Origin of the sequence: Streptomyces sp. 5-10, assembly GCF_014712245.1 — a bacterium.
GTDB lineage: Bacteria > Actinomycetota > Actinomycetes > Streptomycetales > Streptomycetaceae > Streptomyces > Streptomyces violaceusniger.
This window is the reverse complement of record NZ_JACVYG010000004.1, coordinates 171833-229503: the sequence shown is the minus strand read 5'-3', so window position 1 is coordinate 229503 and position 57671 is coordinate 171833. Positions and strand designations below refer to the sequence as shown.

General features: G+C 69.7%; 47 protein-coding genes and 4 pseudogenes (1 of these 51 cut by a window edge). 18 read left to right on the top strand and 33 right to left on the bottom strand.

Annotated features, from left to right (window positions below):
- The 3 genes in view from IEJ02_RS51040 to IEJ02_RS07195 are tightly spaced (at most 33 nt apart) and all read right to left on the bottom strand, a layout consistent with a single transcriptional unit that may run on beyond the window.
- Positions 1–339, bottom strand: the 5' portion of a protein-coding gene (locus tag IEJ02_RS51040; protein ID WP_370466994.1) for a recombinase family protein. 117 nt of this gene lie to the left of the window's left edge; only the first 339 of its 456 coding nucleotides appear in the window; the start codon lies at positions 337–339; its stop codon lies off the left edge, out of view.
- Positions 266–1162 carry an SCO6745 family protein gene (locus IEJ02_RS07200; protein WP_191063942.1) on the bottom strand — a complete coding sequence of 299 codons (897 nt, stop codon included), beginning with the start codon at positions 1160–1162 and terminating at the stop codon, positions 266–268. The genes IEJ02_RS51040 and IEJ02_RS07200 overlap by 74 nt, the downstream gene beginning before the upstream one ends.
- Positions 1163–1195: 33 nt before the next feature.
- Positions 1196–1729, bottom strand: a complete 534-nt coding sequence (locus IEJ02_RS07195) for a YbhB/YbcL family Raf kinase inhibitor-like protein (RefSeq protein WP_191063941.1) — start codon at positions 1727–1729, stop codon at positions 1196–1198.
- A 98-nt stretch (positions 1730–1827) separates the two neighbouring features.
- Here IEJ02_RS07195 and IEJ02_RS07190 point away from each other — a divergent pair, with 98 nt between their 5' ends.
- Complete coding sequence (locus IEJ02_RS07190; protein ID WP_191063940.1) at positions 1828–2520, top strand: GntR family transcriptional regulator; 693 nt, start codon at positions 1828–1830, stop codon at positions 2518–2520.
- Positions 2521–2704: 184 nt separating this feature from the next.
- Here the strand turns inward: IEJ02_RS07190 and IEJ02_RS07185 are convergent, their stop codons facing one another.
- Complete coding sequence (locus IEJ02_RS07185) at positions 2705–3127, bottom strand: ester cyclase (RefSeq protein ID WP_191063939.1); 423 nt, start codon at positions 3125–3127, stop codon at positions 2705–2707.
- Between the two features lie 36 nt (positions 3128–3163).
- Between IEJ02_RS07185 and IEJ02_RS07180 the strand changes: the two genes are divergently transcribed.
- On the top strand, positions 3164–3664 hold the full coding sequence (locus IEJ02_RS07180) for a TetR/AcrR family transcriptional regulator (RefSeq protein ID WP_317985747.1): 501 nt from the start codon (positions 3164–3166) through the stop codon (positions 3662–3664).
- 59 nt (positions 3665–3723) lie between these two features.
- On the opposite strand, the pseudogene IEJ02_RS07175 reads toward IEJ02_RS07180, so the two are convergent.
- The 5 genes and pseudogenes from IEJ02_RS07175 to IEJ02_RS49785 form a co-directional block, all read right to left on the bottom strand.
- A pseudogene (locus IEJ02_RS07175) lies at positions 3724–4535 on the bottom strand (IS110 family transposase); the annotation flags it as partial.
- 273 nt (positions 4536–4808) lie between these two features.
- On the bottom strand, positions 4809–6011 hold the full coding sequence (locus IEJ02_RS07170) for an alpha/beta hydrolase (RefSeq protein ID WP_191063937.1): 1203 nt from the start codon (positions 6009–6011) through the stop codon (positions 4809–4811).
- 142 nt (positions 6012–6153) lie between these two features.
- A protein-coding gene (locus IEJ02_RS07165) for an IS5 family transposase (protein ID WP_370466993.1) occupies positions 6154–6956 on the bottom strand; the annotation gives its coding sequence in 2 pieces (ribosomal slippage) (positions 6154–6612 and positions 6615–6956; 801 coding nt in all).
- A gap of 171 nt (positions 6957–7127) precedes the next feature.
- Positions 7128–8120, bottom strand: coding sequence for an aldo/keto reductase (locus IEJ02_RS07160; protein ID WP_089512095.1), 993 nt, complete (start codon positions 8118–8120; stop codon positions 7128–7130).
- A gap of 120 nt (positions 8121–8240) precedes the next feature.
- Positions 8241–8369, bottom strand: a complete 129-nt coding sequence (locus IEJ02_RS49785; protein WP_263407918.1) for a hypothetical protein — start codon at positions 8367–8369, stop codon at positions 8241–8243.
- A gap of 231 nt (positions 8370–8600) precedes the next feature.
- Here IEJ02_RS49785 and IEJ02_RS51035 point away from each other — a divergent pair.
- A pseudogene (locus IEJ02_RS51035) lies at positions 8601–8964 on the top strand (Tn3 family transposase); the annotation flags it as partial.
- A 26-nt stretch (positions 8965–8990) separates the two neighbouring features.
- Here IEJ02_RS51035 and IEJ02_RS07150 read toward each other — a convergent pair.
- On the bottom strand, positions 8991–9899 hold the full coding sequence (locus IEJ02_RS07150; RefSeq protein WP_191064046.1) for a LysR family transcriptional regulator: 909 nt from the start codon (positions 9897–9899) through the stop codon (positions 8991–8993).
- Between the two features lie 277 nt (positions 9900–10176).
- Between IEJ02_RS07150 and IEJ02_RS07145 the strand changes: the two genes are divergently transcribed.
- Positions 10177–10992 carry an SDR family NAD(P)-dependent oxidoreductase gene (locus tag IEJ02_RS07145; RefSeq protein ID WP_223863500.1) on the top strand — a complete coding sequence of 272 codons (816 nt, stop codon included), beginning with the start codon at positions 10177–10179 and terminating at the stop codon, positions 10990–10992.
- An 89-nt stretch (positions 10993–11081) separates the two neighbouring features.
- On the opposite strand, the pseudogene IEJ02_RS51030 reads toward IEJ02_RS07145, so the two are convergent.
- A pseudogene (locus IEJ02_RS51030) lies at positions 11082–11315 on the bottom strand (IS5/IS1182 family transposase); the annotation flags it as partial.
- A gap of 496 nt (positions 11316–11811) precedes the next feature.
- Between IEJ02_RS51030 and IEJ02_RS07135 the strand changes: the two are divergent.
- Positions 11812–12171 carry a hypothetical protein gene (locus IEJ02_RS07135; protein WP_191063935.1) on the top strand — a complete coding sequence of 120 codons (360 nt, stop codon included), beginning with the start codon at positions 11812–11814 and terminating at the stop codon, positions 12169–12171.
- A 308-nt stretch (positions 12172–12479) separates the two neighbouring features.
- Positions 12480–12827, top strand: coding sequence for a hypothetical protein (locus tag IEJ02_RS07130; protein ID WP_191063934.1), 348 nt, complete (start codon positions 12480–12482; stop codon positions 12825–12827).
- An 82-nt stretch (positions 12828–12909) separates the two neighbouring features.
- Here IEJ02_RS07130 and IEJ02_RS07125 read toward each other — a convergent pair whose 3' ends face one another.
- Complete coding sequence (locus IEJ02_RS07125) at positions 12910–14445, bottom strand: MFS transporter (protein WP_223863499.1); 1536 nt, start codon at positions 14443–14445, stop codon at positions 12910–12912.
- A gap of 116 nt (positions 14446–14561) precedes the next feature.
- Here IEJ02_RS07125 and IEJ02_RS07120 point away from each other — a divergent pair, with 116 nt between their 5' ends.
- Positions 14562–14927, top strand: a complete 366-nt coding sequence (locus IEJ02_RS07120; protein WP_191063932.1) for a winged helix-turn-helix transcriptional regulator — start codon at positions 14562–14564, stop codon at positions 14925–14927.
- A 28-nt stretch (positions 14928–14955) separates the two neighbouring features.
- On the opposite strand, the gene IEJ02_RS07115 is transcribed toward IEJ02_RS07120, so the two are convergent.
- The 6 genes from IEJ02_RS07115 to IEJ02_RS07090 form a co-directional block, all read right to left on the bottom strand.
- Entirely contained in the window at positions 14956–15567 is a 612-nt protein-coding gene (locus IEJ02_RS07115; RefSeq protein ID WP_191063931.1) for a malonic semialdehyde reductase, read from the bottom strand.
- A gap of 14 nt (positions 15568–15581) precedes the next feature.
- Positions 15582–16895: an NtaA/DmoA family FMN-dependent monooxygenase gene (locus IEJ02_RS07110; RefSeq protein WP_275560145.1), complete on the bottom strand. Its 1314-nt coding sequence runs from the start codon at positions 16893–16895 to the stop codon at positions 15582–15584.
- Positions 16892–17710, bottom strand: coding sequence for a creatininase family protein (locus tag IEJ02_RS07105; protein ID WP_317985746.1), 819 nt, complete (start codon positions 17708–17710; stop codon positions 16892–16894). Before IEJ02_RS07105 ends, IEJ02_RS07110 begins: the two co-directional genes overlap by 4 nt.
- A 29-nt stretch (positions 17711–17739) precedes the next feature.
- Complete coding sequence (locus IEJ02_RS07100; protein ID WP_191063928.1) at positions 17740–18639, bottom strand: beta/alpha barrel domain-containing protein; 900 nt, start codon at positions 18637–18639, stop codon at positions 17740–17742.
- 46 nt (positions 18640–18685) lie between these two features.
- Complete coding sequence (locus IEJ02_RS07095) at positions 18686–19255, bottom strand: TIR domain-containing protein (protein WP_191063927.1); 570 nt, start codon at positions 19253–19255, stop codon at positions 18686–18688.
- A 218-nt stretch (positions 19256–19473) separates the two neighbouring features.
- On the bottom strand, positions 19474–19989 hold the full coding sequence (locus IEJ02_RS07090; protein ID WP_223863498.1) for a flavin reductase family protein: 516 nt from the start codon (positions 19987–19989) through the stop codon (positions 19474–19476).
- 151 nt (positions 19990–20140) lie between these two features.
- Here IEJ02_RS07090 and IEJ02_RS07085 point away from each other — a divergent pair, with 151 nt between their 5' ends.
- Together IEJ02_RS07085 and pyrG are read left to right on the top strand one after the other, a co-directional pair.
- Complete coding sequence (locus IEJ02_RS07085) at positions 20141–21133, top strand: Lrp/AsnC family transcriptional regulator (RefSeq protein WP_191063926.1); 993 nt, start codon at positions 20141–20143, stop codon at positions 21131–21133.
- 56 nt (positions 21134–21189) lie between these two features.
- Positions 21190–22848 carry a CTP synthase gene (pyrG, locus tag IEJ02_RS07080; RefSeq protein WP_191063925.1) on the top strand — a complete coding sequence of 553 codons (1659 nt, stop codon included), beginning with the start codon at positions 21190–21192 and terminating at the stop codon, positions 22846–22848.
- 799 nt (positions 22849–23647) lie between these two features.
- Here pyrG and IEJ02_RS07075 read toward each other — a convergent pair.
- Complete coding sequence (locus IEJ02_RS07075) at positions 23648–23983, bottom strand: ArsR/SmtB family transcription factor (RefSeq protein WP_037964221.1); 336 nt, start codon at positions 23981–23983, stop codon at positions 23648–23650.
- A 170-nt stretch (positions 23984–24153) separates the two neighbouring features.
- Between IEJ02_RS07075 and IEJ02_RS07070 the strand changes: the two genes are divergently transcribed.
- Both IEJ02_RS07070 and IEJ02_RS07065 read left to right on the top strand, forming a co-directional pair.
- Positions 24154–25296: an FAD-dependent monooxygenase gene (locus IEJ02_RS07070; RefSeq protein WP_191063924.1), complete on the top strand. Its 1143-nt coding sequence runs from the start codon at positions 24154–24156 to the stop codon at positions 25294–25296.
- 72 nt (positions 25297–25368) lie between these two features.
- Positions 25369–25749: a transposase family protein gene (locus tag IEJ02_RS07065; RefSeq protein WP_191063923.1), complete on the top strand. Its 381-nt coding sequence runs from the start codon at positions 25369–25371 to the stop codon at positions 25747–25749.
- Positions 25750–25929: 180 nt separating this feature from the next.
- On the opposite strand, the pseudogene IEJ02_RS51025 reads toward IEJ02_RS07065, so the two are convergent.
- Both IEJ02_RS51025 and IEJ02_RS51020 read right to left on the bottom strand, forming a co-directional pair.
- Positions 25930–26332, bottom strand: a pseudogene (locus tag IEJ02_RS51025) (hypothetical protein); the annotation flags it as partial.
- 65 nt (positions 26333–26397) lie between these two features.
- Positions 26398–26562: a hypothetical protein gene (locus tag IEJ02_RS51020; RefSeq protein WP_370466992.1), complete on the bottom strand. Its 165-nt coding sequence runs from the start codon at positions 26560–26562 to the stop codon at positions 26398–26400.
- Between the two features lie 574 nt (positions 26563–27136).
- On the opposite strand from IEJ02_RS51020, the gene IEJ02_RS07050 reads away from it, so the two are divergent.
- Positions 27137–28318: a serine hydrolase domain-containing protein gene (locus tag IEJ02_RS07050; RefSeq protein ID WP_191063921.1), complete on the top strand. Its 1182-nt coding sequence runs from the start codon at positions 27137–27139 to the stop codon at positions 28316–28318.
- A 103-nt stretch (positions 28319–28421) separates the two neighbouring features.
- Here the strand turns inward: IEJ02_RS07050 and IEJ02_RS07045 are convergent, their stop codons facing one another.
- Positions 28422–28718 carry a hypothetical protein gene (locus IEJ02_RS07045; protein WP_191063920.1) on the bottom strand — a complete coding sequence of 99 codons (297 nt, stop codon included), beginning with the start codon at positions 28716–28718 and terminating at the stop codon, positions 28422–28424.
- 233 nt (positions 28719–28951) lie between these two features.
- Between IEJ02_RS07045 and IEJ02_RS07040 the strand changes: the two genes are divergently transcribed.
- The 3 genes from IEJ02_RS07040 (at position 28952) to IEJ02_RS07030 (ending at position 30831) form a co-directional block, all read left to right on the top strand.
- Positions 28952–29437: an isocitrate lyase/phosphoenolpyruvate mutase family protein gene (locus tag IEJ02_RS07040; RefSeq protein WP_223863497.1), complete on the top strand. Its 486-nt coding sequence runs from the start codon at positions 28952–28954 to the stop codon at positions 29435–29437.
- 128 nt (positions 29438–29565) lie between these two features.
- Positions 29566–29859, top strand: coding sequence for a nitroreductase family protein (locus tag IEJ02_RS07035; RefSeq protein WP_191064054.1), 294 nt, complete (start codon positions 29566–29568; stop codon positions 29857–29859).
- 54 nt (positions 29860–29913) lie between these two features.
- Positions 29914–30831 carry an NADP-dependent oxidoreductase gene (locus IEJ02_RS07030; protein WP_191063919.1) on the top strand — a complete coding sequence of 306 codons (918 nt, stop codon included), beginning with the start codon at positions 29914–29916 and terminating at the stop codon, positions 30829–30831.
- Between the two features lie 641 nt (positions 30832–31472).
- Here IEJ02_RS07030 and IEJ02_RS07025 read toward each other — a convergent pair.
- From IEJ02_RS07025 to IEJ02_RS07010, 4 genes are read right to left on the bottom strand one after another with little or no spacing between them, the layout of a single operon-like run.
- Complete coding sequence (locus IEJ02_RS07025) at positions 31473–32126, bottom strand: GntR family transcriptional regulator (RefSeq protein ID WP_191063918.1); 654 nt, start codon at positions 32124–32126, stop codon at positions 31473–31475.
- A 46-nt stretch (positions 32127–32172) separates the two neighbouring features.
- Positions 32173–32832 (bottom strand): 4-carboxy-4-hydroxy-2-oxoadipate aldolase/oxaloacetate decarboxylase, encoded by a 660-nt coding sequence (locus tag IEJ02_RS07020; RefSeq protein WP_317985745.1) that lies wholly within the window; start codon positions 32830–32832, stop codon positions 32173–32175.
- A 20-nt stretch (positions 32833–32852) separates the two neighbouring features.
- Positions 32853–34235 (bottom strand): MFS transporter, encoded by a 1383-nt coding sequence (locus IEJ02_RS07015; protein WP_191063917.1) that lies wholly within the window; start codon positions 34233–34235, stop codon positions 32853–32855.
- A 59-nt stretch (positions 34236–34294) separates the two neighbouring features.
- Entirely contained in the window at positions 34295–35164 is an 870-nt protein-coding gene (locus tag IEJ02_RS07010) for an NAD(P)-dependent oxidoreductase (protein WP_191063916.1), read from the bottom strand.
- A gap of 403 nt (positions 35165–35567) precedes the next feature.
- Here IEJ02_RS07010 and IEJ02_RS07005 point away from each other — a divergent pair, with 403 nt between their 5' ends.
- Both IEJ02_RS07005 and IEJ02_RS07000 read left to right on the top strand, forming a co-directional pair.
- A complete protein-coding gene (locus tag IEJ02_RS07005) occupies positions 35568–35705 on the top strand; it encodes a hypothetical protein (RefSeq protein ID WP_191063915.1) in 138 nt (45 codons plus the stop codon).
- 64 nt (positions 35706–35769) lie between these two features.
- Entirely contained in the window at positions 35770–36465 is a 696-nt protein-coding gene (locus IEJ02_RS07000) for an HAD family hydrolase (RefSeq protein WP_223863496.1), read from the top strand.
- 473 nt (positions 36466–36938) lie between these two features.
- On the opposite strand, the gene IEJ02_RS06995 is transcribed toward IEJ02_RS07000, so the two are convergent.
- The gene (locus IEJ02_RS06995) at positions 36939–50657 is read right to left on the bottom strand and encodes a type I polyketide synthase (RefSeq protein WP_191063914.1); all 13719 of its coding nucleotides are present in this window, start codon (positions 50655–50657) and stop codon (positions 36939–36941) included.
- 315 nt (positions 50658–50972) lie between these two features.
- Here IEJ02_RS06995 and IEJ02_RS06990 point away from each other — a divergent pair, with 315 nt between their 5' ends.
- Positions 50973–52262, top strand: a complete 1290-nt coding sequence (locus IEJ02_RS06990; protein ID WP_191063913.1) for a carboxymuconolactone decarboxylase family protein — start codon at positions 50973–50975, stop codon at positions 52260–52262.
- On the opposite strand, the gene IEJ02_RS06985 is transcribed toward IEJ02_RS06990, so the two are convergent.
- The 6 genes from IEJ02_RS06985 to IEJ02_RS06960 form a co-directional block, all read right to left on the bottom strand.
- The gene (locus IEJ02_RS06985; RefSeq protein WP_191063912.1) at positions 52255–53007 is read right to left on the bottom strand and encodes an O-methyltransferase; all 753 of its coding nucleotides are present in this window, start codon (positions 53005–53007) and stop codon (positions 52255–52257) included. The genes IEJ02_RS06990 and IEJ02_RS06985 overlap by 8 nt on opposite strands.
- A 116-nt stretch (positions 53008–53123) precedes the next feature.
- Positions 53124–54218 (bottom strand): HAD-IIIC family phosphatase, encoded by a 1095-nt coding sequence (locus IEJ02_RS06980; RefSeq protein WP_191063911.1) that lies wholly within the window; start codon positions 54216–54218, stop codon positions 53124–53126.
- Complete coding sequence (locus IEJ02_RS06975; protein ID WP_191063910.1) at positions 54215–55330, bottom strand: acyl-CoA dehydrogenase family protein; 1116 nt, start codon at positions 55328–55330, stop codon at positions 54215–54217. The genes IEJ02_RS06980 and IEJ02_RS06975 overlap by 4 nt, the downstream gene beginning before the upstream one ends.
- Positions 55323–55595 carry a phosphopantetheine-binding protein gene (locus IEJ02_RS06970; RefSeq protein WP_191063909.1) on the bottom strand — a complete coding sequence of 91 codons (273 nt, stop codon included), beginning with the start codon at positions 55593–55595 and terminating at the stop codon, positions 55323–55325. Before IEJ02_RS06970 ends, IEJ02_RS06975 begins: the two co-directional genes overlap by 8 nt.
- A 2-nt stretch (positions 55596–55597) precedes the next feature.
- A complete protein-coding gene (locus IEJ02_RS06965) occupies positions 55598–56413 on the bottom strand; it encodes a 3-hydroxyacyl-CoA dehydrogenase family protein (RefSeq protein ID WP_370466990.1) in 816 nt (271 codons plus the stop codon).
- 565 nt (positions 56414–56978) lie between these two features.
- Positions 56979–57125, bottom strand: a complete 147-nt coding sequence (locus tag IEJ02_RS06960; protein ID WP_191063907.1) for a hypothetical protein — start codon at positions 57123–57125, stop codon at positions 56979–56981.
- Between the last annotated feature and the right edge of the window lie 546 nt (positions 57126–57671).

Sequence of the window (57671 nt, the reverse complement as noted above, 5' to 3'; positions counted from 1 at the left end):
GGACTCACCGCCCGCGCGGCGCCGCAGGACGGTGTGGAGCATGTCGTCGGTGATGACCGGCGGCCGGCCGCCGTGCTTGCCCTTGCGGGCCGCGGTGTCGAGCCCCTCCAGCGTCGACTCCCGGATGTTCTCTCGCTCGGTCTCCGCCATCGCGGCGAAGAACGCGAACAGCAGCTTGCCGGGCCCGGTGGGGTCGTCGATGCCGTCCGATGCGGATGTCCGCGCTCGGCAGGTCCGGGTCGACGCTGCTCCAGCAAAGGACCGTTTATGCGAGATCAGACTGTCCGCGAACGGCCTGAAACGTCCCTGCTGCGGTGAACGCGTTGGTGATCGGCGCAATGAGCGAGGCGAAGCGGCGGGCGCCCGCGTTGCCGATCGGCGCCCACAGCGCGGCGCAGTGCTCGTCTGTCTCCACTTCAATGCGCTCGCGTGCCGCACTGCCGGCGTCGGTGACCATAGCGTTGGAGTCGAGCCAGCCGCGCGCGACGAGGCGTGCCGTCGCCGCGCTCCACTCCTCGTCGTCCCACTGGCGGGTCGCTCTCGCGAGAGCTGTGGGGAGGCGGCCGGTTGCGGTGTGCAGAACGAGGCAGTCGCAGGGCCCGAGGCCGTTGTCGGCGAGTACGACGAGATGGGCGTCGCCGCGCCACTCGCGCGCCACCGTGATCTGCTGCCAGAGTGCGACGAGAGGATCGGGGGGAAGCGCGACCGAGGCGTTCGCGGCGGCCAGCACCTTGCCGGCGTAGTCGGCACCGGCGACGACCGGGTCGATCAGCGAGCGCGCCTCGGCAAGGTGGTCATCCGTGAGATGTACGTTGACGCGCCGCATCGCACGGCCGGCGGCCAGGAAGCGGGCGACCTGCCACCGCTCCGGCGGCGCGGCGTCCCATACGCCCGCCATGGCCCGCACTGCCCGCGGGCTGAAGTTGTAAAAGGCCGCCAGCGTGACCTGCCACGGAACCGCGCCCATCGCGGCCGACCGGAAGGCCAGATACGCCGGCCCGCGGTCGGTCACGCCGAGCTCGGCCGCCTCCTCGGCGGTCTCGGGGGCAAGATAGATGAACAGGTGGGCGGCGCTGACGGCGCGGCTGACGGCGCGGACGGCGTTCAGGTCCATCGGGCCGCCGCCGGTACGGGCGGAGTCGGGAAGGGCGTCGAGGTGCATGGCGGTGGTGTCTCCGGGAGTCGGGCGGCGCTGTCAGGCGGGTGTTTCGGCAGTGGCGATCAACACCGCGCGTCCGAGGGTGTGACCGGCCATGGTGAAGCCGAGGACGGCCGGTGTGGCGTCGGCCGGGACGCCTGTCGAGGGGATGTCGAGGGCGTGCACCACGACGAAGTAACGGTGCGTGCCGTGTCCGGCCGGCGGGGCGGCGCCGATGTAGCGGGCCACGCGGGCGTCGTTGGGCAACTGGTAGGCGCCCTCGGGCAGATGTGAGCCGGTGTCGTCGCCGGCGCCCTCGGGCAGCTCGGTGACCGTGGCGGGGATGTCAGCGACCGCCCAGTGCCAGAACCCGGACCCGGTGGGGGCGTCGGGGTCGTAGACGGTGACGGCATAGCTCTTGGTGCCGTCCGGGGCGCCGCTCCAGGACAGCTGCGGGGATGTGTCCTTCCCGCCGGGCAGGCCGGAGGAGTACTGCTCGGGCGGCCACGCGGCGCCGTCGGTGACGGTGGTGCTGGTGACGGTGAACGAGGCCGCCCGGGGGAGGCGGGCGAAGGGGTCGTTGGCAGGCACAGCGGTCGTTCCTTTCCGGACGAGGGTGCCCTCATCGGCTACTGAATCGACAGTAACACGGATAATCGATTATCCCGTGGATCGTCTAGGATGGGCTCATGACTCAGACGGCGCACTCCTCGACCCCGCCGGGGAAGCAGATGCTTTCCGAGCAGGTCTACGCACACCTGCGGGACGCGATCATGCGCGGGGACTACTCCCCCGGCGCCCCCCTCAAGCCGCAGGATCTTGCCAGGGAGCAGGGCGTGAGCCTGGCTGTGGTGCGCGAGGCGCTCGTGCGGGTGGTCGGCGAGGGGCTCGCCGACCGGCTGCCCAACCGCGGTTTCGCGGTCCCGTCCTTCTCCGACCGCCGCTGGCAGGAGATCGCGGAAGCCCGTCGGACCGTCGAACCGGTCGTCCTGCGCATGTCCATCGAGCGCGGCGACGTCGACTGGGAGGCCCGCGTGCGGGCCGCCCACCATCGTCTGGTGCGCACTCCGGCGTACGTGCCGGAGGAGGGCGAGTACTACACCGGCGCCTGGGCCGAGGCTCACCGGGCCTTCCACCGTACGTTGCTGGAGGGGTGTGGCAACCGCGCGCTGCTGGAGACCTTCGACCGGTTGTGGACCGCGAGCGAGCTGGCCCGCCGTTGGTCGGCGCACCGCAACCCCGACCGGGACGGCGCCAAGGAACACCACATGCTGGAGGAGGCGGTGCTGGCCCGCGACGCCGACACCGCAGCCGCGGTCCTGGTCCAGCACCTCACCTTGACCGCGGCTGCTCTGACCGACGATTCAGGTCAGGCCACCTAGGCTTACGCCACAACAGTGAGGTCGAGGTGGGAATTCATGTCCAGCTCGAACCGGCCGTAGGGGTTCACGTGGGTCCAGAACCGCAATCCGGCCCATGAGGTTGTCGAAGGCCTCCTGCCATCGGGCGAGGTTCCCATGGGGTGCGACGGCCATCATCTGCCCCTCCCAGACGTATGAGGGTCCTTCACAGGCCCAACTGGTCGCGCATGGCGTCGGCGTCGCGCAGGGCCCAGTGCTCGACGATTCGACCGTTGCGGATGCGGACCATGTCCATGCTGAGGACCTCGTAGCGTCGGCCGGTGTCCGTGTGGGTGCCCCGGCTGGTGTACCGGTTGACGGAGGTGTCGCCGCAGACGACGTTCTGCTCGATCGTCACCGAGACGTCGTGGAACGCGCTGCCCGCGCTCATCCGCTCCCACTTCTGCCGCCGGGCATCACGTCCTCGGTGATCGCCTTGGGTGCCTCCCCGGTGGTCGACGACCTCGGGGTCGATCAGTTCCAGGGCCTCATCGGGCCGGCCTTCCAGGATCTGCCCGTAGCTCTCGACGACGCGCCGGTGAATCTCTCCAGGTCCCGGGTCTGCGGTGTCCTCTGCTCCCTGCGGCATACGGAATCTCCTCCGGTGGGGACACATAGGCAGCAAGTGGGGAGCTCCGACGCCCCGCTCGACGACATCGCCCGCCGGGCCGGCGTCGGCAACGCCACGATGCATCGGCACTTCCCGACGCGCCGCGAACTGATCATCGCCGTCTACTCCGAGGAAGTGGCCGAGCTCTGCGCCCGGAGCCAGTCCCTGCTGGCCGAGGATCCTGCCGGCGATGCCCTCTTCGGCTGGCTTCAGGATTTCATCGCACACGTGGCAGCCAAGCGGGAACTGGCGCTGTCGATCACCGATGACCGCACAGGTCAGCGCTCCGCGCTGTTCGACCACTGGCACCACTCGATGCACACGGCCGCGTCCGCACTGCTCACCCGGGCACAAAGCGTCGGTGCTGTCCGCGCCGGCCTCAACCCATCGGAACTACTCGCCCTGGCCAACGGGATCGCCCTGACCGCCACCGACGCCACTCAAGCAGAGCGGCTCGTCCTCCTGGTCAGGCAGGGCACGGACACTCCCTCGGCGCCGGCCGACAGCGTCCGCTGAAAGCGGCAAGCGCGACGCTGACTTCCGCCGCGTCCTCGAATACACACGCTCTGGACCGCTGCCCCGAGCCGGGGTCCCATACCGGGCAAGCTGTTGATTACCTCCGCGTGCTGGTGCTGATGAAACCGGGCCCCGATGAGTGCGTCGACTTCGGCGATCTCCTCGTTGAGGGCAATCACCCCCTTCGCCAGGCGGGCCGCGAGAGTCGCGGCCACCTTCTCACCGGGCAGGGCGTGTGCTGGGCCTGGGCAGCTTCGACCGCTGCACGGGCCAGTTCGGCGGTGCCTCTGACCTTCCGGTTCTTCAACCAGGTCTCGATGCGTTTGGCGCCGGTGCGGCGGATCGCCGCCGGCGTCTGGTAGCCGGTCAGTAGCATGACCGGGCCCTGGTTGGTCAGAGTCAGGGCGCGTTCGAGGGCGGGGAAGATCTCCAGCAACTGGGCCCGGAGCCGGTTGATCTGCCGGGTGCGGTCGCAGACCAGGTCGGTGCGGCGGGTGATGAGGAGTCGCAGGTCGACGGCCACTTCGTCACCGGGCCGCAGGACGCCTAGGTCGCGGCGCATCCGGGCCTGGTCGGCGATGACGTGCGCGTCCTACGCGCCGGTCTTGCCCTGGCCCCGGTAGGCAGCTGAGGCGTGGTGCACGGCCAGGCCCGGCAGGTAGACCATCGGCTGGTCGTGGTCGAGCAGCAGGCCGATGACCAGAGCGGCGCCGCCGCGGTTGATGTCAACGGCCCAGAGCACGTCCTCGGAGAGAGCCAGGATGTCGGCGATCAACTCCAGGAGCTGCGCTTCGTCCTTGAGGACCCGCCGGGAGAGGAGTCGCTCGCCCTTCTCGTCGATAACCACGCAGTGGTGGTGTTCCTTGCCGATGTCTCATCCGGCCCAGATCTCGGGCACGGTTTCACCTCCGCCGGCTCGTCGTCACGTTCACCCTGCAGACGACCTCGCCGACACTGTCCTACGAAGCGATGGAGTCGCGTATCCCAATGAGACATCGTCTCAGTTGGTGCACCGGCTGTAGCAGATGAGGGGGCTGGTGATGCGACGAAGGCGGTCAAGATGCTCGGCTCTGCATTCGTAGGGTGTAGGCGGTTGCATCCGTCAAGCCAGGACATTGTGCGCTCGACCAGTCATCCTCGATCTCTAGGCGTGCCCGGCCGGATCGCCTTCCTGGCCGTAGGGCACTGCGCCCCGAGGCGTCGGTGCGTTAGCGCCGTCGCTGCGAACCCAGGCGGTGAAGTCCTCGACTGCGTCGGCGACGGCGTGGAACCGCAGCGAAGGGAAGAAGTCGAAGTTGTGCTGTGTGCCGGGAAGCTCGGCATAGACCACCGGCTTGGCGGAAACCTGCTTGAGCTCGGACGCGAAGTGGCGGGCGTCCTCGACCAGGACGAGCGTGTCCAGCGTGCCGTGGACGATAAGGAACGGCGGGGCGCCGGGGTGAAGATGCGCCAGCGGAGTGGAGTCAGCGCCAGCATCGGCCTGCCCGTAGTAGCCGTAGAAGCCGATCACCCCCGCCACCGGAGGGTTGGTCTCTTCGCCGTCCGGCCGGCCCGGCGCACTTGATGCAGTGAGGGCCGTCGTGGCCGCCAGGTGTGCCCCGGCAGAGCCGCCGGCGAGGAACAACGCGGACGGGTCGGCTCCGTAGGCCGCGCCGTTCTCATGCACCCACCGGATGACCTGCCGCACGTCAGCAAGCCGGTCGGCGTAGTCCAGACCGCCGCCCAGCCGGTAGTTGGCGCTCACGCACACCCAGCCCCGGCTAGCGAGCTGGTAGAGCAGGGGGCGCGCGCCGAACATCTTGCTGCCGATGCGGAAGCCCCCGCCGTGCAGGTAAACCAGGACCGGCGCGTTTGCCGCCCCCGAGCGAGAAACGTATACATCCAGCAGGTGGCCGCGGCCCGCGTCGCCATAGCGCAGGTTGGCCGCCCGACGAACGTCCAACCGGTAGGAGATCAGAGGCAGCACCAGCAGGCGCATGAGGGGCCACAGGCCGCGCCGCCGGCGCTGCGGCACCACCTGCGGGCCGAGCGCCCGTTGCAGCGCAGCAGTCAGCCGGGGTCGGGCGGTTCGGGCCCGCACCGCAAGCACCAGCACGCCGGCCGCCGTGCCCGCGGCTACGCCCGCGCCCAGCCACCAAGTCGGCGTTCCTGCCTCTCCGGCCACCAGAGGCGGTACCGCACCGGCCGCCAGGACGTACAGAGCGAGGAACGGCTGCTCGTTGATCAGGAACGTGAGGAAGAAGCTCAGGGTAAAGGGAGTCGTGCGCCGCGGTCGCGGTGGGCGCAGCGCGAGCAGGGTCATGAACGCGAGCATCCCGCTGCCGCTGATCACCTGGGTGACCGGCACTGTCACTCCCCCCGCCGCACCGCCGCGGACCGCAGAACACGGACGCGTCAGCCTATGGCACAGCTGATTGATGTGTACAGGGCGTGGAGACAACGTAGCACCAGCCTCTTTCCCGGTTTGGTCCGCCCGTTCAGACGCCGTGTCAGTTGGTGTACCGTCGGTAGCAGATAAGGGTGCTGGCGATGCCGACGAAGGCGAGGAAATGCTCGGCTTTGCGTTCATAGCGACGGTGTAGGCGGCGGCATCCGTTAAGCCAGGACATCGTGCGCTCGACCACCCAGCGGTGCCGGCCCAGGCGACTGAAGCTCTCCTCGCCGTAGCGGGCGATGCGCGGCACGATCTGTCCGCGTCGCAGCCAACTGCGCAGGTGGGCGAAGTCGTAGGCCTTGTCCGCATGCAACTTGGCCGGACGGCGCCGCCTCGGGCCATAGCGGGAGCGGATCGACGGGATGCCGCGCATCAGCGGTATCAAGGCCTGGCTGTCGTGCAGGTTGGTGCCGGAGATGCCGACCGAGATCGACAACCCGTTGCGGTCACAGATGACATGGACCTTCGACCCGAGCTTGCCCCGGTCGGTCGGATTCGGTCCGGTCAAAGCCCCCCTTTGACTGCCCGGACACTAACCGAGTCGATCACGCAGCGCGACCAGTCCAACTTGCCGTTGGCGCCCAGCCGGTCCAACACCACACGGTGCAGCTTTGCCCACACCCGGGCGGTGGACCAGTCGGTGAAGCGCCGGTGCGCCGTCTGCCAGGAGGCACCGAAGACCGGCGGCAGCTGCCGCCAGGTGCAGCCTGACATGGCGACGAAGATGATCGCCGCCAGCACGGCGCGGTCATCACACCGCCGTCGGCCGCCACCCTGCGCACGCACCGGCGGCTCCGGCACCACGTCCTGGAAGATCTCCCACAGCCGGTCCGGCACCAGCCGTTCAACTATGCCCATGCCACGACAACGAACCACAGCCAATCAAGACATCGTCTTAGCGGTCGAGTCGTCGCGGGCTCCGGGCGGCCACGTTTCTGGAGCCATCCGACGGCGACAGGCACTGAGCCAAACCCGGAGCCCCGGGCCCACCGATCCTACGAATGACCTCGTGCGCGTCGAGCCCACCGGCTAACCCCGAGCGACCTCAGCGGTGTGCGCGGGGGTGTAGCGCTCGCCCATCACCTGGTCGCTCAGCGGGTCCAGCGCGGCCAGTGCCTCGGCGTCCAGGGTCAGTTCCAGCGCGGCCGCGTTCTGCTCCAGCCGGGCCGGGCTGCGGGTGCCCGGAATGGTCGCCACCGCCACCCCGAGCCGCTCGGCCTGGGCGTACACCCAGGCCAGCGCCACCTGGGCCGGGGTGGCACCCAGCCGGTCGGCCACCTCGCGCACGGTCTGCGCGATTTTCTCGTTGGCCTCGCCCGCCTCGCCGGCGAAGCGGGGGTTGGTGCGCCGGAAGTCCTTCTCGCCCAGTGTGGAGCGGTCCAGGGTGCCGGTCAGGAACCCCCGCCCCAGCGGCGAGTACGGCACCAGCCCGACCCCCAGCTCGGCCATCACCGGGGTGACCGCCTCGACGTCGCGGGTCCACAGCGAGTACTCGCTCTGCACCGCGGTGATCGGGTGCACCGCGTGCGCCCGGCGCAGCAGCTCGCCGTCGACCTCGGACAGGCCCAGATGGCGGACCTTGCCCGCCTCGACCAGCTCGGCCATCGCCCCGACGGTCTCCTCGATCTCCACGTCCTGGGGCGGGCGGTGGGCGTAGTACAGGTCGATCACCTCGACGCCCAGTCGCAGCAGCGAGGCGTCGCAGGAGCGCAGCACGTAGTCCCGGGCACCGCGGATGCGGCGTGCCCGGTCGCCGGCGCTGCGGTCGATGCCGAACTTGGTGGCCAGCTGCACCTGGTCCCGGCGGCCGTGGATGGCCCGGCCCACCAGCACCTCGTTGTGCCCGGTACCGTAGGCGTCGGCGGTGTCCAGGAACGTGATACCCAGCTCCAGGGCCCGGTCGATGGTGGCCAGGCCGCCGTCCCAGTCGGCGGCGCCATAGCTCTCGCTCATCCCCATGCACCCCAGGCCCATCGCGCTGACGGTGAGACCCGGCGAGCCGAGCGTGGTTCGGGTGATCATGCGCGGATACTCCTCCTGCCCGGCGGACCGGGCGGTACCTTGAGCACTGACGAACGCCTCCGAAACTAGGACTTGGAGCGCGCTCGAAGTCAAGCCGGAGGACCGGCCCCCGCCGGCGGGTCAGGCGCGGCGGGAGCGGGTGAGGGTGAGGGTGAAACGGTCCACCGGCAACAGGTCGCCACGGGGCCCGGACACCGCGTAGTAGGTGACGTGCATCGCGGTGGTGGGCCCGCCGCCGCCCGAGTCCACGTCGAAGGCGGCGAAGCCGTAAGAGTGCCCAGACCACCGCCCCGACAGTTCCCGCCATCAAAGCCTGCGGCGACCGCTCACAGCACGTCTGCCGGTGGGGCCGGCCTGCGCAGTGGCCCCTACCCGAGTTCGTCGTCCTCGTCCTCGACATCGTGCACCTGTTGAACAGCACGACCGCGTTCAACACCAGGCCGAGGGCACAGGTGCCGGTAGTCGTAGCCCTGGGAGTGGCTGCTGGCCGGCCAGGCGTGGCAGCAGACAAGGCCGACCGGCTTGCCTCGCTGAACCTGCCCAGGGAGGCTGGCGGGTATCCGGCCGCGCTGCTGGACGGCACCTACCGGGAGGTCGTCGCCCGGCTCAAGGACAACGCGCAGATCGCCTTCGACGACGACGGCGCCTGCACTTCGCGGTCCCGGAGCCGGAACCCGAACCGGCCTCCCTGCTGGAGTTGCGGGCCGCAGTGAACACGATGCTGCCGAGGGTGGACCTGCCCGAGGAACTGCTGGAGGTGTTCTCCTGGACCGGCGCCGAACAGGCGTTCCTTCCAGCTCCCCGGCCTGCCCGGCGGCCTACGGCCCCTGGGGGACAAGCGCGCGGCCGACGACCAGTGAGGCCCTCGGCTCAGAGGGCGGTATGCGGGGCGAGGACGCTGGTGCCGCACCAGTTCTGCTGACGGAGGTGGTCGAGCACGGCTGCCTCCGCCGAACCCGGGTGGCGGCGTGTACCGACGATGACGGGTTCGGTCAGGGAAGGCAGGAACGGGCGGGCTAGCTGTTCGAAGCTTTCGGGCACGGCCGATGCCGGAACCACGGTGACGCCCAAGCCCTGGGCTGCCAGTCGCACGGCGGTGGAGATCTGTGACGCTCGGGCCACCGTGGGCGGGCTGATGCCCGCGTCGGCGAGCAGGCGGGCGAGGTATTCGTCGAGCAGGCTGGCGCGGCGGAAGCGCACCCATCCCTGTGTCGCAAGGTCTGCCATGCGCAGGGCCCTGCCGCTGGCGAGGAGCGGGTGTCCCTCGGGCAGGACGGCGACGTAGGTCTCCTCGCCCAGGGGGTGGATGTCGAATGTGCAGCCGGCGGGGATGCGGTGGACGAGGACCATGTCGAGCGTTCCGTGGCGGGCCAGCCGTTCCATATCCGCTGGATCGGGCTCCTCGTGGAGAATGACCTGGAGTTTCGGGTGGCGGTGGCGGAGCCGGCCCAGTGCCAGAGGGAGCTGCCGTGCTCCCAGGCCCATGTGGACGGCGATGATGAGTTCACCGGCCAGTTCCCCGGAGGCGGCACGGGCAGCCAGGACGGCTCTGCGGGACGCGGTGGTCGCGATCTCTGCCTCGGCGAGGAAGGCGCGTCCGGCCATGGTCACTGTGACCCCGCCCGATGTCCGAGTGAACAGCTGCACACCGAGGTGCTTTTCCAGAGCGCCGATCTGCTGTGACAAGGACGGCTGCGTGACGCGCAGACGCTCAGCAGCCGCCGTCATGGAGCCTTCTTCGGCCACAGCCAGAGCGTATTCGTATTGCCGCAGGTTCATCCGTTTCCACTCCCCGGTGACATAGGCAATGCCAATCTCCAATATGTGATGACACTATTTGTCTCTATGTCTCGCGGATCCTACCGTGGTGCATGTCCGGTGGATCGCCGCCGCCGAAAGCGGTGGCCATCAGGGCGGGAACCGGTACGGGCGCGCCCGTGAGGGGCCCGTCGCGGCGAGGCCGCCCGGCGGGTCCTGTTCGACAACGCATCGCCTGGATCCCGGGCAGTTGCCCCGGAGGCCCGCGTCACCCGGACGCTCACCAACATGGACGGGAATGGCAATCATGGCAAATCAGACAGACGTTGGCCGCGGCGACGGAGTATCGCCGAAGAACGCCGATTCGAGACTGGCGGGAAAGGTCGCGCTCGTGACGGGTGCTTCCAAGGGCATCGGGGCGGGCATCGCGCGGGAATTCGCTGCGGCCGGAGCGTCGGTCGTGGTCAACTACGCCTCCAGTGCCGCCGACGCCGAGCGGGTGGTGCGGGACATCCAGGCGCGAGGGGGGACCGCGATCGCCGTGCAGGGCGACGTGTCGGTGCGTGCGGATGTTGAGCGCCTCCTCGCCAGGACCGTAGACGCGTACGGCCGGTTCGACATCCTCGTCAACAATGCCGGCGTCTATCACGCACAGCCGCTGGAGACCGTCACGCAGCAGGAGATCGACCATCAGCTTTCCGTCAACGTGACCGGACCGATCCGTACGATCCAGGAAGCCCTTAAGTACTTCGGGCCCGACGGCGGGTCGGTCATCAACATCGGATCGCTGGACAGCGCCCGCGCCGTGCCAGGGATGTCGGTGTACGCCGCGACGAAGGGCGCCGTCGATGCCTTGACGCGAGTCCTGGCCGCCGAGCTCGGCCCTCGCGGGGTCCGAGTCAACACCCTGGCCCCTGGCGGTGTGGAGACGGAAGGCATCCACGCGGCCGGCTTCATCGGCAGCGACGCCGAGACGGACATGATCGGGCGCACCCCCCTGGGCCGTATCGGTCAGCCCAAGGACCTGGCGCGGGCGGCGGTCTTCTTCGCCTCCGACGACGCCGCATGGGTCACCGGAGAGCGCCTCACCGCCTCCGGCGGCCTGCGAACCTGACACTCACCCTGACAACGCCGGAGTCCGCAGACCCGCTCCGCGGGACCCCATGGGAACACTGCGACCCAGCGGTGCCGGCCCAGGTGTCAAGATGACTCGATGCCCTTGCAGGCGAGGCGGTGCCGGATGCCAAGGGAAGCAAGCCATCGCCGCAGCTACCGGTAGTCGTATCCCTTGTCTCCGTGCAGCTCGCCGGACCGTCGGCGTCGCGGACCGCGGCGTGAGCGGATGGGCGGGATGCCGCGGACCAGCAGGATGAGGGCCTGCCTGTCGTGGAGGCCGGCGGCGGAGATGCCAATCGACAACGGCAGGCCCTGACGAGGGCCCCGGAGGAGTCGCTGGCGCTTCTCTACGACGCATACAGGGAGCACCCCAAACTGGCCCTGGGCTACGCACGCGAAATCGACGGTGGAGGCTTCGACCCGCACACGGCCGCGAGCGACAGACCGAGCTACCAGGCGGCGCTCCGGAACGGCAAGCACCCTGAGCTCCAGGCGTGCATGTACCTCGAGCACCGGGCCCGGCTTGCCATCCTCAAGGCCGCCGTGGACTACGCGCTCGCCCATCCCGACGGCCCGCCCGAGTTCCGCAGCGTCGGGGCGCTTGGGGAACTCCTGGTGGTCCACGACCGGTTCACCGCCCACTTCATACGCCCACTCATCGAGAGGAGCGTCGACGAGAGCGGCCTCAAGGCCAGCGTGCCCGATCGTGGTACGCACCGCCGACCACCGGCACAATCAAGATTCGCCCCAGGTTCTCCCACACCCGCTCCAGCACGCTGCCACCACAGCAACCGGACCCACACGAAAGCAGGCACACATGCGCAAGACACGCACCGCCCTCACCGTCCTCGCCCTCTCGGCCGCTGCGCTGACAGGCACGACCACCGGCGCCGCCGCTACCGACAGCTCCTCAACCAGCCGTGCGGCCGCGGCTCCGTGCACCGTGCCCGACGCGTTCTGCGCCACCAGCGGCAGCGGCGACCAGCTCGTCCTGCACTGCGGCGAGTCCGCATCGGTGCCTTGGAGCGGCGTCGGATACTGGGACAACCGCCTTCCCGGAGGCGGCATAGTCAAGATGTTCGACTACTACGGCTCCGTGAACCATGTCGCGCCCGCCGACTCAGGTCCCACCGAGATCAACTGGAGTCTCGTCTGGGCGCTGCGCGCCTACTGCTGACACCTGTGCGACACGACGTCCCAGCTGGCCCCAAAATATGAAGTGACGGCTTGAAACAGCCCCATTCGGGCCTGGCCTTGACCAGGCAGCGGTCACCAGGAAGAGCCACTTCAAGCCATCACGGATCTTCACGAATCGGGGCCAGCACTAGCCGTCCAGGCAAGGCCGAACGACGACGTCAGAGCCAGGCCGGGGCGATCAATCGAGCCCGGTGGTTCGCGGCGCGGGGCCGGTTGCACGCCCAGCGCTTGAGGTCGCCAACGCGGCAGAGGAGCCGGCGAACCCCCGCAGCGGCGGTCGTGCCGCCGGTGGAGATCCGCATCCCCACGGTGGATCACCTGACTGAGGCCATCGCCCCGCTCCAGCCGGCGCTGGAACATCTGGAGGCGATGACGCCCGTCAACTGGCGGGGCAGCCGCCTCGCCTACTCGAAGATGATCGCGCTGATGCAGGAGGGCGTTCCGCTGGCCTGGGTGCCCCCGGCCGAGATCATCCAACAGCTGCTCGCCGCCAACGGCCCAGCCTCCCGTGCGCAGCTCATCGACGAGCGCCGTCCGACGATCCCCGCCTCCTGCGAGGCGGGGATCGCATCTGTCCGCCGACACCCGGTTCAGCGCACAGAGGACACCGCTCGAAGAGTGCGTGCGCCTGGCTGAGCACGGCATGTTCAACCTTCGGGGAGGAATCGCCGATACACACCCACACGCCGACGCTGCGGCATCCACTGACACTCGCTGGTCAACTCCTCTTCGGCGGACGCAACAGGACGGCCGCCATGACGGCAGTGACGACCAGCCCGGCCGCGGCGATGGCCACCACGGTCGTGAAGCCGTGGTCGTACGCCTGTTGCGCCGCGCGCAGCAGCGCCTGCCCGGTCTGGGACGGAAGATCCTCGGTGAGGTCCGCGGCGTCCGCGAACGACTCCTCGGCCGTCGCCCGCCCGTCCGGGCCGAGCCCCGGTACCTGGGGCAGACCGGTGCGGTACACGGCCGTCAGGACGGTGCCGAGGACGGCAACGCCGAGACCCGCGCCGAGTTCGAAAGACGTCTCCTGGATGGCGGCCGCTTCCCCGGAGCGTTCCGGCTGCGCGGCGCTCATGATGGAATCGGCACCCAGGGTCATCACGATGCCGGCGCCGTATCCCGCGCCCAGCAGCGGCACGAGCAGCACTCCGTAGTGGGCGGTGTCGCCGACGGCGGCCATAGCGGCGAGAGCGGTGGCGAAAAGGGCGAGGGCCCCGGTGAGCGCCCACCGGTTGCCCCACCGGTTCGCGGCCCAGGGCGCCGTGACAGCGCCGATGGCGTTGGCGCCGGCCAGTGGCATCAGTGCGAGTCCGGCGCGCAGCGGTGAGTACTCGCCCACCTGCTGGAGCCACTGGGTGAGGAAGAACAGGAGGGCGACGTAAGAGCCGAAGCAGCCGATGACGCACAAGGTGGCGGTGGTGAAGCGGCGTTCACGGAAGAGGGAGAAGTCCAGCAGCGGCTCGGCGATGCGCCGCTGACGGCGTACGAAGGCGTAGAGCAGGACGCTTCCGGCGACGGCCGTGGTGACGATGACGCCGTTCACCCCGGCGTGCTCGCCCGCCTGTTTGAGGGCGTAGACCACGCCGGCCAGGCCGGTGACGGACAGCGCCACACTGGCCAGGTCCCAGCGGCGGGGAACGGGGTTTTGGGACTCGGGGATGACCCGGGCGCCGACGGCCAGGATGACGACGATCACGGGGACGTTGATCAGGAAGACCGCGCCCCAGCCCCACTTCGCGGTGACCAGACCGCCGGCCAGCGGACCGATCGTGGCGCCGACGCTGTGGGCGGCTGTCCAGATGCCGATGGCCACGGCCCGTTCGCGGTCGTCGGTGAAGACGACCCTGATGATCGCCACCGTGGACGCCATGATCATCGCCGCGCCGACTCCGAGCACGGCGCGCGCGGCGATCAGTTGCGCCGTCGATGTCGAGAAGGCGGCCGCTGCCGAGGCGAGGCCGAAGGTGACAAAGCCGCTGAGCACCATGCGGCGCCGGCCGATCCGGTCTCCGAGGGTGCCGCAGGTCACCAGCAGGGCCGCGAGCGTGAGCGAATACACGTCGACGATCCACAGCAGCCCGGCGGGAGAGGGCTTGAGCTCCCGGCTCATGCTGGGTACGGCGACGTGCAGCACGGTGAGGTCGATACCGCACAGCAGCAGGCTGCCCGACACCACGGCCAGTACCAGCCACCGCTGCCTCGCCGGGGCGGCCGCGGGCTCCCCATGCTCCGTCTCTTCGATTGCTCGCATCGGCGCGAGTGCCTCCTCGTTTGACATATCCTCAGTATCAGGATGTACCAACACGAACAACAAGTACGGTCTTTGCTATCCCCTAGTACCACGCTGTATACCAATGGAGGTCAGCCGTGCGTTCCAGTGTCGAAGAAGCCCCGGAACACTGCGCGATCGAGTTCGCCATGGAGATGCTCGGGGGGCGCTGGAAGCTCGCCATTCTCAAGCAGCTGGCCACGGACACCCATCGATTCGGTGAACTCAGGCGCGCACTGCCGGGCATCACCCAGCGCATGCTGACCCGCCAGTTACGGGAACTGGAAGCCGACAGCCTGGTGACGCGGACCGTGTACCGCGAGGTGCCGCCGCGGGTGGAGTACGCGCTCACCGAGGTCGGGCACAGCCTGGACGCCATCACGGAGGAGTTGGACAAGTGGGGCCGCTGGTACCGCGAGACAGTGCGTCCCGAGGGCCCGTCCGGCCGTCGCCCACCCGAGTGACCTGGGCTGACGGCCGGACGACGCGGCGTCACAGTGTCGTACAGACCTCACTGTGGGACAAGCGGGGTCCGCGCGGCCGCTCCCCGGAGCACTCGGGCCGGCCGATGTTCACCACGAGCAGTGCCGACAGGTCGCCGGACGGGAAGAACTCCCGGTTGACGCCGTCCTCATCGAAACCGCTCATGGGTCCGGCGGCAAGGCCCGCAGCCCGTATGCCGATGATGAAATAGGCAGCCTGCAGGGTGCCGTTCAGCAACGCGGACCGTTCCCGTAGCGCGGGATTCTCGGCGTAGAGATCCGCAGCTCCGGGAAATGCGGGGAACAATCTGGAAAGTTTGCGGTGGAATTGGTTGTCCACCGCCAGCAGAGCGGTCAGCGGTGCCCGCAGGGTTTTCTCCCGGTTGCTCCGCGAGAGATGAGCGGCCAGCCGTGTACGGCTTTCCGGGGAGCGGAGCAGAAGAATCCTGAGAGGCTGCTGGTTGAAAGCGGTCGGGCCGTCGCGGACCAGGTCGTACACGGCCCGGATCGTGTCGTCGGGGACCGGTTCGCTGGTGAAACGGTCCGCGGTGCGCGCCTGCCGGAACAGCAGGTCCTGAGCGCTCGCGTCCAGAACCAGCCGGGGCTTTGTGGGGGTCGTCATCGCCGCGGCCGGTATCAGAATTCCGCGAGGTTCTGCCGGAGGGTGTTCCCGGGCGTGTACGCCGACCGGGTCAGGCCGCGGCGTTGCAGTGCGGGCACCAGGCCGTCGGTGACCTCGGCGATCCAGCGGCGGTTCATCCGCAGCACCGGTGTCGTAAGCATGAAGCCGTCGCCGCCGACCTCCTCCATCACCTCGCCCATCCGCTCGGCCACGTGGTCCGGTGTACCGATCAGCTCCACCGAGGAGACCAGTCCCCCAGCCCCGTCGATGACCAGCTCCCGCAGGGTTTTGCCGCTGCCCCACTGCTGCAGTTGGTCCAGCGAACCCTGTTCTCCGTTGGTTTCCAGCCGGTACGGCAGCGGTTTGTCGAGGTCGAACTGAGCGAAGTCGATCTCCGTGAGGGCGGATGTCTCGGCGAGGATGTCGTGGATGAACTGGGGCGAGGAGATCATCCGTTCGTACTTGTCCCGCGCGTCCTGCTCGGTCTCCCCCAGGGTGGGCGTCACGCAGAACAGCACCTTGACCTCGTCAGGGTCGCGGCCGGCGGCCTCGGCGTGTTTGCGCAGGTCGTCGCGGAACTGCTTCATGCCGGAGGGGCCGTTGGCTATGGCGATCACCGAGTCCGCGTTGCGGGCGGCGAATCTCCGGCCCCGGGGCGAGGCGCCGGCCTGCACGAACGCGGGCCGGTGCTGTGGAGAGGGCACGGTGTTCAGCGGGCCGCGTACGCTGAAGTGCTCACCCTTGAAGTGGATCGGCCGGACTTTGGTGTGGTCGGCGTAGATCCCCTTCTCACGGTCGAGTACGACGGCGTCCGCATCCCATGAGGCGAAAAGCTGCCGGACGACGTCGACGTACTCGTCGGCCATCGCGTAGCGGACGTCCCTCGGAGGTAGCTTCTCCATGCCGAAATTCTGCGCTGCCAGGTGCTCGGCGCTGGTGACGATGTTCCAGCCGAACCGGCCGCCGAGCATGCTGTCCGTCGTCGAGGCGAGCCGCGCGGTCATGAACGGCGGGTACGCCATGGTCGACAGGGTCGCGACGATGCCCAGGTGAGAGGTTGCCAGCCCCATCGCGACGGCGAGCGGGACCGGGTCGTGCTTGGGAACGACCATGCCCTGCCGCAGCGCCCTCTCCGAGGAGCCGCCGTAGCTCTCCGGGACCATGAGCTTGTCCTCGATGATCACGTAGTCGAAGCAGGCGCGCTCCAGGGCTTGAGCCACTTCCGTGTAGAACCTGCCGTCCCAGGGAGCGCCTCCGTTACCGAACGGGCCCTGCCAGTCGTCCGGGGTGAAGTTGAAGATACAGGCGAGATGGAACTTCCGTGTCACGAACGCTTCCCTTCGGGCTGTGCGATGGATCGGTGCTCCGGGGCGGCGGTACGTCGGCGGTCGGGTTGGATACATGCCAGCAACAGCCCCTTGCCGTCGCGCACCAAGGTCGTCGCCTCGTCGACGACGTGGCGCAGGAGCTTCTCGCCGAGTGCGGCGCTCGATCCCGAGGTCGAGGAGAGGATGCCGTGGTTGGTGGTCTTCTCGACGTCGATGGGATGGAGGTAGATGCCCGCCCGGGGCGGCTGATCATGGTCCGGGCGTTGGTTGGTGACGAGGTCCGGATGCAGGTGAAGCATCAGACTGGTCTCGGTGACTCCCGCGTGCTCGGCGTGCCAGCCGGGGAAGCGGGGGATTTCGAGGTCGGTGAAGGTGTCGCGCGCCAGGCTCCACCAGCTGAAAGCGAAAACCTCCGTGCCGTCCAGCAGGCCCTGCTCGCGTACCTGGTCCAGCGCCTCGAAAAGGAATGGTTCGTTCTCGTAGTGGCCGTTGACCACGACCAGGCGAGCCATCGGGAGCGCCGCCAGGGAGCTGATGGTCTCGCGCAGGAAGCGGATCAGGGTCTCGCCGGCGACGTGTACGGTGCCGGGAAAATACAGTCCGCCGCCGCTCTGCGGCAGCGAGCGCGCGCCGATCGGCTGTGCAGGGAGTGTGAACGCATCCAGTTCCCGCCCGATCTCGTCGGCGAATGCCTCCGCCAGGAGCAGATCGACCGAGAGGGGCAGATGGGGTCCGTGCTGTTCGATGGCTCCGATGGGCCAGATGACGGTACGTCCGCGTACGGCTTCGGTGACCTGGCTGCTCGTCAGGTCCACGAGACGACGGGCGCCCGGCTGCCCGCCCGTCATATGACCGCCCCCTCGGACTCGCGGCCCGCAGGAACCGGAGCGGCGTCGGTCCGCGGGCCGATCAGTTCCCCGGTCTCCGCCAGGATGCGCTCCAGCGTCTGGTACATGTCGGTATGCAGGGCCGTGTAGACCTGCACCGCGGTCGCGCCGACGCTGAGGTAGTCGGCCACGTCGCGGCCGCTGCCGACACCGCCGCAGCCCAGGACGGGCAGGTTGATGCCTCGCCGACGCAGTTGCCAGATGGCGGCGAGGACCAGCGGCTTGATGCCGGGGCCCGAGTATCCGAAGACGCCATTGAGTTCCAGGTCCCCCGTCGCGGGGGATACGGCGGCTCCCGAAATCGTGTCGCTGACGGTAACGGCGTCTGCTCCGCCGGCGATGGCGGCGCGGACCCGGTCCTGCAGACCCTCGCCGATGGCGAGCTTGACCGACATGGGCAGACTGGTGCGGCTGCGGGTTTCGGAGGTGTAAGCGTAGACCCGGTCGGGGTTGTCGTCCTCCAGCCCGTCTTCCTCGTTGAGGCACGAGATGCCGAGTTCCAGCGCCCGGCAGCCGGTCGCTTCGACGTCTTTGGCCAGAGCGGCGAGTTCGGCCGGAGAGTCGGCGTGGAGGGAGGCGATGACGGGAAGCCGATCGTCGGCGAACGAACGCAGTACCCGAAGCCAGTGGTTGACCGACCTCTTGGAGTAGGTGGTGCTGTTCAGCATGCCGACGGGCAGTCGTACTATCCGCTCGTCCAGGCCTTGGGGAGGGGTGGGGTGGATGGTCTTGGTGACTACGGCACCGGCTCCTCTTTCTATGAGTCTGCGGATGTTGCGTTCCTGGTCCGTCAGCAGTCCGGATCCGACGATCACATGGTTGGCGATCGGCAGGCCCAGAATGGTCACATCGGACACTGATATCTCCGTCCGGCGGGTGAGCGGATGGGCGACGAAGAGGTGTCTAGGCGACGAGGCTCGCGCCGATCGCCTCTCGCTGCCGCTCGGTCGCGGCGAGCACGGCGTCGATGAGCAGGCTCGGCTTCTCGGTGAACTCTTCGAAGTCGATGGCCTGGACGAAGCCCACCCGGTGCAGGCCCTTGAGCAGGTGGCTCGCGGACTCGGCGAAGGGCTGCTTGGTGATCAGGACGATGGGGCGCCCCAGGGCCGTGGCCCAGCCGAGTTCAACATGGGTGCCGTCCGTGCGCCGCAGCGTGCCGTCCTCCAGCACGGGAAGAACGGGCACGAAGACGTCGCACTTCTTCATCCAGCGGAAGTCGCGCACGGACACCTGTTCCGGTGTGAAGGCCGCGGTCTCGGCGCCGAACTTCTCGACGACATGCGCCGAGAAGATATTGCCACCGTGCGCGGCGACCGTATCGATCGCCGTGGTGATCGCGTCCTGTAAGTGGCCGACGAAACCGTTCCCCAGGATGGCGTGCTGGATCGGGCCTCCGACGAAGACGTCAAGTCCCGTGAGCAGACCGGACTTCGGCGCCGGTGTCTCTTCCCGGACTGCTGTGGTCTGTGCCATGTCGATGGTGCTCCTTATTCCATGAGAGGGGCGCCCGTTGAGACGGGCGGCTTGGAAGGGGTGGGGTCTGGTCGAGGTGGTGATCGTCTTCCACAGCGGGGCCGCCATGGCATCGGGTGCCCGGCAGGCGTTCGTGCAGGAGTAGTCCCCGTCCGCTGGACGGCAGAGCGATGTGACGACCAGCCCTGGGCAGCGTGCTGCCGGCGCGGAGGCCGGGCTCAGAGGGAGTCGGCGATCCGTGTGTAGCGGCCGCGGTAGTACAGCAGAGGCGCCTGCGGGTCGGCCGACGCCTCAAGCCGCGACACGTCTGCGATCACCACCAGATGGTCACCGCCGTCGTACTCGGTGTGCAGGCGACAGTCGATCCACGCGGCCGCGCCAGCCAGTCGAGGAGAGCCGTTCGGCGATCCAGCCCATTCGACGTTTCGGAATTTGTCACCTCCGGAACGCGCGAACTGGTCACTGAGCGACCGCTGATGCTGCGCCAGCACGTTGACGCAGAACCACGAGCGGTTCCTGATGGCGGGCCAGCTCGTCGACGTCCGGCTGACGCCCAGGACGATGCGCGGCGGGTCGAGGGAGAGCGACGCGAACGCCTGGCAGGTGAATCCGACGGGCGCCTCCGGTCCCATGGCGGTAACCACGGTGACGCCGGAACAGAAATGCCCCATGACCGAGCGGAACGCGCTGGAGGTGACATGGTCCTGGACTGCTGCGGAGGTGCTCTCGCTCAACAAGCTCTGTCCTCTCGGCCTGTAACAGCCAGTTCGGATATGCGAAGCTCGCCACGCATCACCGTTGGTGACGGCTCAATAGTGTGCCTCAGACGAATGATTCCGACAACACACAGGTCCTACACGACAAAGATCCTGCCATCATGCCAACATGATGAATGATTCAGACAACCTTGATCGGGTCGACCAGCGCATCGTGGCCGCCCTCCAGATCAACCCCCGGGCCCGTGTCGGTGAGATGGGACGCATCCTGGGTGAACACGAGCGATCGGTGTCACGACGGCTGCAGCGCCTCATCGCCGCGGAGGCCGTACACGCCACTGCGGAGTACGACGCTCTGCGGTGCGGGCTCGGCAATGTCGTCCACGTACGCCTCAAAGCTCGGGGGGACTGTCTGGAAGACGTTGCCGGAGGATTGGCAAAGCGCACAGGTGTGCTTAACGTCGCTGCCGTAAGCGGAGGAGGCGGCCTCCTCTGGTGCGAGGTACTGGCACCGTCCCGACCGCTTCTGCACTCCCTGATGGCCGGAGGGATCCCCGGCCTCCCTGACGCCGACATGCTCGACGCGCACATCGTACTGCGCCACTTCAAGACCGAGGCGCAGTGGCATGCCCCCGTCCTGACCGAGGAGGAAGAGAGGCGCCTGCGGGCAAGCGTGGTCCAGCCCTTGCCCAGCCTCGCAGACCGATGCGAACTCACACCTACGGACGAACGCGTGGCCAAATCCCTGATCGGCGACGCACGCATCAGCCTGACGGACCTCGCCAGGGATCTGGGCTTCTCAACCGCCACGGCCGGACGGCGCGTGGCCGCTCTGCTGGAGCGCCGGATGCTTCATCTGCGCACGGTGGTTGCCCCGGCCCTGGTAGGCCGTCCCGTCGAGGCCCGCATCCGGCTGAAGGTCCACCCCGCAGGGATCGAAACCGTGGGCGAAACCCTGGCCGCCTGCCCCGATGTGCGCTGTTGCGCCGCGGTGACAGGGCGGCACAACCTGCTGGCGGATCTGTGCCTTGAGCACGAGAGCAGCCTCTACGGCTTCGTCGTCGACCAACTCGGAACGTTCCCGCACATCCTCGAACTCGACACAGAGATCGTCACACACACCTACAAGCGGGGACCTGTCCTGAACGGTCCACCCCAATAGGCCACGGACAGTCGCCCCGCACTCCATACCGCGACCACGGGAGCCCCCTTTTGGCCTTGCCGCCCACATCCACGACGACCAAGCACATCTTCGTCACCGGGGGTGTCGCCTCCTCGCTCGGCAAGGGCCTCACCGCCTCCAGCCTCGGCATGCTGCTCAAAGCGCGGGGCGTGCGCGTGGTGATGCAGAAGCTGGACCCGTACCTGAACGTCGACCCGGGCACCATGAACCCGTTCCAGCACGGCGAGGTGTTCGTCACGAACGACGGTGCCGAGACCGACCTGGACATCGGCCACTACGAGCGCTTCCTCGACCGCGACCTGGACGGCTCCGCCAACGTCACCACGGGTCAGGTGTACTCGACGGTCATCGCCAAGGAGCGGCGCGGTGAGTACCTGGGCGACACCGTGCAGGTCATCCCGCACATCACCAACGAGATCAAGCACCGCATCCGGCGCATGGCCACCGACGAGGTCGACGTCGTGATCACCGAGGTCGGCGGCACCGTCGGCGACATCGAGTCGCTGCCCTTCCTGGAGACCGTCCGCCAGGTCCGTCACGAGGTCGGCCGCGACAACGTCTTCGTGGTGCACATCTCGCTCCTGCCGTACATCGGTCCCTCGGGGGAGCTGAAGACGAAGCCGACCCAGCACTCGGTCGCGGCCCTGCGGAACATCGGCATCCAGCCGGACGCGATCGTGTTGCGCTGCGACCGTGAGGTGCCCACGGCGATCAAGCGCAAGATCTCGCTGATGTGCGACGTCGACGAGGCCGCCGTGGTCGCCTGCCCCGATGCCCGCTCGATCTACGACATCCCCAAGACCGTGCACGGCGAGGGCCTCGACGCCTACGTCGTCCGCAAGCTGGACCTGCCCTTCCGCGACGTGGACTGGACGACCTGGGACGACCTGCTCGATCGCGTCCACAACCCGCAGCACGAGATCAACCTGGCGCTCGTGGGCAAGTACATCGGCCTGCCCGACGCCTACCTGTCCGTCACCGAGGCTCTGCGCGCGGGCGGCTTCGCCAACAGGGCCCGAGTGAAGATCAAGTGGGTCACTTCGGACGACTGCAAGACCCCGTCCGGAGCGGCCGAGCAGCTCGCCGACGTGGACGCGGTCTGCATCCCCGGCGGCTTCGGTGACCGCGGCGTGTCCGGCAAGGTCGGTGCCGTCCAGTACGCCCGCGAGAACCGGATCCCGCTGCTCGGTCTCTGCCTCGGCCTGCAGTGCATCGTGATCGAGGCCGCCCGGAACGTGGCCGGCATCCCGGACGCCAACTCCACCGAGTTCGACTCCGCCACCGCCCACCCGGTCATCTCCACCATGGCCGAGCAGCTCGGCATCGTCGCCGGTGAGGGCGACATGGGCGGCACGATGCGGCTGGGCATGTACCCGGCGAAACTCGCCGAGGGCTCGATCGTGCGCGAGGTCTACGGCGGCCAGGAGTACGTCCAGGAGCGGCACCGCCACCGCTACGAGGTCAACAACTCCTACCGCGCCGAGCTGGAGAAGAAGGCCGGCCTGCTGTTCTCGGGCACCTCCCCGGACGGCAAGCTCGTCGAGTACGTGGAGTACTCCCGCGACACCCACCCCTACCTGGTCGCCACCCAGGCACATCCCGAGCTGCGCTCGCGCCCGACGCGACCGCACCCGCTGTTCGCCGGGCTCGTCAAAGCGGCCGTGGACCGCGTCAACAGCGCTCCTGAGTGGTGACCAGATCCAGTTCTTCAACGGATCCAGATGGGACCTCGCTGGTCATCGCAGACTGACCCAACAACAAGCCTCGGGCAGGTCACCGAATGCATATCCCTTCTCGCATGAGACCGCCGTCGGGTAACTGCTCAGGATCGCCGACTCTCGCGCCGCACCCCGCCGACAGGCCAAGCCCTGGCACCCTCCGATACGTTCGATGGGATTTCCGACAGTGACTTCGACTCGTGAGCGGGCCGTCACGGAACAGGCCCAAGCGGTAGCGCCAACCACGCGACTCATCGCCGCCACACTGGACGAACTGAACAGAAGCGACCGCGGCGACGCCCTCCGGGAGGCGAGTATCGCCGCGCTGGAGGCGGCACTGCTCATCGCTACCGCCTCTGACAGGGCCCGACAGGACAGGTCCGGCGGGCAGGACGCCATCCGGCTGGCACGCGAGGCACTGGCCTCCGCCAGGGCAGCCGTGGTGGCCACGACCTATGCGGTGCGTGCGCTGCACAGCGCCGGACGGCACGACGCGCCGGCCGCCCCTCCTACCCCACCGTCGTGAACGCTGGCCGCCGTAGCAGGGAACAAACACCGGCTCGATCAGGGTCTGCATGCGGAGTGCTGCTCGGCCCCGCCATAGGAGGCCATCATGTCTTCGAGGTCTTCACGAGCGCGGGACGGCGGTCGAAGCGGCACCGATCCATTCGTGTCCGCGTCGTGCTCGGCTACCTGCGAGCCGGGAGCGAGCTGGATCCGGTCGAGGTCGCGGCTCAGGGCCGACCCGGACTCCTTCTGGTGTGCTCAGCTGCGTTCAGCGAGGAGCAGTACCGCCCGAGGACTCTGCTCCCAGGAGCGTGAGCAGCCCGGGGAATCTCTTCTCGATGTCCGCGCGTCGTAGTCGGATGCCCTTGCGGTTGCCGTAGTCGATCTCGTCAATGAGACCTGCCTCGCGCAGGACCCGGAAGTGGTGGGTCTGGGTCTGCTTCGAGATCGGAAGATTGAACGAGTTGCAGCCCCGCTCGCTGTCGCTGCGGTCGGCGGCCAACTCCGTCATCACCGAACGACGGTGCTCGTCGGCGAGGGCGCGAAACACCGCACCCAGATCGAGCGCATCGGCCTCCGGGCCGACCAGGTTCATCCCGGCCACGTGGCACTCCCTTCAGGTACGACTTGCATCGTACCTCAAGGACGTGCTCCACTGAGGTACGAAATTGATCGTACCTTGGCCCGGTTGCGCTGCCCGGTGCCGCCGCCCCCTGAGACCCGGCCCGGCACTCGCCGGGGACCTGGTCATCGACACTCCGCGAGGTCATCGTCATGAAGAAGCCCGAGGTGCTGATAGTCGGTGCCGGAATCGCAGGCCCCGCACTCGCGTACTGGCTCTCCCGGAATGGATACCGGCCGACGGTCGTCGAACATGCCCGGCAGCTGCGCTCCGGTGGTAGCGCGATCGTCGTGAAGGGGCCCGCGATTCCGGTGGCCGAGCACATGGGCATCCTCCCGCAGCTCCGCGGGCTGGCCACCCGCAATCGGTCACTGACCCTGCTCGACCCCGGCGGCAGGCGGATCCTGCAACTCCCGCTCACCTCGGACAAGGCTCCGACGGTCGAGGTGACCCGAGCCGACCTGTCCGAGGTGCTCCACCGGTCGGCGCAGACCGAGGCCGAGTTCTTGTTCGACGAGACGGTCACCGCTCTCGACCAGGACGGAGGCGGGGTGGACGTCACCTTCCGGCGGTCCGCGCCACGGCGCTTCGACTTGGTAGTCGGTGCTGACGGGATGCACTCCACCGTACGGCGCCTGGTATTCGGACCCGAGCGGCAGTTCGCCGGCGACCTGGGCCTGTACGGCGCGACCGTCCCGCTGGAACCCGACGCCATCGAGGACCCGACCGAGATGACGATGCTGACCGCGCCGAACCGGATGCTGGTCCTCCACCCCTCGCGGACCACTCCGCTCGCGATCTTCACCTTCCGGGCCGCACAGCTAGCGCCCCACGACCGCAAGAACATCGCCCTTCACAAGCAGACCGTGGCCGACGCCTACGCCGACGTGCGGTGGCGGGCACCGGAGTTCGTGGCGGCGTTCCTCGACCACCCGGCTCCGTTCTTCGACCCCCTGACCACCGTCCGGATGCCCTCGTGGTCCCGCGGACGGGTCGTACTGCTCGGGGACGCCGCGGCGGCGACAGCCCTGCTGGGCGACGGGTCCAGCATGGCGATGGCGGGCGCGTACGCCCTCGCAGAAGAGCTCGCCGCCCATCCCGGTGATCACGCCCGCGCCTTCGCCGCCTACGAGTCGCGGCTCCGCCGTGAGATAGGCCCGCGGCAGCGACGCGTCGGTCTGCTCTCCAGGCTCATGGTGCCCCGCACCCGGCCGGGCCTCGCGGCGCGCAACGCCGTGGGCCGCGCGGTCGGTCGCACGAACCGGATCGCCTCACGCGAAGCCGCGAACCGGTAGACCGGGTCCGCACCGACCGGTCACCGGTCGGTGCGCAGCTCCGCGGTAGCTCTCAGCCGGGCCGGTGCCGCCATGTCCGACGAGCCCGGCTCGGCGTGGCAGGCCATCGCCGACGCGGCAGGTCGGCTGCTGGCGGCCCCACCCACCATTCCGGGCGCTCGCCACGAGATGGGTGCTGCCGGTGACTACGCCCCCGGCAACGCGGAGGTGAAGTGCTGGGCGGACAAGGCGTATCAAGGCGCCGGCGGCACCACCCGGGCGCCCGTCCGCGGCCGGCGTCTCAAGCTGCGGCAACGTCGGCGCAACAGCACCCACGCCAGGATCCGTTGCCTCGGCGAGCAAGCCATGGCCGCCCTGAAGGGCTGGCGCCTCCCGCGGAAACGCCGCTGTAGCACCAACCGAGTCACCGCCATCGTGAAGACCATCCCCGCCCTTCGTCACGCCTCAACCTGAGGTTGGAAAAAGCTCAGTGGCTCGACGACGCGCACACCGTCCGAGAACGCTGGCGCGCCCTGGTCACCACCCGCCGCGCCCACCTGGGAATTACGGGGTGACACCGGTCCGCCCAAGCAAGATGGTCCCATCGACATCCCGCCCGGAGAGCTGCGGGTGCCGATACATCATCCGCACAGCTCAGGCGGCATGCTGGTACTGGTGGAGGACTCCGCCTAGTCGGTGTCGTCGGCTGACTTCCAGGTGGTTGAGTTGGGCTTGTTGGGTGATGGGTGCGGGTAGTGGGAGCCTGGGGCGGCTGGTCCAGGGCCTGCGGACGGTATCCGTTGGAGAAGTCCTCGTACTCGCGCAGGGCGTGGAGGAGGTGGACCTGGTTCCAGATCAAGGTCCGATCCAGCAGTTCCGCGCGGCAGGTCTGTATCCAGCGCTCCATGAGCGCGTTCATCCGCGGTACTCGAATGCCGGTGGTGACAACCTTCACACCGGCATCGGTCATCAGGGCGTCGAAGGCGGCCGTGAATTTGGAGTCGAGGTCGCGGATGAGGAACTACGCCTTGCGGTCTGCGTCTTCGAGGTCCATGAGCCCGGCTGTGGTGTGGTGACGGGCGGCGTGGAGGCCGCTTCCGGCCCGGGGCGCTCCGCCCAGACTTAGACGCCGTCAGAAGTGTTCCGCCTGCGCCGCCGCAGCGGTGCTGTCACCCACATCGTCAGTCCGACAAGGGAAAAGATCACCGCCCCTCCGATGACGATCGGAATGACCCCCGCAACGGCGAAGACAAGCAGCAGCTCTGCCCACGTCGGCTCCTCGCCCATCGTGCTCCCACCCTGCGTCATACACCCCACGACGCTGACCGTCAGCATTCAGTTCCGATGCCATCGCCACCCCAGGGCCGAGTGGCCAGGCCAGACCATGCGCGCACCCGGATCCTCAGCCGCCTCATCAACGAGTACAGATATGCGGCATGACATGCAACGATGACTTTTCGAGCGGTACAGGTTCAGGCCGTGCCGGGCCAGGACCCGGTGAACGGTCGAGCCGGGCAGGCCAGGATCGGTCCGATGTGCACTGGGCAATTCGCAGTCTTGTCGTAGGCGGCAGTCCCAGTCCTCCACCGCTGCCGGAGTCCTGTGGGGTCGGCTGGAACGGTCGTGCAGGGGCCTCGCCCTTTCCCGGGTTAAGGAAACGATCAAGCTAGAGGCTCCTTCGACAAGAGAGCGGCCCCGTCTGACGGCGGGACCGCTCGATGGTGTTGGAGCCGAAAACCGTCACACGCGCTCGGCAGGTCGACGCCAGACTGGCGACGGCCCGCGCTGGGGGGGTATCCCCCGTTCCGATCTTGGGGTGCGCCGGATCGCGCCGCGTTGGGGGCGAAACTAGCGTCCAGCCATGACTTCGACTCTGCGAAAGCACCTGGCCATGGCACTCGGTGTCGCTACGCTGCTCACCGCCGAGGTGATCCCCGCCGTCGCCCAGCCCGCCGGGCCCTCCCCCGTGGAGCAGTTACGCCGCGACACCGAGGCGATCCACGCCCTCGGTATCAGCGGTGTGCAGGCCCGCGTGATCGCGCCTGACGGTCGGCAGTCGGTCGCCACCAGCGGTACCGCCGACCTGAACACCGGCCGCCCGGTCTCTTCCGGCGGCTACTTCCGCATGGCCAGCACGTCCAAGACGCTGGTCGCCACGGTGGTCCTCCAACTGGAGGCCGAGGGCAGGCTGTCCCTGTACGACACGGTCGATCGCTGGCTGCCCGGGGTGGTGCGGGGTAACGGGAACAATGGCAGCCAGATCACCATCCGCCAATTGCTCCAGCACACCAGCGGTATCTACGACGCCCTGCCCGGATACACCACACCGGAGGAGTACTACCAGCAGCGCCACAACATCTACGAACCCAAGCAGCTGGTCGACCTCGCCATGGCCCACGAGCCGGACTTCCTGCCCGGCAAGGGCTGGGCGTACTCCAACACCGGCTACGTCCTGCTCGACATGATCATCCAGAAGGCCACCGGTCACCCCGCCCACCAAGAGATCGAAAACCGCATCCTGCGCCCGCTGGGCCTCGACCAGACCCGGTGGATGGGCACCTCGACCACCCTGCCCCGGCCCCACGCCCAGGCTTACCAGCTCTTCGGCCCCGGTTCCCAGGTGGATGTCACCGACCAGATACCGGTGGACTACGAGAACCTTTCGTGGGTCACGACCACTCGGGATGAGAACCGCTTCTTCCGCGCGCTGCTCGACGGCCGCCTACTACCGGCACGGGAACTGGCCAAAATGAAGCAGACCGTCTCCGTGAGCGCGGAGGTCCAACAGCTGTGGCCCGAGGGCCGATACGGGCTCGGCCTGGTCGAACGCCCCCTGAGCTGCGGAGGAACCTACTGGAGCCACGAGGGCGGGGACGGCGGCTACATCACCCTCAACGGCGTCACCGACAACGGCAGGCGAAGCGCCGTTGTCTCCATGTCCGAGGCACGCGGCGACACCCCGAAGCACATACTGGAGCAGGAGAACGCGGCCAGCGCCCTGATCGACCACGCACTGTGCGCCGAGGGCCCCAGCACCCCGTGAGCGGAGGTGTCGTCGCTCTGTGGGCGGTGAGCTCAGCGCGGCGCTTCACTGGTGCCGCAGACCAGCGCTGCGCACCCCCTTGCCCTCATGGCCCCTTTTCGGCTCACCCCAATGGCCCGTCTTCGCCCTCCTCCACACCGCCCCTGTCAGCCCTGACGACGCGCCCGCCTCGGTGAGGCGGTGGTGTGTCGTCGGTGAAGACCGGCATGCCGAGGTCGACCAACTGGGGCCGGCCATCGGTCGGGGCCCGCTTGAGGCTGTTGAGCCTGGCCATCGCGGCGTCGAAGCTGACCTGGAGTCCTTCGACCTCGCCGAGCCAGCCGTTTCCGCGGGCCTCGGTGATGCGCTCGCGGAGATTTTGGATGATCTCCAGGAGGCGGGGCCGCTGACGAGGATCCATCTGGAGGACAGGACAACGGATGCAGGCTTCTGTGAACTTTGGGGCTGCTGACCAACTTCCTCAACAACGTCAACCGGACCGACATCGACATCCCCGCCGTCAGCTCGGTCGGTACGCCGGGATGAGCGTCGGCGTCCTCGCCGAGGCGGCGTACCTGGCCGCTCGCTCCGTCACTGTCGCCAATGATCACTCGGGAAAGGTTCGACATGCCGGGCTCCGAGCTCTATGAGAGGATGGCACTGCACACCCGCGACGGTGGCCTCGTCATGCCGAACGCGTGGGACGGCCTCTCGGCGCTGATGCTGGCCGATGCCGGCTTCGAGGCGATCGCGATATCGTCGGCGGCGCTCGCTGCCACGCTCGGCCGGTCCGACGGGCGTCACGAAGTCACCCTTGGCGAGCACCTCGAGCATGCGCGGCTGTTCGATCAGCTCACTTCGCTGCCCGTCAACGGAGACTTCGAGGACGGCTACGGCGACACGCCTGAAAACGTCGCTGCGACCGTGGAAGCCGCCGTGGCGTCTGGCCTGGCCGGTATCGGGATCGAAGACACCTCGGGCAATCCCTATCAACCGATCCGCGGCTTCGACGATGCTGTCAACCGCATGCGTAGCGCCGTCAGCGCGGCCAGGGGACGCATCCTCGCCACGAACGAAGGCAAGGAGCGGTTGGCGGCCAACCGGGCGAACGATTCCAGGACAACGGCGAGAAGATCCTGAACGCGTCGCACACCACCATCCTCACCACCCGGGCAGATGTGCCTGACAGCCACCTCGAGGCGGTGTTCAGAACGGAGAGGGCCGACGGCCGGTTCCCTGATCCGTCAAAGCAGGAGTTGTGGGAATCGATGACCCGAGACTTCCTCAATCTGCGCAACTATGGCTATAAGGACCTGAACCACTGGATGGAGAAACAGACCTACCTGGCGGTGGGCCCGACCATGATGGCGGCCGCTGAGCTCGGCATCGAGGCCACGCCGCTGGAGGGGGTCGACCCGGCCAGCGTCGACAAGGCGTTCAAGATCCGCGAGACCGGACACGGCATGACGCTGCTGCTCGCCCTCGGCTACCCCAGCCCCGCTAAGCAGTACAGCAACCCGATCTCGCGATTCGACGCCGCCCAGTTGTTCACCTTCGTCTAAACACCCACTTGGAAACCAAATCCCACAACGCCTACGAGGAAGAGGAGAATCTCGATGAAGGCCATCGTGGTAACCGACCAAGCTGCGGAAGCGGCCGGGATGACGCTGACGGAGCGGCCTGAGCCGCCCGCGGCGATCAACGACGTCATCGTTCAGATCCACGCATCGGGCTTCGTCCCGACGGAGCTGGAGTGGCCATCGACCTGGGCCGATCGCGCTGGCCGTGACAAGACACCGTCGATCCCCGGCCACGAGCTGGCCGGAGTGGTCACCGCCCTCGGCTACGGCACGACGGGGCTGTCGGTCGGGCAGCGGGTGTTCGGCCTCGCCGACTGGCACCGCGACGGCACCCTGGCGGAGTACGTGGCGATCGAAGCACGCAACCTCGCGCCGCTGCCCGGCGACGTCGACTTCGCGGTAGGCGCATCCCTGCCGATCTCGGGGCTGACCGCCTGGCAGGGGCTGTTCCAGCACGGCCGCCTTCAGGTCGGCCAGACCGTCCTCGCCCATGGCGCGGCCGGGGCAGTCGGGACGATGGTGACCCAGCTCGCGCGCGAGGCCGGCGCCTACGTCATCGGCACCGGACGCGCCGCCGACCGTGAGAAGGCGCTCGACTTCGGCGCGCATGAGTTCGTCGACCTCGAGAACGACGCGCTCAAAGACGTCGGCGACGTCGATCTGGTCTTCGATGTCATCGGTGGCGACATCCAGAGGCAGTCCGCTGCCCTGATCAAGGCCGGAGGAACACTGGTGTCCGTCGTCGGCCCGGTCGAGGCGCGGCCCGCTGACGGCCTGGCGGTCGACTTCGTTGTCGAGGCCGATCGTGCCGAACTGGGTGAGATCGTGCAGCGAGTGCGGGACGGACGGCTGCGGACAAACATCGATGGCGTCGCGAGCCTCGATGACGCCGTTGGTGCCCTCAACCCGACCACTCGACGCAACGGGAAGACAGTCATCCGTGTACGCCCGTAGGGAGTAATGGCCACAGTCCGACCGGCGGGCGGGTCTTCATCACGGTGTACGAGATGAAGCGGCTCGGCCGCGGCGCCACCGAACTCACCGCGTTCGCCGGGCATGTCGGACCCGGCCGCCGCCGTTCGTGGCCGCCACGCGGGAGACGCCACCTTGGTCCTTCGCCGGGCGGTCAGGTGATCGACTCCTACCGTCTCCCATCTCGCCCACGCCGCCGCATCGTCCATGGTGCCCGCCCCCGCACCGCGCCCGAGGCTGAAACCGCCCGATCGGCGGCGGAGGGTGCGGCCGGGTCGGCATCCTGAAGACCTGCCCACCCGGCGTCGCCGCCGGGCGGCTGGATCGTTGACCGGGGTGAGGCGCAGGGCCGTGGAGGGTCTGGCCAAGGGCCAGGAGGGGTGTCGTGGCGCGTTCGTCAGGTGTGTCGCTGGCCGACGTATCCGCAGGTTGCGGGCGACGTGGTGGCAGGAGCGCAACGGCGGGCTGACGCCGCGGACGCAGGTCGACGTGTGGTGGCGGTGCTCGGCGGGGTACGAGTACCTACTCCGACTGCGGGCACGCCATGAAGGTCAGCGATATCGCCGACCTGCTGGCCGTCTGGGAGTCGCCCCGCGACGCCGCCCGGACTTCCCCGAGGCCGCTTAGCGCTGCAGGGGCGCAGGCGCTGCGGTCAGTGCCAGGTAGGACAGCCGCAGGTGGGCCTCCATGACGGCGCGCGCGGCGGCGGCATCGCGCGCGGCGATGGCGTTGGTCAGTTCGCGGTGGTCCTGGAGGCTGCGCCCGAGTTGGTGACTGTTGTAGAGCTGGAAGGAGCCCAGCATCATCGGCGCGCGGGCGAGGTTGGCGGCGATGCTGTACAGGCGAGGTGAGGCGGCACATTGCAGCACGAGGAGATGAAACTCGTGGTTGCTGTGTGCTAGTTCATCGCGGAAGTCAGAGGCTTGCTCTGTGGCGCAGGCTTCCATCCGGTCGCACAGGGCGTAGAGCTCGGTGAGCTGTGAGTCGGTGCGGCGTTCGGCGGCGAGTTGGGCGGCGTACGGCTCGAGCATGGAGCGGATGGCCATGACTTCGGTGGCGTCGCTGTCGGTCCAGGAGGCCACGAAGGCGCCGCGGTTGGTCTCGATGGTGACCAGGCCGTCCTCGCTGAGTCTGCGCAGGGCGTTGCGGACCGGGGTGCGGCTGACGCCGTACTGGGCGCGGAGGTTTTCTTCGACGAGGTGCTCGCCGGGGGCGAGCTGGCCGGTCTGGATGGAGGATTTCAGGGCGAGGTAGATTGCGTCTGCTGGCCGCCCCAACCTTGTTCGCCTCCTCATACCAGTTGCCCCCGGCAAGACTAGCCGACTACCGGCTTGCCTCCGTGGTGCCCGGGTGAGGGAGCCCGAGCAGGTCAAGGGTGGATTCACCGGCGCGGATGCGGTCGCGGAAGTCAGCTTCCTTGGCGGCACGGGCTTCGGAGGCGGCCAGGGCGTGCTCGGTGCGGTCGGCGGTGATGCGGACGAGGCCGTCGGCGTCTCCGAGGATCACGTCGCCGGGGTGGATGAGGACGCCTCCGACGATGACGGGAACGTTGACCTGGCCGGGGACGACCTTGCTGGTGCCCTTGATGGACAGACCGCGGGCGAAGACCGGGAAGCCGGTCTCGATGATGTCGCGGCTGTCGCGGACGGCACCGTCGATGACGAGTCCGGCCAGCCCTCGTTCCTGGGCTGCGCAGGTCAGGACGTCGCCCCAGGGTCCTGCTTCGGTGTAGCCCTGGGCGTTGACGACGAGGACGTCGCCTGGACCGGCCTGGAAGAGTGCGACGTGGATGTACCAGTTGTCGGCGGGCGCCAGGTCGACGGTGACGGCGGTGCCGACCAGCGTGCGGCTGGCGTCGAGCGGCTTGAGACCGGAGTCCAGGGCGCCGGTTTGGCCGTTGGCCTCGTAGACGGTGGCGGCGCCGAGTTCGCCGAGACGGGTGAGGATGCGCTGAGGGGGACGGGGAGCGTGGATGAGGGTCACGTTCGGTCCTTCGGGATCGGCTAGCGGGAGGTGTCGGCAGCAGTGGCGGGCGTGGGGGTGCGGTCGTGGCCGGTGTCGACGGGCGCGCGCAGTGTGGCTTCGGCGTCGCGGACGAAGCGCAGGCGCACCACGAGGAGACCGGAGATGATCAGGACGGCGGCCACGAGGGCGAGGCCGAGGTTGTTGCCGCCGGTGGCACTCTGCAAGGCCCCGAAGCCGTAGGGACCCACGAAGCCTCCGAGGTTGGCGATGGAGTTGATGGAGGCCATTCCGACCGCGGCGGCGGAGCCCGTCATGAACAGCGAGGGCAGGGACCAGAAGGGGCCGTAGGTCGCGTAGACCGCGACGGTGACGACGGTGAGCAGCAGGAGCGAAAGCGTGATGCTGTTGTCGGCCAGGGGCATGGCGCACAGTCCGGCGGCGGCGACGAACAGGGGCAGGGCGACGTGCCAGCGCCGTTCGCGTGTGCGGTCGGAGCGGCGGGCCCACCACACCATGAACATTGCGGCCACGCCGTAGGGCAGGGCGCTCAGCACCCCGACCATCGTGTTGCTGAGATTGTCCTCGAGACCGCTGATGATCTGCGGGGTGAAGAAGGCAAGAACGTAGATGGCGACTGATTTGCTGTAGTAGATCAGGGCGAGGGCCAGAGTGCGCCAGCCGGCCAGGCTGCGCCAGAAGCCTGTGCGCTGGTTGCGGGCGGTCTTGGCGGCGTTCTCGGCTTCCAGGGTCGCGGTCAGCCATGCCTTGTCGTCGGCGGAGAGCCACTTGGCCTGCTGCGGGGTGTCGGTGAGCAGGAACAAGGTGACCAGGCCCAGCAGAACGGCGGGCAGGCCCTCGATGATGAAGACCCAGCGCCAGCCGGAGACGCCAAACCAGTGGACGTGGTCGAGGATGAGGCCGGACAGCGGTCCGGCGATCAGGGTGGCCACCGGGAGGGCCACCATGAACTGGGCGACCACGCGGGCACGTTCACGTTCGGGGAACCAGTAGCTCAGGTAGAGGATGACGCAGGGGAAGAAGCCGGCCTCGGCGACGCCGAGGATCACACGGTCGATGGCCAGCTGGGTGAAGTTGTGCACGAAGCCGGTCGCCACCGCGACCGCGCCCCAGATGAAGAGGATGCGGGCGATCCAGCGCCTGGCGCCGACCTTGCGCATGAGCATGTTGCTGGGCACTTCGAAGACGAAGTAGCCGATCGAGAACAGGCCCGCGATCAGACCGAACTGGGCATGGCTGATGCCCAGGTCGGCGTTCATGTCGAGGGCGGCATAGCCGACGTTGGCGCGGTCGATGAAGGCGATGACGTAGAGCAGCGCCAGGAACGGTACGAGCCGCAGTTTGACCTTGTTGACGATGGCGGGCCTGTACTGTCCGGCCACGTCATTGGGGACTGTGGACATGACTCTCCGCTGAAGGGGTGGATGAGCAAGGGTGGGGGGCGGGCTAAGGGAGGCACGGATCAGAGCGCGTTCGAGCGGGTCGCGGTGATCCAGTCGATCGCTGCGTCGGTGGTGTCGTCCGCGGGGACGGAGGAGTCGGCAGCCGCGCGGGTGACCGCAAAGCGCTGCTCGGTGGCGCGGGTCATCGCGCTCGGGCAGCCGATCTGCTCAAGCTGCTCAGCGGCCTGCGCGACCTCGTGCTCGCGGCGGGCGGCGTGCCTCGGGTGGGTGCGGGTCATGGCCTGGAGCAGGTTGGTGAAGCCCGTGCGGTCCACGTCCTGCAGAGCGGCCCAGAGCTGGTCGATCACGCCGTAGGCACGGGCAGCCGGCAGGCACTCCACGGCCAGCGCCTCCAGCCCCTTCATCAGCACCGAGCGCAGGAGCTTCACTCGCATCGCGTCCCCGGGGCGGCTGTCGTCCAGCACCGTGACCGGGGCGCCGAGTTCCCGGAACAGGTCGAGGAGTTCTGGGATCGTCTCGCCCGCGTAGAGCAGCGGGGTGGCGGCCCTGCTGACCGCCACCGACCCGGTGATGGCGATGTCGACGTAGCGTGCGGAGGTTTGTGCGCAGCGTGAGGCGGCGTACCGCTTGGCGTCCGCAGAGGCGGTGCTCAGGTCGGCGATCACGGCACCGGCAGGGAGATGAGGCAGCAGCGAGTCGAGCACTGGCTGGAGCGCGCTGCCCGGGGTGGCCAGCAGCGCCAGCTCCGCCCCGCTCAGCCATCGCCCGGTCTCGCGGTGCAGTGACAGGCCCCGCCCGTCGGCAAAAGCCACCGCCGCAGATGCCGGAGCGGGATCGAGCAACTCCAGGTGCGGAGCAGAACTGAGCTGCAGGGCCTTCTCGGCGTAGGCCAGACCGACCTCGCCGCAGCCCACGATCACGATCCTCATGCTTGGGGACCTTGCCTTCCGCGCACAACGACCCACTCAACAGTGGATCGTGCAATCAAAGAACAATCATCCGCGATAACGTCGGGAAACGGCGTGTTAATCGCTTGGTTGTACTTTGATAGCACGGCTGGGGTGACCTGCCTACCCCCTCCGGATCGGGCACCGCCGGGGGACCGAGGCCTCAATGTCGCAGCACACAGCCCCGCGGTCCTGCCCGGGAGCGTCCACGCGCAGCAACCTGGGCAAGGGTCGACGCCGCAGAGAGCAGTGCGGCGTCCGAACAATCGACCCGACGACCTGATCCAGTGAGTGCACCTCCAAGGACCTCGGCGGCCGGCGCCCACGCGGCAGCCGCCGACGGCGGGCGAGTGGCTGAGCCTGGCCCGGTGGGAGGGCGCGATGGTTGCCGTTACGCGGTTCGGTCAAGCGCGGCGCCCACCGCAGCCAGCCCCTCGGCGGCCCGCACGACGCCGTCGCCGACGCGCGGCTCCTCATCGCGAAGCTCGAACAGATGGCCGCGACACGGTCGTCCGCCACGTGACGATCTTCCCCGTCCGCGAGCAAGGGCCAGAGCCGCACGCGCCGTCACTCTCACAAACGGTCCTTTGCGCGAGATCACGGTCACCATCGGCGGTCGGCAGGCTTGCGGTCGAGGCGGCCCGCTTCGAGTGGAGGCCGGCTGCGGTTATCGTCAGCGCATGCAGCCAAAGGTGATCTTCTTCGATCTTGGGGGCGTGGTCTGCCGGTTCCTTCCGCAACGAAGACTTGCGGCCCTTGCTGAGGCGTGCGGGGTGAGTGTGGAGCAGGTGGAGAGCGAGCTGTACGCGTCCGGACTCATCGAGGAATGGGATCGCGGCCTCGGCTCGTCCGCGGAGATCCACCATGCGGTGCGGGAGAGGTTGGGATACCCAGGGAATCTCCCAGCGCTCCGGAAGGTCTGGTGCCGCGCCTTCGAGCCGGATCCGCAGGTGCTGGACCAGGTGGATGGTGTGCGCCCACTGCGAACGGCCCTGCTCACCGACAACGACCATCTGCTTTTGGACGCGCTGCCGGAGGAGCTGCCCCAGGTCGCCTCCCGCTTCGATGCCCTGCTCTTCTCATGCCGGTTCGGGGCCACCAAACCCAGCGCGGCGGTGTTCAACCAGGCGCTCGACGCGATGGGCAGTGTTGCGGATGAGGCCGTGTTCATCGACGACAAGCCCGCAAACGTTGCGGCCGCTCAGGAGCTGGGGATCAGCGCGATCCTGTTCAGCGGTGCTGCAGGGCTTGGCCCTGCGCTGGACACGGTCCTGTCGCAATGAGGCGCGCACCGCCATGTCAGCCGGCGCGCCGTCCGGCGGAATGCCGCCGGTTCCGGAGGGGTGCGGCCACCGGTGATCACCGGTGTGTAAAGACAGAAGATCAGACGGTGGCCGCAGGTCACAGCATAGATCCTGCCCGCTGGCAGGAAGCGTTCGAGGTTCTGATGGGCCGTACCGCAGGACGGTTCGTGCGAGTGGAACCCCGGCGCCGGGAACGGCAAAGGGCCTGGCCGGGCTGGACGAACACCAGGTCAGGCGCTGGGCGTCCTGGCACCGCTGGCCTGAAAGGCGCTCAAAACTCATCTGCACAGGTCAGCCACAGATTGAGCCGTATCACCGCAGGTCCACGCCCTGGATGGGCAACTTCATGACGTAGGTGCCCAGATCGTCGGCCTCGACGATGCCCGGCGGCGATCCACCCTCCCGCAAGTGACATACCGGATCGCGGTGACTTCGGTCAGCATTTCGCCAGGCTATCCGAATGGCTGATCTCGCAATCCACGATTGACTTCCCTCCCCTGCCCGGTGAGCCAGTCGGCGATGTGGGTGGCCGTAGCGGAGGCGTGCTGGTTGATGAGGGTGAAGTGGTCGCCCGAAGTGGTGAGGGTGGTGGAGACGTGCGGAAGGACGGTCTGCCAGTCGGGCGGCACCGGGTCCGTCCCCTCCGGCGCCGGAAAGGGGTCCGAGGCACGCAGGAGCAGGGTCGGGAAGGGGGTCGGCACGGGGGTCCAGGTGTGCAGGAGCCGTTCCATCCAGGCGTAGGCGGACAGATCGGTGGCGGTGTAGCCGTCGGTGAGGTGCTCGCGTTCGTACAGCCCGTGCCACAGGTGGGGTTGGAGCGCTCGGGCGGCGGGGGATTCCAGGATGTACGTGTCCACGAGGACGACCGCCCGTACGGGGGTGCCGCGCTCCGCGAGATGACGGGCGGTCTCGTGGGCGAGGATGCCGCCGGACGAGGTGCCCAGGAGGATCACCGGCTCGGTGGTGTCGCCGCCGGTGCTCGCGACCACGGCTCGGGCCAGCCCTTCGACGAGTGTTTCCCGGGTGGCGGGCAGTTCCTCGTCGGTGCGGAAGCCGGTAGGTGTCAGGCAGGAGACAGACCAGTCGCCGGGGAGCGCCTGGGCGAGCGTGTAGTAGGTGTGGGGTCCGGTCAGGGGCACGATGGGCGCCACGCAGACCACATGGGTGCCCGAGCCGCCGGTGGTGAGCCGGTCCACGGCGAGCGGGAGGGGCCCGCTGCCCTTGGGCCGGAGGGCGGCGAGGTCGAGGAGCAGGGTTTGGGCCTCGTTCAGCCGGCCCGTCCGCACGGCGTCGCGGTGGAGCCGGGTGACCAGGTCGGCCGCCGGGTCGACGCCGGTGGCGCCGGCCTCCGTCTGCGGCGCGGCGAGTTGGTCGAGGAGATGGTCGGCCAGGTCGGCCGGGGTGGGGTGGGTGAGGACGACGGTGCTGGGCAGTGGCCTGCCCATCGCCGCGACAAGCCGGTTGCGCAGGTCGATCGCCGCGAGCGAGTCCATGCCGTGGTCGCGGAACGCCGAGTGCTCGCCGATCGCCTCGCCGGACGAGTGGCCGAGTGTCGCGGCGGCCTCGCTCCGCACCAGGTCGAGGAGGTCCCTCCGCCGCTCCCCGGCCGACAGGCTCCGCAGCCGCTCCGCGAACCCGCCGTCACCGCTCAGGGCCGTGGGCCCGGCGAGGGACCGTGCCTCCGGCAGCTCGTCGAAGAACGGGCGGGAGCCGGCCGCGGTGACGACGGGGAGATAGCGCTCCCAGTCGATGTCGGCGACCGTCAGCGCGGTCCGCTGCTCGTGCAGCGCCTGGGCGAGCCCGGCCAGCGCCACGTCGCCGTCGAGGAAGGCCATCCCGCTGCGGATGAGATGCTCGCCGTCCTGCCGGGTCATCAGGGGGCGCGCCTCCTCCCAGGGGCTGAAGGAGATCGCCGTCGCACGGGCGCCGCGGGTACCGCGCTCTGCCGCCAGCGCCTCCAGATACGCGTCGGCGGCCGCGAGTGCCCCGTGGTCGCCGATGCCCCAGACACCGGCCAGCGACGAGAAGAGCACGAAGGCGTCCAGGGTGTCGCCGAGCAGTTCGTCGAGGTGCGCGGCGCCCGCCACCTTCGCGCCCACCGCGTCGGCGACATGGGCGAGGTCCGATGTGCCGAGTGGCCCGAGGGCGCGGGTACCGGCCGTGTGCACCACCGCGCGCACCGGAGTGCCGTCCGCCGAGAGCCGGTCGAGCACCGCGGCCACGGCGGTCCGGTCGGTCACATCGCACCGCACCACCTCGACGTTCGTCCCCTGGGCGGTCAGCTCCGCCGCCAGTTCGGCCGCGCCCGGTGCCGCAGGGCCGCTCCGGCTCATCAGCACCAGGTGCCCGGCTCCCTGCCGGGCCAGCCAGCGGGCGACCCGGCCGCCCAGCGTCCCGGTGCCGCCCGTCACCAGGGTGGTGCCGCCGGGCGTCCAGGTGCCGGGCGTGTCGGCCGGTGCCGCCGCCCGCTCCAGCCTCGGTACGAGGACGCCCGAGGATCGCACCGCCGCCCTTTCATCTTCCGGGCCCACCGAGAGCAGCGCGGCGAACCGCCCGGCCGCCTCGGGGTCGAGCCGCTCGGGGAGGTCGGCCAGCCCGCCGCGCAGCGATGGCGCCTCCACGGCCACGGTGTGTCCGAGCCCGAGGACCATCGCCTGCCGCGGGTTGCGCACCGGGTCGGCCGGGCTGGTCGAGACCGCGCCACGGGTCACCGCCCACAGCGGCAGCTCGGCGCCGGCCCCCATCAGCGCCTGGATCAGCGACACGGTCAGCGCCAGACCGGCGGGCAGTACGGGCTCGCCGCGGTCCGCCTCCTCGGCCGCCGCGAGCAGCGACAGTACTCCGGCCGTGCCGTCGAGGTCGCCGAGCCGGGCCGCGAGCACCTCGGGATCGGTGCAGGCCCCGTCGAGGACCAGCCGGCGCACCTGGGCGCCGTGTGCGGTCAGCGCGGCCACCACATCGGCGTCGTCGATGCCATCGGTGGTGAGTACCAGCCAGGTTCCGGTCAGCGCGGGGGCGGCGGGGACCCGCAGGAGCGTCCACACCGTCCGGTAGCGCCGCGCGCTGGTCAGGGTGTGCTCGTCCTGCCGCCTGCGCCATGCCGACAGCGCCGGGAGCACCGCGTCGAGTGCCTCCTTGTACTCGGGGGGCTCGGCGTCGAGGCCGAGCAGTGTGGCGACCGCGGCAGCGTCCCCCTGGCCCACGGCGTCCCACAGCGGCTCGTCGGCGGAGTCGGCCAGTACTGGCGTGGCGGCGGGCGGGGCGGTCCAGTACGTCTCGTGCTGGAAGGCGTAGGTGGGCAGGTCCACCGTGCGACCGCCGGACAGCGCCACTGTCCAGTCGACGGGCACACCGTGGGCATGGGCCTCCCCGAGCGCGCGAAGGACACGGTCCCATCCGCCGTCGTCGCGGCGCAGGGTGCCCAGGGTGACCGCCGGGCTGCCCGCGTGCTCGATGATCTCGCTGGTGCCGACCGCGAGCACCGGATGCGGGCCGACCTCGATCATGGCCCCATAGCCCTCGCGTACGAGAGCCGCCATCGTCTCGGCGAAGGACACGGTCTGCCGCAGGTTCCGGCACCAGTACCGGGCATCCAGCTCCTCGGTGTCCAGCCGGTCGCCGGTCACCGTGGAGTAGAACGGCACCTCCGACGGGCGGGGCCGCACCGGCGCCAGCAGCTCGAGCAGTTCTGTCTCGATCTCGTCGATATGCGCCGAGTGGGCGGCGAAGTCCACCCCGGCCAGCCGCCAGCGCATGATCCTGGCGGCGGACAGGCGGCGTTCGACCTCGTCGAGCGCTGCCGGATCGCCGGAGAGCGTCACCGTCTTCGGTCCGTTGACCGCCGCGATCGACACCGCGCCGGACGCCCCGTCCAGCAACTCCCGTACCCGCTCAGGCGATGCCATCACCGACATCATCGCGCCGCGCCCGGACAGGCGCTCGTGGATGAGCCGGCTGCGCAGCGCCACCACGCGGGCACCGTCGTCCAGCGACAGACCGCCGCTGACGCAGGCGGCGGCGACCTCGCCCTGGGAGTGGCCGATCACGGCGGCCGGTTCGACGCCGAACGAGCGCCAGAGGGCGGCGAGCGAGACCATGACCGTCCACAGCACGGGCTGGAGCACATCGGGCCGCCCGTCCATCGAGGGAGCGCCGGACCCGCCGCGCAGCACACCGGTGGGCGACCAGTCGAGGTACGGGGCCAGGGCCGCCTCGCACGCGGCGACGCGGTCGGCGAAGACCCGGGAGACATCGAGCAGTTCGGCCGCCATCCCCGCCCATGCCGCGTCCTGCCCGGGGAACACGAAGACCACCGCACGGCGCTCGGACGCCGTGCCCCGCACCACGGCGGGCGACGAGGTGCCCTCGGCCAGGGCCGCCAGGCCACCGCGCAGCGCCGCCCGGTCGTCGCCCACCAGCACCGCCCGGTGCTCGAACGCGGCACGGGTCGTGGCCAGTGAGTACCCGATGTCCACGAGGTGCGGTGTGGGGTGGTCGTCCAGGTGTGCGAGCAGCTTCGCGGCCTGGGCGCGCAGCGCTGCGGCCGACTTGCCGGACAGCGGCCATGCCACCGGCCCGTCCCACACGGGATCCGCGAACGGAGGTCGCCCGGCGGGCCGCGGAGGCTGCTCCAGGATGGCGTGGGCATTGGTCCCGCTCATTCCGAACGCCGACACCGCGCACCGCCGGGGCCGGCCGAGATCGGGCCAGGGCGCGGCCTCGGTCACCAGCCTGAGCTCACCCGAGTCCCAGTCGACGCGGGAGGACGGTTCGGTGACGTGCAGCGTCTTCGGCAGCTCGCCGTGGTGCATCGCCATCACCATCTTGATGACCCCGGCGACACCGGCCGCCACCTGGGTGTGTCCGATGTTGGACTTGACCGAGCCGACCAGCAGCGGCGGATTGCCGCCCCGGTCCTGGCCGTAGGTGGCCAGCAGGGCATGGGCTTCGATCGGATCGCCCAGCGCGGTGCCGGTTCCGTGTGCCTCGACCGCGTCGACATCGGATGCCGACAGCCCGCTGTTGGCCAGGGCCTGCCGGATGACTCGCTGCTGGGCCGGACCGCTCGGCGCGGTCAGCCCGTTGGAGGCGCCGTCGGAGTTCACCGCCGATCCGCGGACGACGGCCAGCACCCGGTGGCCGTGCCGGACCGCGTCCGACAGCCGCTCCAGCACCAGCAGACCGGCGCCTTCGGCGATGCCCATGCCGTCCGCCGACTCGGCGAACGCCTTGCACCGCCCGTCGGGCGCCATGACCCGGTGCCTGCTCAGCGAGACGAGGGTGTCGGGGCCGGTCAGCACGGTGGCGCCGCCGGCGAGGGCGAGGGTGCTCTCCCCCGAGCGCAGCGACTGGCACGCCATGTGCAGCGCGACCAGGGACGACGAACAGGCCGTGTCCACCGTCACGGCCGGTCCGCCCAGGTCGAACAGGTAGGCGAGGCGGCCCGACAGCACGCTCGGGATGGTGCCGGTGAGCTGATATCCGTCGGAGTCCGCGGACACGTCCGCGCCGTAACTCTGGGCGGTCGCCGAGACGAAGGTGCCCGTCATGCTGGACCGCAGGGACGTGGGGTCGATCCCGGCGCGTTCGAACGCCTCCCAGGCGAGCTCCAGCAGTATCCGCTGCTGCGGGTCCATCGCGGCGGCCTCGCGCGGGGAGATGCCGAAGAACGCCGCGTCGAACTCGGCCGCGCCGTCGAGGAAGCCGCCCGCCGCCGAGTAGGTCGTGCCCGTGCGGTCCGGGTCGGGGTGGTACACACCCGGATCCCAGCCGCGGTCGGCGGGCAGCGGGGATGTGGCGTCCACGCCCTCGGCCAGCAGCTGCCACAGCTGCTCGGGCGAGCGCACCCGGCCGGGGAACCGGCAGCTCATTCCGATGATCGCGATCGGCTCCGGTGCGGGCGCCCCGGCCGTCGGGCCCGCCGCCGCGGTCGGGGCCGGCTCGGCGCTCTCCGCTCGCTCGTCGGCGCCGCCGTACAGTTCGGTCCACAGATGGCCGGCCAGGGCGTCGGGCGTGGGGTGATCGTAGACCAGGGTCGACGGCAGGCTCAGGCCGGTCCGTTTCCTCAACGCGTTCCGCAACTGGCCGGCGGTCAGGGAGTCGAAGCCCATGTCCTTGAACGTCCGCCCGTTCGCCACCGCCAGGGGATCCGCGTGCCCGAGCACCGAAGCCACCTGCTCACGCACCAACTGGGACAGGGCGGCACGGGCCTGGTCGGTCGGCAGGCCGGTCGGCAGGCCGGAGCCGCGCTCGGTGGCCGCGGCCCGGCGGGCGGTTCCGGTGGGGACCAAGCCGCGCAGGACGGCGGGCACGGTGTGCCGCGCGCGCAGGGCGGCCCGGTCGACGCGTGCGGCGACGACGACGGCCTCGTCCACCGCGCCCGCGGCGTCGAACCAGGCCAACCCCTGATCGACGGAGAGCGTCGGCAGCCCGGCCTGGGTGATCCGCCGCAGCTGGGCGTCGCTCAGCGCGGCGGACATCCCGCTGTCCTGGGGCCACGGCCCCCAGCCGATGGACAGGCCCGCGAGCCCTTCGGCGGTCCGCCGCCGCGCCAGCGCGTCCAGGAACGCGTTCGCCGCGGTGTAACCGGCCTGCCCCGCGTTGCCGAGGACGCCGAACACCGACGAGAACACCACGAACGCGCTCAGATCCAGGTCACGGGTCAGCTCGTGCAGATGCCACGCGCCGTCCAGCTTCGGGCGGAACACCGTGTCCAGCCGGTCCGGAGTCAGCGCCGCGACCAGTCCGTCGTCGAGCACGCCGGCGGCGTGCACCACACCGGTCAGCGGGTGCTCGTCCGGGATCGCCGTCAGCAGGGCGGCCACGGCCGCGCGGTCGGAGACATCGCAGGCGACAGCGGTCACCCGTGCGCCCCGCCCGCTCAGCTCGGCCAGCAGTTCCCCGGCGCCCTCGGTGTCGGCCCCCCGGCGGCCGGCCAGCACCAGGTGGCGCACCCCGTGCGCGGTGACCAGGTGCTGGGCGATCAGCGCGCCGAGACCGCCGAGGCCGCCGGTGATCAGCACGGTGCCGTCGCCGCCCCACACCTTCTCCGGCGCCGCCAGGTCCGTGACCTCGACGGAGGCCACTCGAGGGATCAGCAACTGCCCTTGGCGCAGCGCCAGTTCGGGCTCATCACGGTCCGGCGTCGCGCGGAGCGCAGCCGCGGCGGCCGACTCCGGATCGTCGTCGTCCGCGGGGTCCAGATCGAGCAGGACGAACTGGCCGGGGCTCTCCTGCCGGGCCGATCGCACCAGCCCCCACGCCGCGGCCGCCACCACGTCGGGGGCCGCGCCGGGTGCCGTGGCCACCGCTCCGCGGGTCACGAACACCACTCGGGCGGGCCCGCCGTCACCGGCCTCGGCCGCGTCGGCCGCGTCCAGGTGGTGTCGCAGTGTGTCGAGCACGGACGCGGTGACGGTACGGACCGCCTCCGGCACCGGCACGCCGGCCGGCGCGGCGACCGGGACCAGCACCGCCTCCCCGGCCGCCACCGGATCGTGCCCCGGGGTGTCCGGCGCCGGGGCGGGCAGCCAGTCCAGGCGCAGCAGCGGCCGCGCCACCATGGCCGCCGGGGGGCGGACGTCCGGCGAACGCAGCGTCAGCGTGCGCACCGTCGCCACCGGATCGCCCGCGGTGTCGGCGGCGGTCAGCGTGACCGTGTCGTCGCCCGTCCTGCTCATCCGCACCCGCAGCACCGACGCGCCCACGGCGTGCAGGGACACCCCGGACCAGATCGCCGGCAGCCGCCCGCCGTCCGGGCCGTCGAGCACGGTCGGCGAGGCGAGGTGCAGCGCCGCGTCCAACAGTGCGGGATGGAGGCGGAAGGCGTCGGCCTCGTCGGCGAGTCCCTCGGGGAGCGCGACCTCGGCCAGTACCTCCTCGCCCGCCCTCCAGACCGCCCGGACGGCCCGGAACGCCGGCGCGTGGGCCAGCCCGGCGGCGCGCCGCCGCTCATAGAACTCGTCGAGATCGACGGGTACGGCGTCCGCGGGCGGCCACGCCCGCCGGTCATGGGCGGCGCCCGCGGGGGCGCCCGGCGCAAGTGTGCCGGTGGCGTGCCGCGTCCACGGCGCGTCCGGCGCGTGGACGGGCCGCGAGTGGATGCTCAGGGTGCGCCGGCCGTCGTCGCCGGGGCCACCGAGCGCGACCTGGATCCGCACCCCGCCGTCGTCCTGCCCGGACAACACCAGCGGAGCGTCCAGGTTGAGCTCCTCGACGAGGGCGCAGCCGGCCTCGTCGCCCGCCCGTATCGCCAGCTCGACGAATCCGGCGCCGGGGAAGGTCACCTGCCCGGCCACCCCATGGCCGGCCAGCCACGGCAGCGCCGTCGCCGACAGCAGACCGGTGCACAGCAGACCACCGGTCTCGGGCAGTTCCACGACCGCGCCGAGCAGCGGATGGTCCACACCGCCGAGCCCCGCCGGGACCGCACCGGTCGCCGATGTGCCGGCGACGGACGTGGTCCAGTACCGCTCCCGCTGGAACGCGTAGGTCGGCAGCGCGATCCGGCGCGCACCGGTACCGGCGAACAGTTCGGCCCACCGGATCGGTACGCCCCGCACATACAGCCGGGCGGCGGCCGTCACCGCCGTGGACTCCTCGCCGTGGTCCTTGCCCAGCGGGGACACGGCTTCCACGTCCGCCACATCAGGCAGGGCGTCCTGCGTCAGCACCGACAGCGTGGCGTCCGGGCCCAGTTCGAGGAAGGTGCGCGCACCGGCCCGTGCCGCGGCGCCGACCGCGTCGGCGAACCGCACCGTCAGCCTGGCGTGCTGAACCCAGTAGTCGGCGGTACGGATCCGCTCCGCGTCGATCCGCTCACCCGTGACCGTCGAGACGATCGGGGTCCGCGGCTCGCCGAAGACCAGGCCCTCGACGACCGCGTGGAAGTCCTCCAGCATCGGCGCCATCAGCGGGGAGTGGAACGCGTGGCTGACGCGCAGCCGGGTCACCTTGCGGCCGTCGGCGGCGAACCGGTCCGCGATCGCCTCCACCGCGTCGGCCGCCCCGGACACCACCACCGCCTCCGGGCCGTTGACGGCGGCGAGTCCCACCCGGTCCGCGGAGCCGGTGAGCAGCGGCGCCACCTCGTCCTCGGTGGCCCGCAGCGCGACCATGGCCCCGCCTTCCGGCAGCGCCTGCATCAGCCGGCCGCGGGCGGCGACGAGGGTGCACGCGTCGGGCAGGGACAGCACCCCGGCCACATGGGCCGCCGCGATCTCCCCGACCGAATGCCCGATCAGCAGATCCGGCGCCACCCCCCACGACTCCAGCAGCCGGAACAGGGCCACCTCGAGGGCGAACAGCGCGGGCTGGGCGTATTCGGTGCGGTTCAGCGGTTCCGCGTCATCGCCGAACACCACCTCGGTCAGCGGCCGTTCCAGCTCGCCGTCCAGCAGCGTGCACACCTCGTTCCACGCCGCGGCGAACACCGGGTACCGGCCGTGCAATTCGCGCCCCATGCCCAGCCGCTGGGCGCCCTGACCGGCGAACAGCAGCGCCATCGGGCCGGGGTCGCCCGCCAGGCCCTCGGCCACCTTCAGGGGCGGTGTGCCGACATCCCCCGTGGTGTCCGTCGTGGCCAGGAGGACGGCGCGGTGCTCCAGCTCGGAGCGTGTCGTGGCCAGGGAGTAGCCGATGTCCGGTGCCGCCGCGCCGGTGTCGGCCACAAAAGCGGCCAGCCGGTCCAGCTGCGCGTCCAGCGCGGCCTCGGTACGCGCCGAGACCGGCCATGGCGCCACACCGGGCCGGACCTTCGCCGGCGACCCGGCTGGTGGGCGCGCGGCGAGCCGATCAGGCCGATCCCCCGGTGGCTGTTCGACGATCACATGCGCGTTGGTGCCACTGATCCCGAACGACGACACGCCCGCGCGGCGGGGCCGCTCGGCCGCCGGCCACGGGGTGGCCCCGGTGAGCAGTTCCACCGCCCCAGCCGACCAGTCCACCTGCGACGACGGCGCGTCCACATGCAGCGTCCGGGGCAATACGCCGTGCCGCATCGCCAGGATCATCTTGATGACGCCCCCGACACCGGCGGCGGCCTGGGTGTGCCCGATGTTGGACTTGAGCGACCCCAGGAGCAGCGGACGGTCCGGGTCCCGGTCCTGTCCATAGGTCGCGAGGAGCGCCTGGGCCTCGATCGGGTCACCCAGCCGGGTACCGGTGCCGTGCCCCTCCACCGCGTCCACGTCCGACGGGGCCAGACCGGCCCCGGACAGGGCCTGGCCGATCACCTGCCGCTGCGCGATGCCGCTGGGCGCGGTCAGGCCGTTCGACGCCCCGTCGGAGTTGACCGCGGAACCGCGCAGCACCGCCAGCACCTGGTGGCCGCCCCGGATCGCGTCCGACAGCCTCTCCAGCACCAGGACGCCCACTCCCTCGGACCAGCCGGTGCCGTCCGCGGCCTCCGCGTACGCCTTGCAGCGGCCGTCGGGTGACAGGCCGCCCTGCCGGGCGAACTCCATGAAGATCCCCAGCTCCGACATCACGGTGACACCGCCGGCCAGCGCCAGGGAACACTCGCCGCCGCGCAGCGCCTGCGCCGCCAGGTGCAGCGCCACCAGTGACGACGAGCACGCCGTGTCCACGGTCAGCGCGGGCCCCCGCAGCCCCAGTGCGTAGGCGACGCGGCCGGACAGGACGCTCGGCGACGTGCCGGTCAGCAGATATCCCTCCGCGGCGCCGGAGCCGTCCTGGAGCCGCGGACCGTAGTCCTGGGCCATCGCCCCGAGGAACACCCCGGTCCCGCTGCCGTGCAGTGACGACGGAGCGATCCCAGCCCGTTCCACCGCCTCCCAGCTCATCTCCAGGGCCAGCCGCTGCTGCGGGTCCATGGCTTCCGCCTCGCGCGGGGATATCCCGAACAGCGCCGCGTCGAAGCGGTCCGCGTCGTACAGGAACCCGCCCACCCGGCCGGCCGCCATCTCCGGCGCCCATCCCCGGTTGACGGGCGGGTCGGAAATGGCATCCGCCTCGCCCGACACCAGTTCCCACAGCTCGTCCGGCGAGGTCACCCCGCCCGGGTAGCGGCAGGCCATGCCCACGATCACCACCGGGTCGTCCTCCGGAACGGCGCGGGGCGCCTGCGACGGCTCACCGGTCACCGGGCCGGTGAGCCGTGTGGCCAGATGGGCCGCGCACGCGTCCGGCGTCGGATGGTCGAACAGCACGGTGTTGGGCACCCGCAGTCCGGTGGCGGCCCGCAGCCGGGTCGCCAGCTCCACCGTCATCGCCGAGTCGAAGCCCAGCTCTTTGAAGGACCGCGCCGGGTTCACCCGCTCCGCGGCGGCGAAGCCCAGGACCACCGCCGTCTCCGCACGCACCAGCCGTGCCACGTCGGCGCGCGTCCACGGGGTGCCGGATTCCGTACCCTCCGGCTCCGCGCGCTCCGGTTCCGCATCGGTGGCGTGACCGGTCACCGCCGCCGGAGCGGCCGGAACGGCTTCCCGCACCGCGACTTCGCCGGCCGGTCCCTGGAGCCAGTACCGCTCCCGCTGGAACGCGTACGTCGGAAGGGCCACCCGCCGGGCACCGGTCCCGGTGAACAGCCGCGTCCAGTCCACCGGCACCCCGCGGACGTACGCCTCCGCCAGACAGGTCAGGAACCGGTCGGCCCCGCCCAGTTCCCGGCGCAGCGTGCCGACGGCGACCGCCGTGACGTCGGTCGTGTCGATGATCTCCTGCACCGCGGCGGTCAGCACCGGGTGGGAGCTGACCTCGACGAAGGCCCGATGGCCCTGGCCGAGCAGCGTCCTGACGGCCGGTTCGAAACCGACGGTACGCCGCAGATTGCGGTACCAGTACCCGGCGTCCATACCGGTGGTGTCCAGCCAGTCGCCGGTCACCGTGGAGAAGAACGGCACCTCGGCCCGGCGGGGGCGGATGCCCTCCACCGCGGCCGTCAACTCCTCGCGCACCCGCTCCACCTGGGCCGAGTGCGAGGCGTAGTCAATCGCGATCCGCCGCACCCGCACATCCGCACCCGACAGCTCCTCGAGCAGCTCGTCCAGCGCCTCCAGCTCACCGGAGAGCACCACCGAACCCGGCCCGTTGACCGCCGCGATCGACACCCGGCCGTCCCAGCGGCGCAGCCGCGCCTCCGCCTCGGCCTGCGGCAGCGCCACCGACAGCATGCCGCCCCGCCCCGCCAGGCGGCGTGCGATGGCCTGGCCGCGCAGCGCCACCACCCGGGCCGCGTCCTCCAGGGAGAGGGCACCGGACACGCACGCAGCCGCGATCTCTCCCTGGGAATGGCCCACCACCGCGTCCGGGACCACCCCGTGCGCCTGCCATACCGCCGCGAGGGAGACCATCACCGCCCAGGAGGCGGGCTGGACGACATCCGCCCGTTCCAGTGACGGCGCCCCCTCGGACTGCCGCAGCACCTCCGGCAACGACCAGTCCACATGAGGCGCAAGCGCGGCGGCACACTCGGTCAGCCGCCGCGCGAACACCGGGGACTCCGCCATCAGCCGGACGCCCATGCCCGCCCACTGCGCCCCCTGCCCGGGGAACACGAACACCGTGCCACCCTCGACATCGGCGGCTCCGCGCACCACGCCCGGCGCGGACTCGCCGCCGGCCAGCGCCGTCAGCGCGCCCGGGGCCGCCGACCGGTCCGGCACCAGGACGACGGCACGGTGGTCGAACGTGGTCCGGGTGGTCGCCAGGGAGAAGCCCACGTCCACCGGGTCGAGCCGGTGGTTCTCCGCCAGATGGGACGCGAGGCGGACGGCCTGCGCGCGCAGCGCCTCGGGGGTCCGGCCCGACAACGGCCACGGCACGGTGCCACCCGCCATGAGGGCGCCGTCCGCCGTGCCGGGGTCGGGGTACGTCGAGGCGGACGTGTTCCCGGGCGTCGGCTCGGTGGCGGACACCACCAGGTGGCAGTTGGTGCCGCCCATGCCGAACGACGACACCCCGGCCAGGGCACGGCCGTCGCGGTAGGGCCAGGGACGAGTCGAGGTCACCACGTCCAGGTTCCACTCGCCGAACCGGATCCGCGGATTGGGGCGTTCGAAGTTCAGGCTCGCCGGTAGTTCACCGTTCCGCAGCGACAGCACGACCTTCAACAGGCCGACGATGCCCGCGGCGCCCTCCAGGTGTCCCACGTTCGTCTTCGCCGAACCGACCAGCAGGGGGCGGTTCGTGGCACGGCCCGCCCCGTACACCGCGCCGAGCGCCGCGGCCTCCACCGGATCGCCCACCCGGGTCCCGGTCCCGTGCAGCTCGACGTACTGGACCTCGGCGGGGTCGACGCCCGCACGCGCGCAGGCCGTCTGGAGCACCGCCCGCTGCCCTTCGGGGTCGGGGGTGGTCAGGCCGTCGCCGGGGCCGTCGTTGCCGACCGCGCTCCCCTCGATGACGCAGTAGATCTCATCCCCGTCCGCCAGCGCGCTTGCCAGGGGCTTGAGCAGGACCATCCCCGCACCCTCGCCACGCACATATCCATTGGCACGCTCATCGAAGGTGAAGCAGCGGCCGTCCGGGGACAGGGCGCCGAGCCGGGCCGCGGCCTCCGCGCTGTCCGGGATCAGATTGAGGTGCACACCGCCGGCGAGCGCCGTGGCCGACTCCCCGCGCCGCAGGCTCTCGCACGCCAGGTGCACCGCCACCAGCGACGACGACTGCCCGGTGTCCACCACCAGGCTCGGCCCCCGAAGTCCCAGGACGTAGGACAGCCGGTTAGCGGCCATGCCGCGGTTCAGGCCGGTCAGGGTGTGATGACCGATCGACGCCGGCCCCCTGAGCCGGTCCAGTGCGCCGTAGTCATCCGCGGTCATCCCGATGAACACCCCGGTGTCGCTGCCGCGTACCGCGGCGGGCGGCAGGCCCGCGTCCTCCAGGACCTCCCAGCCCAGTTCCAGCGCGAGGCGCTGCTGCGGGTCCATGGCCCGTGCCTCACGCGGAGAGACCCCGAAGAACTCCGCGTCGAAGCCGTCGACTTGGTCCAGGAAGGCGCCCCAGCCGGTCTCGCCGGAGGTCGCGGCGTCGCTGTTCCAGCGGCCCGGCGGCACCTGCGACACCGCGCTCGACCCGTCGGTCAGCAGCCGCCAGAACCGTGCGGGATCCGCCGCGGACGGCAGCCGGCAGGACAGCCCCACCACCGCGACGGCGGTGTCCCGCTCCTGGAGTCGCTCAGCGGACGCGGATATGGACTCGTTCCGGCTCACGGCACCGATCCCCCAACTCATCGTCTTCGCGGGCAATTCCCTGCCTCCACGGGCCACAGCGCCATTCTCTCTGTGTTGTGGGATTTTTTACTCTCCGATTTTCCCTACAGATCCCTCCCATCGCGAACGACGCACATCATTCCGTTACCGCCCCCAACACAACGGGGAATATTAGGGATTCCCCTAGACCTCCGGCGTTTGAAAGCCCTTACGATCAATTACTGTTGGACCTCGGCCGGTGGAATATGAGCCACAACGCCGAGCCACCCGTCCATGAGACGCCGATGCGACAACATAATTCACGAAGGTGAGAAAATGCGGCCCAGGATCGATCCGCAGGACGCGGACGACTTCGCCGTCACACCCGCCGGCCAGGTCTACGCCCGGGAGATCGGACAGTCACTGAACGGGCTCCTCGCGGACCGGCCGCCGCCGAACGTCCACCGGACCATCGCCAACCACCCGACGCTGCTGCCCGCGCTGCAACCACTGCTGACGCATGTGGCGGGCGACATCCTGCCGGCCCGCGAACGCGAGCTCGTCATCCTGCGCACCGCATGGCGTTCACAGGCCCCGTACGTCTGGGCGCACCACCACGCCGCGGGACTGTTCGTCGGGATGACCGAGACGGAGATCGCCCGGGTCGCCTCGGAGGACACCGCCGGCTGGACTCCGTTCGAAGCCACCATCCTCCAGGCGGTCGATGAGCTCCACACCAAGTCGGCGGTGTCGGACCGCACATGGAAGCAGCTGGCCGAGCGCTACAGCGAGGAGCAGATCCTCGAACTGCTGGCCCTCGCCGGAACGTACAAGACCCTGGCTTTCATCCTGAACTCCTGTCTCGTCCCGATCGACCCCTGGATGGAACGTCCCGCGCTGCTGCCGGCGGACCCGGGACAGCTGACGTCCGGCAGACACGCACGCCCGCGGGAGACGCCTCCGGGGGCGGGCCCCGAGACCTGGAACCAGCGCATCGTGTTGCAGAACGACACCGGGCTCTCCCAGCTCACCCCGACGTCGGCCAGCCCCGAACCGCCGCTTCATGAGATCCTCGGCCGCTATCCGGACCTGCTGTCCACGGCGAACGCGTCCGGCTCCAACTCCTCGCTCCTGCTGATCCGCAGGAACTCCACCGATGTCATGCCGGACACGGACGGCTACTCCTTCAGCGCCACCCATCTCTTCGCCGATTCCTCGGGTGTCCCGATACTCGTGGAAGTGGTGGAACCACACGACACCTGGAACGCGCAGAGCGCGCTCGCCAAAATTCTCGACTACGCGGGCAGCGGGGCGCGGCACTGGCCGATCCACATACTTCAGCGGTCGCTCGAATACACCGCCCAATTGCAGGGCAGTACTGGAGAGCAGTTGCTGGCGGAGATGGGGTATCCCATCGACGAGGGTTCGTTCCTGCGCGCGATCGAGGCGAATCTGGCCCTGGGCAGGCTCCGTATGGCCATTGTGGCCAGCCGGTTTCCGCCTGAATTCAACCGGGTGATCGCATTTCTCGGTCAGCAGTTGCACCCCGCCGAGGTGTACGGCGTCGAACTGCGCCGCTTCTCCGACGGGTCCCATGCGGCGTTCATCCCGAGGGTGGTCACCTGAGCGACCCCGCGGACGGCGGAGGCGGGGAACCCACCCGGGAAACCGGACCCGGTTCCCCTTCGGCCGCTCGCTCCGCGGTCGGCTGCTTCTTGCGGATCAGTGTGATCCCGTCCGCCATGGGCACCAGGGACATCTCCACCCGCGGATCGTCGCGGACCAGCTCGTTGAAGGCGCGGATCCCGGTGGTGTCGGGATCCTGCGCGTCGGGGTCCACGACCTTGCCGAAGAACAGGGTGTTGTCGACCACGATCAGACCGCGGTCGTCAAGGAGCGTCAGCGCCATCTCGTAGTAGTCCGGGTAGCCCTGCTTGTCGGCGTCGATGAACACGAAGTCGAAGGTGCCGGGGCCCTCCTCCGTGAGGATGGCCTTGAGGGTGTCGGCCGCGGCACCGACACGAAGGTCGATCCGCGCCTCGACGCCCGCCTTGGCCCAGTAATCGGCGCCGATCCGCGGCCAGCGGTCGGTGATGTCACAGGTGATCAGCCGTCCGCCGGGGGCGAGCGCACGGGCCAGGCACAGGGTGCTGTATCCGGTGAACGTGCCGATCTCCAGGATCCTCCGGGCCGGGGTGAGACCGGCCAGGAGCGTCAGCAGCTGCCCCTCCTCGGGCATGACCTGCATCGCGCTGCCCGCGGGCAGCTCCGCCGTGGTCTCCCGCAGCTGCCGCAGGATCTCGTCCTCGCGCAGGGAGGACACCCGGATGTACTCCGAGAGCGCGGCCGGGAATCCTACCTGGTTCGCCATGTGTCGTCCACCTTCTCCGGATCTTCTCTCGTCCGTTATCGTCTGATTCTCGGCTTTTCGCCCGTTTCTGGTCCGGGCCGTCGGGAGGCGGTGCGCCCCGACGGCCCGGGGAGGGCTCAGCCGTCCTGGAGGCTGACGGCGTTGAGCTTCACCGTCGGCGACGGGGCCTGTGGTTCCGGAATCAGATGCAGCCGCTGGATGTCCTCGTGTGCGGGTGCGGGCAGCCCGGCCCGGCAGTCGCACGCCTCGTCGGTGAAACCGGCGAAGCGGTAGGCGATGTCCATCATCCGGTTGCGTTCGGTGCGCCGGAAGTCCGCCACCAGGTGGACACCCGCGCGGGAGGCTTCGTCGACGAGCCAGTTGAGGATCACCGAGCCGACGCCGAAGGACACCACACGGCAGGAGGTGGCCAGCAGCTTCAGATTCCAGACCCGCGGATGCTTCTCCAGCAGTTGCAAACCGACCGCGCCATGCGGTCCGAACCGGTCGGTGAGCACGGTCACCAGCACCTCATGGCGCGGATCGGCCAGCAGCGTCCGCAGATCCGGGAGGGAGTAGTGTACGCCAGTGGCGTTCATCTGACTGGTGCGCAAGGTCAGCTCCTCGACGCGGGAGAGCTGTTCCTCGGTGGCGCGGCCGATGTCCATCACCAGTGCGAGGGAGCGCAGGAAGTCCTCACTCGGCCCGGTGAACTCCTCCTCGGCCGCCTTCCGCTGGAATCCGGCCTGATACATCTGGCGACGGCGCCGCGCGTCCACCGTCACCGTCGGGGGGCTGAACTCCGGCAGAGCGGCGAGACCGGAGAGTTCCTCAGCCGGGTAGCAGCGGACCTCGGGCAGATGGAACTGGACTTCCGCGCGCTCGGCCGGCTGGTCGTCGACGAAGGCGATCGTGCCGAGCGCGAAGTTGAGTTCGGCGGCGATCTCGCGCACCGCATCGGACTTCGGGCCCCATCCGATGCGCGGCAGTACGAAGTACTCGGCCACGCCCAGCGCTTGGAGCTGTTTCCATGCCTGGTCGTGGTCGTTCTTGCTGGCGACCGACTGGAGGATGCCACGGCTGTCCAGTTCGGCAATCAGCTCCCTGACCGGACCGGGAAGCGTCACCCGGCCGTCTTCCAGAAGTGTGCCCTGCCACAGGGTGTTGTCCAGATCCCACACCAGGCACTTCACGATCGGGGGCTGTTGGGTCACAGTGCTTCCTTGGGTCATGACGCGGACGTCGACATCGACACGGCGTGGTCGGCGAGAATCAACTGGCAGATCTCCGTACTGCCCTCGATGAGCTCCATGAGCTTCGCGTCGCGGTACGCGCGCTCGACCACATGGCCCTCGCGCGCGGCGGCCGAGCCCAGGACCTGCACCGCCGTGGCGGCGCCCCGCGCGGCCTGGACCGCGCTCACCTGCTTGGCCAGGACGGTCGCGACGACCATGTCCGGGGAGCCGCTGTCCCAACACCGGCTGGCGTGCTCACACACCCGGGTGGCGATCTGTTCGGCGGTCAGCAGATCCGCCAGGTGACGGCCGACCAGCTGGTGTTGGGCGAGCGGCTTGCCGAACTGCCGCCGGATACGGGCGTGGCCACCGGCGGCGTCCAGACAGGCCCGCAGGATGCCCACGCAGCCCCAGGCGACCGAGATCCGCCCGTACGCCAGCGCCGTCGTCACCAGCAGCATCAACGGCTGCCCACCGCCGAGCACCGCACTGGTGGGCAGCCGCACATCGTCGAGGTGCACATCCGCGTGTCCGGCCGCCCGGCAGCCGGACGGCCGCGGCACCCGGCGCACCGTGACGCCCGGAGCCGACGCGGGTACCACCACAGCGGCCGCCCCGGAGCCGTAGCGGCCGACGACGACGATCAGATCGGCGTAGTGGGCAGCGGTCGTCCAGACCTTCTGCCCGCGGACGATGACGGTTTCACCCTCCGGTTCGATGGTCGTGGTCATCGCCGACAGATCACTGCCCGCCTCCGGCTCACTGAACGCGATGGCGGCGAGCCGGCCACCGGCCAGCTTCGGCAGATACTCCGCGTGCTGCCGCGGGCCGCCCAGGCGCTGGATCGTCCACGCGGCCATGCCCTGCGACGTCATCACACTCCGCAGCGAGCTGCACCGGCTGCCGACATGCGCCGTGAACTCGCCGTTCGCGGCGCTGCTCGCGCCAAGTCCGCCGAAGGTCTCCGGCACCCCCGCGCACAACAGGCCGCGGGCGGCCAGCGTCCGCAGCACGTCGTCGGGGATCAGACCAGCCCGGTCCCACTCCGCGGCCCGGTCGCCGACGAGGTCGTCCACGAGCTCACGCGCACCGGCGAGCGGCTCAGGCATCGGCGGATTGCCCGGCGCCGAGCAGACGCCCCACCAGAGCGGTCATGGCCCCGATGGAGCGGAAGTTGTCCCGCTTGAGGTCATCCCCCAGGATCTGCACCGAGAACTCCTGCTCCAGATGGACCACGAGCTCCATCGCGAACATCGACGACACCAGCCCCGAATCGAAGAGATCCTGATCGACGGGAACCTCCGCCTTCACTCGCTCCGAGACAAAGGCCGTAATCGCCCGTTCGATCCCCTCAGCGGCGATCGGCTGGCCCATATTCACGAAAGTACCTTTCCGTAGTCATAGAAACCCCGCCCCGTCTTGCGCCCCAGATCTCCGCGCCGCACCTTCTCCATGAGCAGTTCACAGGGCTCGAAGGTGGGATTTCCGGTCCGCTCGGCAAGCAGCCGAAGAGCGTCCACGAGATTGTCCAGCCCGATCAGATCAGCGGTGCGCAGCGGCCCGGTGGGGTGACCGAGACATCCCTGCATCAGCCGGTCCACGGACTCGGCGCTCGCGGTGCCCTCTGCCACGACCCTCGCCGCTTCATTGATCATGGGATGCAGCAGCCTGCTGGTGACGAACCCCGGTGCGTCGCGCACGACGACCGTCTTCTTCCCCAGCCGCTCCAGGAAGGACTGGATCGCGGCCATGGCGTCGTCGCCGGTCTGCGGACCACGGATGACCTCGACCATCTCGATGAGATAGGCCGGATTCATAAAGTGCACCCCGGCCAGATCCCCGGGGCGCCGGACCGACTTCGCCAGTTCGGCGATGGGGATGCCCGAGGTGTTGGTGATCACCGGGACCCCGGCGGGGAGCATGCTGGAGATCTCCGCCATGATCCGCGCCTTGAGCGAGGCGTCCTCGGTGATCGCCTCGATCACGAGACCGGCGTCCGCCGCGTCCGTGCCGGACAGCGTCGTGGTCAGTGTTCCAGCCGCCTGTCCATCGGGAAAGGCGGCCATGAACTGCCCGTGCCGCAACTGCTGGGCGATTTCCGCCCGGGCCTGCTGGAGTACGTCTTCCGAGACGTCGACCAGGACGACATGCACCCCACGGCCCAGTGCCAGTGCGGTGATGCTGCGCCCCATAACCCCCGCACCGAATACGGCAATCGTGTCCGATCGGGAATTCACCATCACCCACTCCAAATCATCGTTCAATCGAGCACGCCCCGCTGAGGCGCATAACGGGCAAACGATTTGCACCATGAAAAGAGCTTGGCAATATCTACTTCAGCAGAAAAATTACGCCGATCACCCGGAGGACGTCAAAGGCTGAGGCGGCGTCCTAGGGAGATCCACAGTGTTCTTCGCGAGGTCGGTGCCCGAGGTGAACCTCCGTACGTGGGAATGCGTCTGCACTGGGTTCGGCCTGGCCTGAGCCCGGAAGAAGCTGCCGCCCCGGGCGACCGATCTGGATCCGTACAAGCCGGTGGTCGACGGTATCCTCCTTGACGGCATCCTCCGTGCTGATCCGGATGCTCCGCGCAAGCAGCGGCTCACCTTTGCTCGCATCGCCACCCGGCCGGCGACACGCTCTGTGCCTGGCTGCCGGCGATACCCAGCTCCGCCGTCCCGACCCCATACTGACCTCGAATGGCCGAGGGCCCCGCGCTCCTTCACCGTCTCTCCGGCGATCAAGACCCGGTCGATGTCATCCACCCCGCTGTGCCCCGCCCATCGTGACCAGGTGCAGGGCCTCCCGGGTGGTGACCGGGACTTTGCCCACTCCCATCAGGCCGACCGCCTCCAGTATCGGCTGGTTGGTACGCGCGATGTCGAGGTGCGGGGCCGGCCTCATCTGGGTGAAAGTGTCCGGGGAGTTGTTGGCCTGGAGAGGTCGGAGCCGAGGCCGACCGTCACGGAGGCGGCGCGGGCGCGGCCGAGGACGGGGAGGCCGATGCCCATCTGCGCCTCGGATTCCGGGGTGCAGGACACGGCGGCGCCCGCCGCGGCAAGCAGCCCAGTTCCTCATCGGAACTGGTGTTGGCGTGGGACCAGGAGGTCCAGCTCCTTGGCGAGGGCGTACTCCTGCTCGGTGACCTGCCAATCCACGCCGAGCCCGGGCTCCCCATCCGAAGATCGACGTGTTTCGGCTTCGCCGCGTCCCCCTACGGGCTGCCCGACATCGGCTTCGTCACCTGGCCGGACGTCATTGCTGGCGGTCCTGCTGATCCGGCGCACCGAGGACGGCAGCCTTCCGATCGGCTTCGGCCAACTCGGCGACATCGCGTCAGCCTCTACAACGGCCACAGAGTGCCACCGCCTGGCCGCCCTTGGACGGCCTGGTCACCGACCTGATCAGCTTGCACACCTCTCGGCCGGCGGCCGAGATCGAGGCCCTCCT

Coding starts and splice junctions, on each gene's coding strand:
- IEJ02_RS07200 (WP_191063942.1), bottom strand. CDS start 1,162: ATGCACCTCGACGCCCTTCCCGACTCCGCCCGTACCGGCGGCGGCCCG.
- IEJ02_RS07190 (WP_191063940.1), top strand. CDS start 1,828: ATGACTCAGACGGCGCACTCCTCGACCCCGCCGGGGAAGCAGATGCTT.
- IEJ02_RS07185 (WP_191063939.1), bottom strand. CDS start 3,127: ATGCCGCAGGGAGCAGAGGACACCGCAGACCCGGGACCTGGAGAGATT.
- IEJ02_RS07160 (WP_089512095.1), bottom strand. CDS start 8,120: ATGATCACCCGAACCACGCTCGGCTCGCCGGGTCTCACCGTCAGCGCG.
- IEJ02_RS07150 (WP_191064046.1), bottom strand. CDS start 9,899: ATGAACCTGCGGCAATACGAATACGCTCTGGCTGTGGCCGAAGAAGGC.
- IEJ02_RS07145 (WP_223863500.1), top strand. CDS start 10,177: ATGGCAATCATGGCAAATCAGACAGACGTTGGCCGCGGCGACGGAGTA.
- IEJ02_RS07135 (WP_191063935.1), top strand. CDS start 11,812: ATGCGCAAGACACGCACCGCCCTCACCGTCCTCGCCCTCTCGGCCGCT.
- IEJ02_RS07125 (WP_223863499.1), bottom strand. CDS start 14,445: ATGCGAGCAATCGAAGAGACGGAGCATGGGGAGCCCGCGGCCGCCCCG.
- IEJ02_RS07115 (WP_191063931.1), bottom strand. CDS start 15,567: ATGACGACCCCCACAAAGCCCCGGCTGGTTCTGGACGCGAGCGCTCAG.
- IEJ02_RS07095 (WP_191063927.1), bottom strand. CDS start 19,255: ATGGCACAGACCACAGCAGTCCGGGAAGAGACACCGGCGCCGAAGTCC.
- IEJ02_RS07085 (WP_191063926.1), top strand. CDS start 20,141: ATGATGAATGATTCAGACAACCTTGATCGGGTCGACCAGCGCATCGTG.
- IEJ02_RS07070 (WP_191063924.1), top strand. CDS start 24,154: ATGAAGAAGCCCGAGGTGCTGATAGTCGGTGCCGGAATCGCAGGCCCC.
- IEJ02_RS07065 (WP_191063923.1), top strand. CDS start 25,369: ATGTCCGACGAGCCCGGCTCGGCGTGGCAGGCCATCGCCGACGCGGCA.
- IEJ02_RS51020 (WP_370466992.1), bottom strand. CDS start 26,562: ATGGGCGAGGAGCCGACGTGGGCAGAGCTGCTGCTTGTCTTCGCCGTT.
- IEJ02_RS07050 (WP_191063921.1), top strand. CDS start 27,137: ATGACTTCGACTCTGCGAAAGCACCTGGCCATGGCACTCGGTGTCGCT.
- IEJ02_RS07045 (WP_191063920.1), bottom strand. CDS start 28,718: ATGGATCCTCGTCAGCGGCCCCGCCTCCTGGAGATCATCCAAAATCTC.
- IEJ02_RS07040 (WP_223863497.1), top strand. CDS start 28,952: ATGGCACTGCACACCCGCGACGGTGGCCTCGTCATGCCGAACGCGTGG.
- IEJ02_RS07035 (WP_191064054.1), top strand. CDS start 29,566: ATGACCCGAGACTTCCTCAATCTGCGCAACTATGGCTATAAGGACCTG.
- IEJ02_RS07030 (WP_191063919.1), top strand. CDS start 29,914: ATGAAGGCCATCGTGGTAACCGACCAAGCTGCGGAAGCGGCCGGGATG.
- IEJ02_RS07015 (WP_191063917.1), bottom strand. CDS start 34,235: ATGTCCACAGTCCCCAATGACGTGGCCGGACAGTACAGGCCCGCCATC.
- IEJ02_RS07010 (WP_191063916.1), bottom strand. CDS start 35,164: ATGAGGATCGTGATCGTGGGCTGCGGCGAGGTCGGTCTGGCCTACGCC.
- IEJ02_RS06990 (WP_191063913.1), top strand. CDS start 50,973: ATGCGGCCCAGGATCGATCCGCAGGACGCGGACGACTTCGCCGTCACA.
- IEJ02_RS06985 (WP_191063912.1), bottom strand. CDS start 53,007: ATGGCGAACCAGGTAGGATTCCCGGCCGCGCTCTCGGAGTACATCCGG.
- IEJ02_RS06980 (WP_191063911.1), bottom strand. CDS start 54,218: ATGACCCAAGGAAGCACTGTGACCCAACAGCCCCCGATCGTGAAGTGC.
- IEJ02_RS06975 (WP_191063910.1), bottom strand. CDS start 55,330: ATGCCTGAGCCGCTCGCCGGTGCGCGTGAGCTCGTGGACGACCTCGTC.
- IEJ02_RS06970 (WP_191063909.1), bottom strand. CDS start 55,595: ATGGGCCAGCCGATCGCCGCTGAGGGGATCGAACGGGCGATTACGGCC.
- IEJ02_RS06965 (WP_370466990.1), bottom strand. CDS start 56,413: ATGGGGCGCAGCATCACCGCACTGGCACTGGGCCGTGGGGTGCATGTC.
- IEJ02_RS06960 (WP_191063907.1), bottom strand. CDS start 57,125: ATGAGGCCGGCCCCGCACCTCGACATCGCGCGTACCAACCAGCCGATA.